Origin of the sequence: Pseudomonas batumici (assembly GCF_000820515.1) — a bacterium.
In the GTDB taxonomy this organism is placed as follows: Bacteria; Pseudomonadota; Gammaproteobacteria; order Pseudomonadales; family Pseudomonadaceae; genus Aquipseudomonas; species Aquipseudomonas batumici.
On record NZ_JXDG01000126.1, the window covers coordinates 1 to 55988 of the forward strand.

The 55988-nt window shown below is 63.2% G+C and carries 52 protein-coding genes and 1 pseudogene (1 of these 53 running past the window's edge); 22 read left to right on the forward strand and 31 right to left on the reverse strand.

Features of this window, described 5'->3' with window-relative positions:
• Positions 1 to 209 (forward strand): annotated as a pseudogene (locus UCMB321_RS29025) (putrescine ABC transporter permease PotI); the annotation flags it as partial.
• A 203-nt stretch (positions 210 to 412) separates the two neighbouring features.
• On the opposite strand, the gene UCMB321_RS29030 reads toward UCMB321_RS29025, so the two are convergent.
• Positions 413 to 1054, reverse strand: a complete 642-nt coding sequence (locus tag UCMB321_RS29030) for an HD domain-containing protein (RefSeq protein WP_040072090.1) — start codon at positions 1052 to 1054, stop codon at positions 413 to 415.
• Positions 1055 to 1431: 377 nt separating this feature from the next.
• Between UCMB321_RS29030 and UCMB321_RS29035 the strand changes: the two genes are divergently transcribed.
• Positions 1432 to 2397 (forward strand): GlxA family transcriptional regulator, encoded by a 966-nt coding sequence (locus UCMB321_RS29035; RefSeq protein ID WP_040072091.1) that lies wholly within the window; start codon positions 1432 to 1434, stop codon positions 2395 to 2397.
• A gap of 41 nt (positions 2398 to 2438) precedes the next feature.
• Here UCMB321_RS29035 and UCMB321_RS29040 read toward each other — a convergent pair whose 3' ends face one another.
• Positions 2439 to 2780, reverse strand: coding sequence for a carboxymuconolactone decarboxylase family protein (locus UCMB321_RS29040; protein WP_040072092.1), 342 nt, complete (start codon positions 2778 to 2780; stop codon positions 2439 to 2441).
• Positions 2781 to 2894: 114 nt separating this feature from the next.
• Between UCMB321_RS29040 and UCMB321_RS29045 the strand changes: the two genes are divergently transcribed.
• Positions 2895 to 3803, forward strand: coding sequence for an AraC family transcriptional regulator (locus UCMB321_RS29045; RefSeq protein ID WP_040072093.1), 909 nt, complete (start codon positions 2895 to 2897; stop codon positions 3801 to 3803).
• Positions 3804 to 3910: 107 nt separating this feature from the next.
• Here UCMB321_RS29045 and UCMB321_RS29050 read toward each other — a convergent pair whose 3' ends face one another.
• Positions 3911 to 6277: a penicillin acylase family protein gene (locus UCMB321_RS29050; protein ID WP_040072094.1), complete on the reverse strand. Its 2367-nt coding sequence runs from the start codon at positions 6275 to 6277 to the stop codon at positions 3911 to 3913.
• A gap of 124 nt (positions 6278 to 6401) precedes the next feature.
• On the reverse strand, positions 6402 to 7025 hold the full coding sequence (locus tag UCMB321_RS29055; protein ID WP_040072096.1) for a DUF6436 domain-containing protein: 624 nt from the start codon (positions 7023 to 7025) through the stop codon (positions 6402 to 6404).
• 74 nt (positions 7026 to 7099) lie between these two features.
• Here UCMB321_RS29055 and bipL point away from each other — a divergent pair, with 74 nt between their 5' ends.
• Both bipL and UCMB321_RS29065 read left to right on the forward strand, forming a co-directional pair.
• Positions 7100 to 8044, forward strand: a complete 945-nt coding sequence (gene bipL / locus UCMB321_RS29060; RefSeq protein WP_040072097.1) for a phospholipase BipL — start codon at positions 7100 to 7102, stop codon at positions 8042 to 8044.
• A 14-nt stretch (positions 8045 to 8058) separates the two neighbouring features.
• Positions 8059 to 8487: an acyl-CoA thioesterase gene (locus tag UCMB321_RS29065; protein WP_040072158.1), complete on the forward strand. Its 429-nt coding sequence runs from the start codon at positions 8059 to 8061 to the stop codon at positions 8485 to 8487.
• Here the strand turns inward: UCMB321_RS29065 and UCMB321_RS29070 are convergent.
• The 9 genes from UCMB321_RS29070 to yrfG form a co-directional block, all read right to left on the reverse strand.
• Positions 8472 to 9128: a response regulator transcription factor gene (locus UCMB321_RS29070; RefSeq protein ID WP_040072098.1), complete on the reverse strand. Its 657-nt coding sequence runs from the start codon at positions 9126 to 9128 to the stop codon at positions 8472 to 8474. The genes UCMB321_RS29065 and UCMB321_RS29070 overlap by 16 nt on opposite strands.
• A 240-nt stretch (positions 9129 to 9368) precedes the next feature.
• Positions 9369 to 10181: a CheR family methyltransferase gene (locus UCMB321_RS29075; protein WP_040072099.1), complete on the reverse strand. Its 813-nt coding sequence runs from the start codon at positions 10179 to 10181 to the stop codon at positions 9369 to 9371.
• A 410-nt stretch (positions 10182 to 10591) separates the two neighbouring features.
• Positions 10592 to 11059 (reverse strand): glycine zipper domain-containing protein, encoded by a 468-nt coding sequence (locus UCMB321_RS29080; RefSeq protein ID WP_040072100.1) that lies wholly within the window; start codon positions 11057 to 11059, stop codon positions 10592 to 10594.
• 177 nt (positions 11060 to 11236) lie between these two features.
• The gene (locus UCMB321_RS29085) at positions 11237 to 12349 is read right to left on the reverse strand and encodes an NAD(P)/FAD-dependent oxidoreductase (RefSeq protein ID WP_040072101.1); all 1113 of its coding nucleotides are present in this window, start codon (positions 12347 to 12349) and stop codon (positions 11237 to 11239) included.
• The gene (locus tag UCMB321_RS29090; protein WP_052451386.1) at positions 12350 to 14374 is read right to left on the reverse strand and encodes a LodA/GoxA family CTQ-dependent oxidase; all 2025 of its coding nucleotides are present in this window, start codon (positions 14372 to 14374) and stop codon (positions 12350 to 12352) included.
• Positions 14375 to 14585: 211 nt separating this feature from the next.
• The gene (locus tag UCMB321_RS29095; protein ID WP_040072103.1) at positions 14586 to 16940 is read right to left on the reverse strand and encodes an FdhF/YdeP family oxidoreductase; all 2355 of its coding nucleotides are present in this window, start codon (positions 16938 to 16940) and stop codon (positions 14586 to 14588) included.
• The gene (fdhD, locus tag UCMB321_RS29100; RefSeq protein ID WP_040072104.1) at positions 16937 to 17776 is read right to left on the reverse strand and encodes a formate dehydrogenase accessory sulfurtransferase FdhD; all 840 of its coding nucleotides are present in this window, start codon (positions 17774 to 17776) and stop codon (positions 16937 to 16939) included. The genes UCMB321_RS29095 and fdhD overlap by 4 nt, the downstream gene beginning before the upstream one ends.
• Positions 17777 to 17871: 95 nt before the next feature.
• Positions 17872 to 18759, reverse strand: a complete 888-nt coding sequence (locus UCMB321_RS29105) for a LysR family transcriptional regulator (RefSeq protein ID WP_040072105.1) — start codon at positions 18757 to 18759, stop codon at positions 17872 to 17874.
• A gap of 56 nt (positions 18760 to 18815) precedes the next feature.
• Positions 18816 to 19481, reverse strand: coding sequence for a GMP/IMP nucleotidase (gene yrfG / locus UCMB321_RS29110; RefSeq protein ID WP_040072106.1), 666 nt, complete (start codon positions 19479 to 19481; stop codon positions 18816 to 18818).
• 90 nt (positions 19482 to 19571) lie between these two features.
• Here yrfG and nudE point away from each other — a divergent pair, with 90 nt between their 5' ends.
• Both nudE and cysQ read left to right on the forward strand, forming a co-directional pair.
• Positions 19572 to 20138, forward strand: coding sequence for an ADP compounds hydrolase NudE (gene nudE / locus UCMB321_RS29115; RefSeq protein WP_040072107.1), 567 nt, complete (start codon positions 19572 to 19574; stop codon positions 20136 to 20138).
• On the forward strand, positions 20135 to 20977 hold the full coding sequence (gene cysQ, locus UCMB321_RS29120) for a 3'(2'),5'-bisphosphate nucleotidase CysQ (protein WP_040072109.1): 843 nt from the start codon (positions 20135 to 20137) through the stop codon (positions 20975 to 20977). Before nudE ends, cysQ begins: the two co-directional genes overlap by 4 nt.
• 112 nt (positions 20978 to 21089) lie before the next feature.
• Here cysQ and UCMB321_RS29125 read toward each other — a convergent pair whose 3' ends face one another.
• Genes UCMB321_RS29125 through rfbB form a run of 7 tightly spaced genes read right to left on the reverse strand, consistent with a single transcriptional unit; the run spans position 21090 to position 28185 of the window.
• Positions 21090 to 21545, reverse strand: coding sequence for a YiiD C-terminal domain-containing protein (locus UCMB321_RS29125; RefSeq protein WP_040072110.1), 456 nt, complete (start codon positions 21543 to 21545; stop codon positions 21090 to 21092).
• Between the two features lie 22 nt (positions 21546 to 21567).
• Positions 21568 to 22959 carry a sigma-54-dependent transcriptional regulator gene (locus UCMB321_RS29130; RefSeq protein WP_040072111.1) on the reverse strand — a complete coding sequence of 464 codons (1392 nt, stop codon included), beginning with the start codon at positions 22957 to 22959 and terminating at the stop codon, positions 21568 to 21570.
• On the reverse strand, positions 22956 to 24770 hold the full coding sequence (locus UCMB321_RS29135; protein ID WP_040072112.1) for a sensor histidine kinase: 1815 nt from the start codon (positions 24768 to 24770) through the stop codon (positions 22956 to 22958). The genes UCMB321_RS29130 and UCMB321_RS29135 overlap by 4 nt, the downstream gene beginning before the upstream one ends.
• Before the next feature lie 37 nt (positions 24771 to 24807).
• Entirely contained in the window at positions 24808 to 25692 is an 885-nt protein-coding gene (rfbD, locus tag UCMB321_RS29140; protein WP_040072113.1) for a dTDP-4-dehydrorhamnose reductase, read from the reverse strand.
• The gene (rfbC, locus tag UCMB321_RS29145; protein ID WP_040072114.1) at positions 25689 to 26234 is read right to left on the reverse strand and encodes a dTDP-4-dehydrorhamnose 3,5-epimerase; all 546 of its coding nucleotides are present in this window, start codon (positions 26232 to 26234) and stop codon (positions 25689 to 25691) included. Before rfbC ends, rfbD begins: the two co-directional genes overlap by 4 nt.
• Positions 26234 to 27106: a glucose-1-phosphate thymidylyltransferase RfbA gene (rfbA, locus tag UCMB321_RS29150; protein WP_040072115.1), complete on the reverse strand. Its 873-nt coding sequence runs from the start codon at positions 27104 to 27106 to the stop codon at positions 26234 to 26236. The genes rfbC and rfbA overlap by 1 nt, the downstream gene beginning before the upstream one ends.
• Positions 27103 to 28185, reverse strand: coding sequence for a dTDP-glucose 4,6-dehydratase (gene rfbB / locus UCMB321_RS29155; protein ID WP_040072116.1), 1083 nt, complete (start codon positions 28183 to 28185; stop codon positions 27103 to 27105). Before rfbB ends, rfbA begins: the two co-directional genes overlap by 4 nt.
• A 186-nt stretch (positions 28186 to 28371) precedes the next feature.
• Between rfbB and UCMB321_RS29160 the strand changes: the two genes are divergently transcribed.
• The 7 genes from UCMB321_RS29160 to UCMB321_RS29190 all read left to right on the forward strand — a co-directional run bounded on the left by UCMB321_RS29160 (position 28372) and on the right by UCMB321_RS29190 (position 38821).
• Positions 28372 to 31284, forward strand: coding sequence for an aminotransferase (locus UCMB321_RS29160; protein ID WP_040072117.1), 2913 nt, complete (start codon positions 28372 to 28374; stop codon positions 31282 to 31284).
• Positions 31285 to 31585: 301 nt separating this feature from the next.
• Positions 31586 to 32464: an N-carbamoylputrescine amidase gene (gene aguB, locus UCMB321_RS29165; protein WP_040072118.1), complete on the forward strand. Its 879-nt coding sequence runs from the start codon at positions 31586 to 31588 to the stop codon at positions 32462 to 32464.
• A 5-nt stretch (positions 32465 to 32469) separates the two neighbouring features.
• The gene (gene aguA / locus UCMB321_RS29170; protein WP_040072120.1) at positions 32470 to 33576 is read left to right on the forward strand and encodes an agmatine deiminase; all 1107 of its coding nucleotides are present in this window, start codon (positions 32470 to 32472) and stop codon (positions 33574 to 33576) included.
• 246 nt (positions 33577 to 33822) lie between these two features.
• Complete coding sequence (locus UCMB321_RS29175; protein WP_040072121.1) at positions 33823 to 34023, forward strand: hypothetical protein; 201 nt, start codon at positions 33823 to 33825, stop codon at positions 34021 to 34023.
• 210 nt (positions 34024 to 34233) lie between these two features.
• Positions 34234 to 34926: a DsbA family protein gene (locus UCMB321_RS29180; RefSeq protein WP_040072123.1), complete on the forward strand. Its 693-nt coding sequence runs from the start codon at positions 34234 to 34236 to the stop codon at positions 34924 to 34926.
• A 307-nt stretch (positions 34927 to 35233) separates the two neighbouring features.
• The gene (locus UCMB321_RS29185; protein WP_040072125.1) at positions 35234 to 36535 is read left to right on the forward strand and encodes an OprD family porin; all 1302 of its coding nucleotides are present in this window, start codon (positions 35234 to 35236) and stop codon (positions 36533 to 36535) included.
• 246 nt (positions 36536 to 36781) lie between these two features.
• Complete coding sequence (locus tag UCMB321_RS29190; RefSeq protein ID WP_040072126.1) at positions 36782 to 38821, forward strand: multicopper oxidase family protein; 2040 nt, start codon at positions 36782 to 36784, stop codon at positions 38819 to 38821.
• A gap of 69 nt (positions 38822 to 38890) precedes the next feature.
• Here the strand turns inward: UCMB321_RS29190 and phzG are convergent, their stop codons facing one another.
• The 7 genes from phzG to UCMB321_RS29225 are packed head-to-tail and all read right to left on the reverse strand — an operon-like array spanning position 38891 to position 45170.
• Positions 38891 to 39532 carry a phenazine biosynthesis FMN-dependent oxidase PhzG gene (phzG, locus tag UCMB321_RS29195; RefSeq protein ID WP_040072127.1) on the reverse strand — a complete coding sequence of 214 codons (642 nt, stop codon included), beginning with the start codon at positions 39530 to 39532 and terminating at the stop codon, positions 38891 to 38893.
• Between the two features lie 25 nt (positions 39533 to 39557).
• Positions 39558 to 40394 carry a PhzF family phenazine biosynthesis protein gene (locus tag UCMB321_RS29200; RefSeq protein WP_040072128.1) on the reverse strand — a complete coding sequence of 279 codons (837 nt, stop codon included), beginning with the start codon at positions 40392 to 40394 and terminating at the stop codon, positions 39558 to 39560.
• Positions 40395 to 40430: 36 nt separating this feature from the next.
• Positions 40431 to 42308 (reverse strand): anthranilate synthase family protein, encoded by a 1878-nt coding sequence (locus tag UCMB321_RS29205; RefSeq protein WP_040072129.1) that lies wholly within the window; start codon positions 42306 to 42308, stop codon positions 40431 to 40433.
• Positions 42305 to 42928 (reverse strand): isochorismatase family protein, encoded by a 624-nt coding sequence (locus UCMB321_RS29210; RefSeq protein WP_040072130.1) that lies wholly within the window; start codon positions 42926 to 42928, stop codon positions 42305 to 42307. The genes UCMB321_RS29205 and UCMB321_RS29210 overlap by 4 nt, the downstream gene beginning before the upstream one ends.
• 15 nt (positions 42929 to 42943) lie before the next feature.
• Positions 42944 to 44146 (reverse strand): 3-deoxy-7-phosphoheptulonate synthase, encoded by a 1203-nt coding sequence (locus UCMB321_RS29215; protein WP_040072131.1) that lies wholly within the window; start codon positions 44144 to 44146, stop codon positions 42944 to 42946.
• A gap of 26 nt (positions 44147 to 44172) precedes the next feature.
• A complete protein-coding gene (locus UCMB321_RS29220; protein ID WP_040072132.1) occupies positions 44173 to 44661 on the reverse strand; it encodes a PhzA/PhzB family protein in 489 nt (162 codons plus the stop codon).
• Between the two features lie 20 nt (positions 44662 to 44681).
• The gene (locus UCMB321_RS29225; RefSeq protein ID WP_040072133.1) at positions 44682 to 45170 is read right to left on the reverse strand and encodes a PhzA/PhzB family protein; all 489 of its coding nucleotides are present in this window, start codon (positions 45168 to 45170) and stop codon (positions 44682 to 44684) included.
• Between the two features lie 552 nt (positions 45171 to 45722).
• Between UCMB321_RS29225 and UCMB321_RS29230 the strand changes: the two genes are divergently transcribed.
• Entirely contained in the window at positions 45723 to 46379 is a 657-nt protein-coding gene (locus UCMB321_RS29230) for an autoinducer binding domain-containing protein (protein WP_209437223.1), read from the forward strand.
• A 64-nt stretch (positions 46380 to 46443) separates the two neighbouring features.
• Here UCMB321_RS29230 and UCMB321_RS29235 read toward each other — a convergent pair whose 3' ends face one another.
• The 4 genes from UCMB321_RS29235 to UCMB321_RS29250 all read right to left on the reverse strand — a co-directional run bounded on the left by UCMB321_RS29235 (position 46444) and on the right by UCMB321_RS29250 (position 49864).
• The gene (locus tag UCMB321_RS29235; protein WP_040072135.1) at positions 46444 to 47031 is read right to left on the reverse strand and encodes an acyl-homoserine-lactone synthase; all 588 of its coding nucleotides are present in this window, start codon (positions 47029 to 47031) and stop codon (positions 46444 to 46446) included.
• A 122-nt stretch (positions 47032 to 47153) separates the two neighbouring features.
• Complete coding sequence (locus tag UCMB321_RS29240) at positions 47154 to 48032, reverse strand: nucleotidyl transferase AbiEii/AbiGii toxin family protein (protein ID WP_040072136.1); 879 nt, start codon at positions 48030 to 48032, stop codon at positions 47154 to 47156.
• A complete protein-coding gene (locus UCMB321_RS29245) occupies positions 48020 to 49075 on the reverse strand; it encodes a type IV toxin-antitoxin system AbiEi family antitoxin (RefSeq protein WP_040072137.1) in 1056 nt (351 codons plus the stop codon). The genes UCMB321_RS29240 and UCMB321_RS29245 overlap by 13 nt, the downstream gene beginning before the upstream one ends.
• Positions 49076 to 49153: 78 nt before the next feature.
• The gene (locus tag UCMB321_RS29250) at positions 49154 to 49864 is read right to left on the reverse strand and encodes a phytanoyl-CoA dioxygenase family protein (RefSeq protein WP_052451387.1); all 711 of its coding nucleotides are present in this window, start codon (positions 49862 to 49864) and stop codon (positions 49154 to 49156) included.
• 276 nt (positions 49865 to 50140) lie between these two features.
• On the opposite strand from UCMB321_RS29250, the gene UCMB321_RS29255 reads away from it, so the two are divergent.
• The 7 genes from UCMB321_RS29255 to UCMB321_RS29285 all read left to right on the forward strand — a co-directional run.
• Positions 50141 to 50539, forward strand: coding sequence for a carboxymuconolactone decarboxylase family protein (locus tag UCMB321_RS29255; RefSeq protein ID WP_040072138.1), 399 nt, complete (start codon positions 50141 to 50143; stop codon positions 50537 to 50539).
• Between the two features lie 43 nt (positions 50540 to 50582).
• A complete protein-coding gene (locus UCMB321_RS29260; protein WP_040072161.1) occupies positions 50583 to 50861 on the forward strand; it encodes a hypothetical protein in 279 nt (92 codons plus the stop codon).
• Positions 50862 to 51092: 231 nt separating this feature from the next.
• Positions 51093 to 52574, forward strand: coding sequence for a cytochrome c oxidase subunit II (locus tag UCMB321_RS29265; RefSeq protein WP_040072139.1), 1482 nt, complete (start codon positions 51093 to 51095; stop codon positions 52572 to 52574).
• A gap of 41 nt (positions 52575 to 52615) precedes the next feature.
• Positions 52616 to 54391 (forward strand): cytochrome c oxidase subunit I, encoded by a 1776-nt coding sequence (locus tag UCMB321_RS29270; protein WP_040072140.1) that lies wholly within the window; start codon positions 52616 to 52618, stop codon positions 54389 to 54391.
• Positions 54388 to 55080, forward strand: coding sequence for a cytochrome c oxidase subunit 3 (locus UCMB321_RS29275; protein ID WP_040072141.1), 693 nt, complete (start codon positions 54388 to 54390; stop codon positions 55078 to 55080). The genes UCMB321_RS29270 and UCMB321_RS29275 overlap by 4 nt, the downstream gene beginning before the upstream one ends.
• Before the next feature lie 4 nt (positions 55081 to 55084).
• Positions 55085 to 55804: a heme-copper oxidase subunit III family protein gene (locus UCMB321_RS29280; RefSeq protein ID WP_040072142.1), complete on the forward strand. Its 720-nt coding sequence runs from the start codon at positions 55085 to 55087 to the stop codon at positions 55802 to 55804.
• Between the two features lie 21 nt (positions 55805 to 55825).
• Positions 55826 to 55988: the 5' portion of a cytochrome C oxidase subunit IV family protein gene (locus UCMB321_RS29285; protein WP_040072143.1), read on the forward strand. Its footprint extends 155 nt past the window's final position; 163 of the gene's 318 nt are visible here — the first part of the coding sequence; its start codon is at positions 55826 to 55828; the stop codon falls past the right edge of the window.

Here is a 55988-nt window from a genome sequence, read left to right on the forward strand (position 1 = left end):
CGGTGCGCCTGGGCGTGAAGCCGGAGATCAACGCGGTGGCCAGCCTGATTCTGCTGGCGGTGTCGTTGGTGACCTTCCTGGTCTGGTACTTCAGCCGTCAGGCCGAAGAGCGCCGCAAGAAAGCCATCCAGCAGGCCATCGAGGAAGCCGCGGCAGACTCCTGGAAACAGCCGGACGTGCGTCGGGCCCAGGTGGCAGAGACCGTGTAGTTCCGCAAAAGCTTCGCGGCGGTGCGGCGTCCCGACAAGCTCCGCTCCCACGGTGGCTCGAGCCGTACCTGATTCTTGTGTACGACTGGAGCCCCCTGTGGGAGCCGGCTTGCCGGCGATGGCGGCCGGCCAGGCGATGCAGGGCTCACGGGCCTCATCGCCAGCAAGCCGGCTCCTACAAGGGTTGTGGTGTCCTCAAGGGCTTACTCGGCCCACGGCGAACGCCGAATCACCTCGACGAAATTCATCGGCTTGAAGCTCGCATCCTTGTCCTTCAACACGTCGGTCTTGACGTTGCCGAATGTGGTCAGCGGACGATGGCGCAGCCCATCGGCGAACGCGCAGATGATGCACTCCTTGAACCCTTCCCCCCGTGGATGCGCATGCACCACTGCTTCGCGCTGGGCGCTGGGAAACGCCGCGTAATCCATCCCCAGCACATCCATTTCCACCCCGGCCGTGACCAGCGCCACCGTCGGCCGCAGATGCTGCGGCACCCCGGGCGTGGTGTGCAGGGCAATCGACAGCCAGACCTGCTCGATATCGTCATCCGACAGCCCGTAAGGTTTCATGAACGCCTTGGCGGCATTGGCACCGTCCACTTCGAAACGTTCGTCATCGCTGCGATGGCCTTCCACCAGGCCGAGGTCGTGGAACATTGCGCCCACGTACAACAGTTCCGGGTCGTAGGCCAGTTGCTTGCGCTCGCCGCTCAGGGCACCGAACAGGAACACCCGGCGCGAGTGGTGGTAGAGCAGATCGCTTTCCACGTCGCGGATGTAGTCGGTGGTGGCCTTGGCCAGGGCGCTGTCGGGGATCTTGATGCCGGCGATGCTGTTGCTCATGTCGAGACTTCCTCTGGGGAGCGCCCGGATGGCGCCGATGGGTTCAGTCTGGCGTCGGGGGAGGGTGGCAACAATCGACACAAGGTGACGAATCCAGCCATTCGCGGCAGGTTTCGCGCCAGCCCGTGCGCGCGATAGAGGCGGCTATCGCATCGCCTGGAGGCTTGCGCTACCGTAAGGCCGACTCCTGATGCTGGCCGGTTCTGGAACCGAAATCTTGAAAACACCGCGCCCCCTGTAGGAGCCGGCTTGCCGGCGATAGCGATTGATCAGGCGATGCAAGGCTCACGGGCCTCATCGTCGGAACGCCGCCCGCAGCAAGCTGGCTCCTACAAGGACCGCGTTTGACTTATCCGACAGGCATCGAGGCTGATCCCATGACCCGAACCCTTGCCGTTGTGGTGTTCCCCGGCGTCCAGGCCCTGGATGTCAGCGGGCCCCTGGACGTCTTCGCCGAGGCCAACGGTTTCCTGCCCCCTGACGCCGGATACCGGCTGGAAGTGATCGGTGTCGAGCGCGGTTGGCTGGCGTGTTCCAACGGCCTGGCGATCCAGGCGCATCGGCATTTCAGCGAGGCGCTGGAGCGTTATGACCTGCTGTTGTGCGCCGGCGGGCCGGGCTTGCCGGCGCTGGATTTCGGTGACGCCTTCTATGCCTGGTTACGCGCGGCCTGCGCCCGCGCCGGACAGTTCGGTTCGATCTGCAACGGCGCCTTCATGCTGGCCCGAGCCGGCTTGCTGGACGGGCGCACGGTGACCACCCACTGGAGTGATGCGCCGGCGCTGGCGGCGTCGTGCCCGGCGGCGCGGGTCGAGGCCGATCGCCTGTATGTGCAGGACGACCGGCTGTTCACCTCGGCAGGGGTGACGGCGGGGATCGACTTGTCGTTGTACCTGCTGTCGCGGGACCACGGTGCGCAGGTGGCGCTGAAGGTGGCCAAGCGGCTGGTGGTGTTCACCCAGCGTTCGGGCGGGCAGTCGCAGTTCAGTCCTTACCTGGTGCCCTATGCCGAGGCCTCGTCGCCGGTGGCCCAGGTGCAGCAGTATGTGCTGGCACACCTGACCGGGGATTTGAGCATTGCCGAATTGGCCAGGGCGGTGAATATGAGTGCGCGCAACTTTTCCCGGGTATTTGTCCGCGAGACGCAGGTGACCCCGGCGGAGTTCGTCGAGCGGGCGCGGGTGGATGCGGCGCGGGTGATGCTGGAAAGCGCTGGCGCGCCGCTGAAGACCGTGGCCTACGCCTGCGGTTTTCGCGATGCGCACCATATGCGCAGTGTGTTTCAGCGACGGCTGGGGGTCACGCCGCAGCAGTTTCGGCGGCATTTTGCGGGTCTGCTCTGAGACAGGCCACGGGGCCGCGCTTGGCTTAAAAATTGATGGCTTCAGGATTTCAGACTGTCGTAGGCCTCCAGCGCATGCAGCGAGTAGATGTAGGCGGCGCCGGCATTCAGCGAAATCGCCGTGGCCAGGGCGGCGGCGACTTCTTCGCGGCTGGCGCCGGCCTTGATCGCGGCGTCGGTATGGGCGCCGATGCAACCGTCACAACGGGTGGTAATCGCCACGGCGAGGGAAATCAGCTCACGGGTCTTGGCATCCAGCACGTTGTTTTCCGCGGCGGCTTCGCCCAGCTTCATGTAAGCCTGGACCATCTTCGGATTGGATTTACCCAAGCCGGCAAAGGCGTTCTTGATGGTTGGCAGCAGTTCGGGCCAGTTGAGAAACATAGTGGTAACTCCTGAAAGGGTAAGCGTAGAGTGGCTTGGCAACGGCTTCAGTCTCCCCTTTCAGGTGTAGTCACTTTTGTTCAATGCACTCAACGTTTTGTCCGAAATGCGCAAATGAATTCGATCGATAAACTCATCAGCCTCGCCGGGGTACGCGGCTGCCTCGACCTGCGTTGCCAGTTGCAGGGCGATTGGGCACTGGATCACCCACAGGAAAACGTCGGGGTGGCGCCTTATCACCTGGTGCTCTCCGGCGATTGCCTGGCCGAGTTGCCCGACGGCCGCTCCTTGCGCCTGCAGGCCGGCGATATCCTGGTGCTGCCCGGTGGCGGGACTCACCTGTTGCGCAGCCAGGGGCAACGGGTGGCGCCGACGGCGACGCGCATCAGCCGTGGCGGTTTGCTGCCGGTGCATCGGCTCGGCGGCGAACAGGCGGACCTGGATATTCTCTGTGGCCGCTTTCACTACCAGCGCGAGTCGATGTTGTTCGCCGCGTTACCGGAACACCTGTTGATTTCCAGCCGGGAGCTGCACGCCAACGGCCAGTTGGCGGCGCTGGTGAGTCTGCTGCGGGTAGAGGCCGATGGCGATCAGGCCGGGGCGCGGTTTCTGGTGGATGCGCTGTCGTCGGCGCTGTTCACGCTGATCCTGCGGGCCTATCTGCAGCAGCAGGCGCCAGCCAGCGGAACACTGGCATTGCTGGCCGACAAGCGCCTGAGCCGGGCCTGGCAGGCAATGCTCGACGAGCCGGCCCATGAGTGGACCATCGACGCCCTCGCGGCGCTGGCGAACATGTCACGGGCGACCTTCATGCGCGCGTTCGCCGCGGTGGCGGGGGCATCGCCCTGGGTGCTGCTGACGCGGGTGCGAATGGAGCTGGCGTATGGCTTGCTGAGCCATTCGCACCTGGGCCTGAGCGATATCGCCGTCCAGGTCGGTTATCAATCCCAGGCGGCGTTCAGCAAGAAGTTCAAGGAGATCTATGGCCAAGCCCCAGGGCGGCTTCGTCGGGCGGGAGGCTGAGCGCAATCCTTTGTGGGAGCCGGCTTGCTGGCGATTGCGATGTTACATTCACCACCGCTATCGCCAGCAAGCCGGCTCCTGCAGAAAAGCACAATCACGCGGTGGCTTTATCGGGCCGGCAGCAACTTCAGGACGCCGCGGGTATTGGCCGACACCTCCACCTCATCCAGGCGCACCTGCTCATACCCGCCTTCGATATAGGTCTCGGCCTGGTCGTCGTAATACTTGTCGAACAGCACCCCGCTTTGCCCCACCGGGTTGACGGTCAGGCTGTGCTCCGGGTCGGCGAAATCGATGAGTCGGCGGGTCGAAGGCCCGTTGCTCACCGCCCAGGGCGCCGGTCCGATCTTCGCCGACAGGTTGTTCGGCACTTCGTGGCTGCCCGGCGCATCGAACGGTCCGACGTTGAACAACCAGTCCAGCGGCTTCTGCCGGCCCAGCGGATGCTCATGGGTCAGGGTATGGGCCTGGCCCCACACCCAACCGGTCGGATCCTCGCCGTAGAGCCCCTTGAGGTGGGCGATGCTGGCCTGCCAGGCGGTCTTGACCGTCTCGGCGCGGCCCTTGCCCCACCACGGCGAGCGCTCATCGGCGGCCAGGCGTGGCAGGGCCGAGTCCACCACGCGGGTGCTCAGCAGTGCTTTGAAATAGTCATCGCCCAGCTTGTCGTGCATCGCGGTATAGGCCAGGTCATAGAGAAACTGGCTGAACAGCGTGGCGCTGGTGGAGCTCATCGGGTAGTCGCCTTTCCACTGCGCCAACTGTTCCACCAGCTTCAGCTCCGCCGGGTCTTTCACCACCTCGCGCAGCACCGGCAGCAGCGGCTTGAGCAGGCGCGGGCCGTAGTCGGTGGTGGTGCCCAGTTGCAGCTTCTGGCTGTTTTCCAGGTTCCAGCGCACGCTGCTGTCGCTCAGTTGCCGGTTCAGCTGCTGGCCGCGATCGGCCAGGTTGTAGTAGCCGGGAATCTCCATGCCGGTGGGCGACGTCGGCTGGGCGTTGGCCGAGACGATATAGCCGCGCGCCGGGTTCTCCTCCTGGGGGTTGGCGCTGAACGGGTAGTAGCCGTCCTTGTCGGCATCGCCGGTGCTGCCGTCGAGGAGGAAGCCCGGGTTGACCCCGGCCGGGCGCTTGGGCAGCAGCGCCGCCGCCCACCAGCCGATATCGCCCTTGGCATTGGCCCACACCACGTTGAGCCCCGGGGCCTGGATCTTCGAGGCGGCGCCGCGGGCCTTTTCCAGGGTGTCGGCGCGGTTGAGCTCGTAGAAGGCGTCGAGGAGCGGGTCCGGTGTCTCGAGAAAGGCCCACCACATCGCCACCGGCTGGGTTCCGCCATTGGCGCCCAGGGCGTCATTGACGATCGGACCATGGGGCGAGCGGCGCAGGGTGAGGGTGACCGGCGCCTGACCCTTGACCGCGATCTGCTGCTGGCTGCTGGTCATCTCGACCCACTGGCCGTGGTACCAGACCTGGTTGGGGTTGGCCGGGTTGGTCTTCTCGACGATCAGGTCCAGGTCGTCGTTCTGGAACATGGTCAGGCTCCAGCCGAACGCCTGGTTGTTGCCCAGGAAGGCGAAGGGCACCAGCGCCTGGTGATAGCCGTACAGTTCGTAGTTCGGGGCCGAGAGATGCGCCTCGTACCAGACCGAGGGCGTCGAGAAATGGATATGCGGATCGCCGGCCAGCAGCGGCTTGCCGCTCTTGGTCCGGCTGCCGGAAACCGCCCAGGCGTTGCTACCTTCGAACTGCGGCAGGCCGGCATGCTCCAGGGCCTGGTCGTTCAAGCGGGCCAGGGCGCCGAGGTTCTTCCAGTCGGCATCGGCCAGGGGCGCCGGGGTGACGAGCGCGCCCTGGGGACGCCATTGCAGGTCGAATACCTTCAGGTAGTCGGGGCCGAGTTTATCGCGAACATAGGTCAGCAGTGGATCGGTGCGAAAGGCGGCGGCGAAGCTGTAGGCCAGGTAGCCGGCGATGCTGATGGTGTCTTCGGCGGTGAACGGGCGCTTGTCGATGCCGAGGAGGTCGAACTCCACGGGCCTGGCGTGAGTGGCCTGGTACTGGTTGATACCGTCCAGGTAGGCTTGCAGGGCCTTCCAACTGGGGGACTGCTTGTTCAACTGGGCAACGTACTGGTCGGCGCGTTCGCGGATGCGCAGGCCACGGAACAGCTTGTCGGTGTCCACCAGCTTGGGGCCGAGCACTTCGGCCAGTTCACCACGGGCCAGGCGGCGCATGATTTCCATCTGGAACAGTCGGTCCTGGGCCTGCACGTAACCCAGGGCGCGGTAGAGATCGGCTTCGTTTTCGGCGCGGATATGCGGCACGCCACGGTCGTCGTAGCGCACCGTGACCGGCCCTTGCAGGTTTTGCAGCGTGACCTGGCCCTGACGCATCGGCTGTTTGCTCTGGACGTACCACAGGCCACCGCCGGCAACGGCGGCGATCAGGACGGCGAGAACGGTCAGGCTGCGTTTCATGCATGAATCCTTGTGGCTGCCGGGACTGGGCCGGGAAGGTTTAGCACAGGAGGGTATAGGGATGCATCGACCGAGCGGGTGATTTCTGTAAAAAGTCCGGTTCGCCGTGCGGGGGCCGGCATTTTTACAGGGGATCGCGTTCGGGCGGCTGCCACGGGCAATAACAGCCCACCGCCATGTTGTGGGTGGCGTTCACCGGGCGCCCTTCGCTCAGCGCCTGCAGGATCGGCTCGATAAAGCTGTTGCTGGAGTTGCAGGTGGCGCCCTGGCTGTAGGGGCCGAAGTAGGCCAGCTTGCCGGCGCGATCCCAGATCGCCACCGCCGGGCTGACCGTCAGGTGCTCGGCTCCCGGCAGGCCGGGCAGCGCCTGGATCGCCCTCAGGGTGGCCGGCAACTGGCCGTGGCTACCGGGTTTCTGTACCGAATAGAACTCGACGCCCAGCGGGGCGAAACGCTCGATCAATTCCCCCAGGTGCTGCTGGTTGCCGACATTGCAGGGGCAACTCGGGTCCCAGAAGTGCACCAGGCGGATCCTGCCCGGTCCGGCCAATTGCGCCGGCAGGCTGAGGCTGTCGCCGGCGAATAGCGCGGTCTGCTCGCTGAAGGCGCGGATATAGCGGCCCTGGAACCACTCATAGGCGAACCACAGCCCTGTCGCGCAAAGCACGGCGAGCAGGCCGGCGAGTAATGTCGGGTGACGCATCTGGGGCATGGCGATTCGGTCCTTGGCGGTCGCGTAGCTTGCCATGCCTGCCCTGACAGATGAATATCACAGGTCTGTAAAACGCCTTTGGCGTTGCCGTGCCTTTGCCTGGAAAACCCATGTCCGCCACCTTTACCGCCGATTCCCTGCGTTCCAGCCTGCGACCCTTGGCCGCGGCGCAGCCCTTGTCGGCAGAGTCCCGGGCCTACCAGCATTTCTATGGCCTCGACCTGCCCCGGCGCAACCCGCCGGCCACCAGCCGCCTGGGGCGTTTCAGCAGCGGCGATTTCGAGCTGGTGAGCCAGCTCTGGCTGCCGATCGAGCCGGTGGCGACGCTGTTCCTGCTCCACGGTTTCTACGATCACATGGGCCTGTACCGGCATGTCGTGGACTGGGCGCTGGACCAGGGCTTCGCGGTGATCGCCTGCGACCTGCCGGGCCATGGCCTGTCCAGCGGCGAGCGGGCCAGCATCGACGACTTCGCCCAGTACCAGCAGGCCTTGCAGGACCTGTTCAACGAGGCCCGTTCCCTCGACCTGCCGCAACCCTGGCACCTGTTCGGCCAGAGCACCGGTGGCGCGATTGTTATCGACCACCTGCTCAGGCACGGCAGCGACAGCCCGGCCCAGGGCCAGGTGATCCTGCTGTCGCCGCTGGTGCGGCCACGGGACTGGGGCTGGTCGAAGTTCAGTTATTACCTGCTCAAACCCTTCGTCAAAGGCATCGCCCGGCGTTTCAGCGAGAACACCAACGACCCGGCGTTCATGCCGTTCCTGCAGGCCGATCCCTTGCAACCCCAGCGCCTGCCGACGGCCTGGGTCGGTGCGCTGGCCCGCTGGATCCCCGCTATCGAGTCGGCGCTGAAAAGCCCGCGTCGACCGCTGATCGTGCAGGGGCAGGCCGACATGACCGTCGACTGGACCCATAACCTCACCGTGCTGCGGAGCAAGTTCGATCGCCCCGAGGTGCTGATGCTGGCCGAAGCCCGGCACCACCTGGCCAATGAAATCCCGGCCTATCGCGAGCGTTATTTCAGCTTTCTCAGCGAACACCTGCAGCCATGACCGAAGAGCCCGCCATGACCGACCGCTTGCCCCGACGCGACGACTACCGCCACTTCCAGCCGATCATCACACGCTGGCACGACAACGATGTCTACGGCCACGTGAACAACGTCACCTACTACAGCTTTTTCGACACGGCGGTGAACACTTACCTGATCGAACAGGGTGGGCTGGATATCCATGGCGGTGACGTCGTCGGCTTCGTGGTGAGTTCGGCCTGCGACTATTTCGCCTCGATCGCGTTCCCCGAGCGCATCGAGATCGGCCTGCGGGTCGGCAAGCTGGGCAACAGCTCGGTGCAATACGAACTGGCGGTGTTCAAGGCCGGTGAGGACGATGCCTGCGCGGCCGGGCGCTTTGTCCACGTCTTCGTCGATCGCGCCTCGAACCAGCCGGTGACGATGCCCGCCACCTTGCGCGAGGCGCTTCAGTCGTTGAGCTGAATGATCCCTTCACGCACCGCGAACAGCACCAGGCCGGCAATATCGTGAATCCGCAGCCGGTGCATGATCTGCGAGCGGTGTGCCTCGACGGTCTTGACGCTCAGGCCGAGCCCGACCGCGATGGAGCGGGTGGTCTCGCCCCGGGCGATCAGTCTGAGGATTTCCAGTTGGCGTGCCGTCAGTGCCACCTGGCTGGCCCGGGTCGGCGGGCTGTGGGTCTGGCGTACCGCCTGGTCGACCACCAGCGGCACCACCGCCGAGGACAGGTACTGGCCGCCATGGCGCAAGGCCTTGAGCGCCAGCTCCAGCTCCAGCACCGTGGCGCTTTTCAGCAGGTAGCCGTGGGCCCCCAGTTGCAGGCACTTCATCACGAAGTGGCTGTCGGTGTGCATCGACAGCATCAGCACCTTGCTGCGCGGCGCGCGTAGCGACAGCTCCTTGAGCGCCGCCACACTGTTCATGCGCTCCATGGACATGTCCAACAACACGATGTCCGGCTTGAGCTGCGAGGCCAGCTCGATCGCCGCCTGGCCATCGCCCGCTTCGCCGACGATCTCGTATTCCTGTTGTTTTTCCAGCAGCGCCTTCATGCCCGCGCGAAACAGCGGGTAATCGTCGGCAAGCAGTATTCGACAAAGCATAAGCTCAAGCCCAATGACGCAAAGGAAAGGGCGCAGCCGCCTCGGCGTGCTGCGGTGGTTTATGTCGGGTTCGAGGGCCGGATGCCGAGTGCTGGTCAGCCGTGGCGGGCGCTGTCACCGAACTGCTGGATCATTTTCGCTAGATTGACCAGGGGGCCGTCGAGTACTTCCGTTGGCTGGCCGGTCGTGCGAGACGGTCTTGGCGCCGATCGGAGCCGGGACGCAGAAACGGCAGCGGACTCATAGGCGTTTGTAGACCGAGGGATTGAGCAGGCGCAGCGGTACGTCGAAGCCGTGGATGCTTTCCGCATGACCGATGAACAGCAGCCCGCCGGGACGCAGTTGGTTGACCAGGCGTTGCACGGTGCGCTGTTTTTCGTCGTGGGTGAAATACATCAGGACATTGCGCAGGAAAATCACGTCGAACAACCCCAGGTCATCGGGCAAGGGTTGGACGATGTTGATCTCCCGCAGGCTGACCCGTTCGCGGAGGGCGGCCTGTACCTGGAAGCGCCCGTTCGGCTCGCCGCTGTCGCCGAGGCAGTGACGGTGCAGCCAGCCCTGGGGAAAGTACTTGGCCTGGGTCATGTCGTAGAGACCGTCGCGGGCTTTCTCCAGCATGCTCGGGCTCAGGTCGCTGGCGAGGACCGACCAGTCGCCGTCGCGCGCATGTTCCTGGGCGACCATGGCCAGGCTGTAGGGTTCTTCGCCGGAAGAGCAGGCCGCGCTCCAGAGTTTCAGCGGACCTTTCTGAGCGCTCAGCCACTCGCCGAGATAGTCGAAGTGCGGATGCTCGCGAAAGAAATAGGTTTCGTGGGTGGTCAGCAGATCCACCACCAGCCGCTGTTCCTTGAGGTTCATCTGCTGGTCGAGCAGGTGCAGGTAGTCGGCATAGCTGTCGAGCCGGTAATGGCGCAGGCGCGTCAGCAGGCGCCCGGCCGCCAGCAGTCGTTTGTTCGGCGCCAGGATCATACCCGAGGCGTCGGTCATGAGCTGTTGCAGGCGGCGGAATTCGCTGTCGTTGAGGGGAAGCGGTCTGAGTTCACTGGACATCGGCCAGGCCTGCTCCATTGAGAAGAGACTGGTCGAAGAGCAACCCGACAGTACTTGGCCAGACTCCAAGATAGATCCGCATCTCCTGCTTCCATTGCATCGCTCAAGGTCGGCGGATCATATAGCTAGCATATTGATATCAGTATCGGGATAACCCTTAATCCAACGGGGCGCAAGGCCCGGTTTTGGGGGACGGAAAGGGGTTTTGAAACTGACTGCTCCGCTAGGTCTTTGAACCCTTGTTCAGGCATTGCGCTGCCTGCTGGGAGAAGGGTGCAAGGGCGCTGATCGGAGGCTTCTAGGAATTAGGCTTAAGGCCAGGTAACAAAAAAGATGTAATGGAGTGTAACTACTTCTGAGCGACGGCTTGGGTGGGCTCCTTACAACGCCGTCGCTCCTGCGGCGGACAGTCAGTCGTCTTCCCAATGCCGGTGATGCTTGCGATGGCCCCAACCGTGGCCGTGATGCTCGCGATGGTATTCGCGGCGTTCGCCACGGTAATGGCGACCTTCGTAATCGCTGGAGTTGCCCATATAGTTGCCCAGCGCGCCGCCCGCGCCGCCGCCGGCCGCCGCGCCCAGCAGGGCGCCGTTGGTGCCGCCCATGCTGCGGCCCACCACGTTGCCGCCGGCTGCGCCCAGGGCGCCACCGATGGCGGCTTCGCCACGGCTGTGTCTGTTCGCGCCGACCGCACTGCCGCCTGCGCCACCCAAGGCCGCGCCGATGGTCGAGCCGGTGTTGCCGCCCAGGGACTGGCCGACGGCCGAACCGAGCACGCCGCCCAATGCGCCACCGATACCGGCTTCGGCGGTGCCGCCGGCGCAAGCGAAGCCACTGGCCAGGCTCAGGGACAACAAGAGAATCGACGAGAACTTCATAGGTGAGGAGCCTCAAAGGGATGACGGCGCGATCCTGAGGCTTGTGTAGGAATAGTTACAATGGAAATCCGACGAATAGCACGAGCTGTATACAAAATCATAACTTATTGTTTTTACTGGGGAACTTAGTCGATAAAAGACGGTCTCAGCCTGATTGAATTCTCCCGTTTCGTGCGTTCAGCGCGGCTGAGAAGGCGTTTCCCGGACCTGACGTCGGTTCCAGAAAGTCGATTCGCCCCAGCGTTTTTCCATCCCGTAGAACTGCTGCCGGTTGTCCAGGTAGGCGGTGTAGATCCGTGTCAGCAGATCGGCATAGCCTGCCAGTGCCTCGGGGTCGCCTTGCAGCGCTTCGTGCACGGCCCGCGCGCAGTGCTGGCCGCAGTAAAGTGCGGTGGCGATGCCTTGCGAGGACAGCGGATCGAAGGACAGGGCCGCATCCCCGACGGCCGCCCAACGCGAGCCGTGGAACACGGAAAGCCGCCCGCTGCTGGCATCCATGCCGTGGACCGAGGTGCCGGGGCGGTAGCCGTGGGTTTGGCACAACGGCGACAACAGGCGGGTCTGCGCCAACTGCTGCCACAGACCTTCGCTGTTCAGCAGCCGCTGGCGATCCAGCAGGTCAAGATCACTGAGGTAGGTTACCAGCCGCTCCCCCGAAGGCAGCAGCACGCTGTACCACCAGCCGCTCTCGACCGCCTCGACCAGGGTCCGCCCGTCCTGGTCCGTGCCTTGTGAACTGTGCAGCAACAGATAGAACGCCACCAGTCGATCATTCTCCATGCGCTGCGCGCCCTGCTGGCGTGCGAACACGGCCGGGCGGCCGCCGGCATCGATCAGCCAGCGACTGTGGGCCAGGTGTTCGTAGCCGTCGTGGGCCAGCCGCAGGTGAAAGCCATCCTCGTCGGCGGTCTGGCTCAGTCGGGTGGATTCGCGAACCGACACCCCGACCTGTCGCGCCGCCGCGCGCAGTTGGCTGTCGAAAGCGGCACGGTCCAGTTGGTAGCCCTGGCCGTGGGTGTGAAAGATGAAGTCGTCCATATGGGGCTCGTCCGAGCCCCACAGGGAGACATTGCCATGGCTGGTGCGATGCCCGGCGGCGAGAAACCCGTCGAGCAGCCCCAGGTCATTGAGCAGCGAGCGGGCCGCCGGCGGAAAACCTTCGCCCACCCGAAAGCGCCCGACAGGTGCGGAATCGGCCAGCAGCACTCGCCAGCCCAGGCGACCCAGGGTAATGGCGGTCGCCGAGCCCGCCGGGCCGCCACCGATGATGGCGACGTCGTAGCGCTCCATTTAGATCGGACGGTTTCCGGGTTTGACCGCTCGAGGGGCCTGCAACGCTTCTTCCTGGCTGCTGAAGTTGGCGCCCTTGGGTGGTCGTGGACCCGCACTCGGCGGGCTGCCCGCCGCGGCAAAGTCGGCGGCCAGCTGCGCACTGGCAAAGGTCTGCGCCTGGGGAATGGCCGGGCCATAGCTGGCAACCATCATGGTGTCGGGGTACAGCGGGCTGCCGTGAACCCCCTGGCGCACCTCCAGCAGGCCCATGGAGCCGAAGATATCGACCATGGTCTGCATCTGTACGGCGGTCGGGGTCTTGTTCGGATAGTTGATGTCCAGCGGCGCGTTCCAGTTGCTGCGATCGACAAAGGCATCCAGACGTTGCCCCGGCGCCACCGAGGGGTCGATGACCAGCGCGTAGTCGGTATCGCTGAGCACCTGGTTGGGGACGCGCGCGGGCCAGAACGTCGAGGTGAACGGGTTGTAGGCCTGGTCGTAACCACCCCGGCAATAAGCGGTGTCGGCTTGCCAGGGCAGGCCCATCCAGCGGTTGAGATCGCCAGGACCTTGGCCGTACAACGGACCGCCGACGGCCAGTGCCTGGGTCTGGTCCAGGGTCGGCCCGTAGTCGGGTTGCGGGCTGTTCGCCGGGCGCTGGCGAATGCGCCAGGGCTTGGCGTACAGCGGCAAGTGGCGCATCGGCCAGGTCAGTTCGCAGCCGGGGTGGAAGGCATCGGCCAGGCAGAAATCCAGGGCCGCGCGGTCGAGCATCGCCGGCTGTTCGGCCAAGGGCACCGAATCGAGGTGACCCGGCGGCGGCTCGCTCGACCAGTCGGCTTCGAAGGCGCCGGCGGCCCAGCTGCTGAGGGCCAGGTACTGGGTCTGGGTAATCGCCGAATTCTGCCGTGGGCTCGGGTTGGGCACTGAGCTCATGAAGTCGCCATAGATCCATGGCCAGGGCAACACGTTGCCATCGGCCGGATCGGGCAGGCGGAAGCTGTTGAGAATCTGCCGACGGGTTTCGGCGAACAGGTCATAGTTGCCCGCTGCCGGCTTACTCGCCAGTTGAGCGATAAAGACCGGGTCTTCGAAATTGTAGCGGCCATTGTGGCCGAACTGGGTGGCGAAGCCCTGGTTGACCCATTGCAGGCCCGACAGGCGTTGCAGGATCGGGTAGACGTCATGTCGGAACGACACCGTGGTATTCGGGGTCAACCAGCCGGCCTGGATGAACAGGTCGTAGGTCAGGTCGTACAGGGTACGCACGGCCTTGACTTGCGGTGCGTAGTTCGGCGGCGCGGTGACCACCCAGGCCGACTCCACCGGGATCGAGCGACCGCCAATGCTGACCTGGGCGCTGACCGGGCCATCCGAGGTGTCGTCGTACCAGCCGTCGGCGTTGATGAAGCTATTGTTGGGGCCCGGGATGAAGATCGGCGTGCCCTCGGGCGAGGCCGAGACGCCGCGTCCACCGAGGAACAGCAGCCGGCCCTGGGCGTCGGTGCGCAGTTCGCCGAGGTTCACTGGAGTGTCTTCGTATTGCCCGTTGAATTCGACGCCGCCCTGGTTCGGTCCGCTGATGCTTTGCAGGCCGCCGTCTATGGTCAAGGCCGTACGGGCCTTGGGATCGGTGATCTTGGCGTTGCGCAGGGGCAGCACCACGGTGGCGGCTTCAGGGATGTCCATCGCCAGTTGCCACTGGTACCACTGTGCCTTGCTGTTGGCGACATGGGCCGACCAGATGATGTCGGCGTTCTCGGCGGTCAGTTCAGCCACCACCTCACCGGCCACGTTGTAACCGTAGATCCGGAACTCGGCGGCCTGGCGCTTCAGCGCACCCTGGGCATCGCGGTAGAAGCCCAGGGGCTCGGGCCGTGGCGAGGTGACCTGGGGACCGACAAAGTACTCCGACTCGCTGTTGCCGACCCGCGCCACGCCGATGGCGGGGTGGATCGCGGCGCTGACGATGCGCTGGTCTTTGTGGGAGGAGGACGGGGTGTCGCCGTGGTGGTGCGTGGTATGACCGGGCGTGATCGACATGAATGCTCTCCGCAATCCGTGCTAAAGAGGACGTTGCCCGACCTGCGGGCAGGTTCCCTGGGCGGGTGCCGGGCATCACACTCGGGTGAGTGAATGGCAGGCACTGCTCGCAGACTCTAGTAAAGGGATACGGGTTTGTCGAATGGCCTTTTGCTATTGTCCGGTGCGTTATTCAACGCACCGGTTATAGCGTCGGGGGTGTCGTCCGCGATCAGCCGGCTTTCGCCATGATCAGCCCGGTTTCGCTGGCCTGCTCGAGGACAATGGCGACGAACTTGGAGGTCGGGGTGTAGCTGTCGTCGCCGAAGCTTTCCAGCGGTATCAGCGGGTTCACTTCCGGGTAATAGGCGGCCGCCTGCCCCGCGGGGATATCGAACGCCAGCAGGGTGAAACCCTTGACCCGACGTTCACGGCCATCTTCCCAGAGCGAGACGATGTCGGCCTTCTGGCCCGGCTTGAAACCCAGGCGGATGATGTCCGCTTCATTGACGAACAACACGTCGCGCTGGCCCTTGACCCCACGGTAGCGGTCATCGAGGCCGTAGATGGTGGTGTTGTACTGGTCGTGGGAACGCATCGATTGCAGGATCAGGTCCGGTTTCTTGCCGGTGGCGTGGATGCGTTCGTGGATCAGGTCGGCCGGCAGGCCGTTCGCGCGGAAGTTCGCCCGGCCCGACGGGGTGTTCCAGCGGCGCGAGCCCGCGGCGTTGCCCAGGTGGAAACCACCCGGGTGTTCGAGACGCTGGTTGAAGTCCTTGAAGCCGGGAATGGTGTCGGCGATCAGGTCGCGGATACGCCTGTAGTCGGCTACCAGCCAGTTCCAGTCCACCGGATGTGTGCCCAGGGTCGCGGCAGCGATGCCGGCGAGGATGGCCGGCTCCGAGCGCATCTGTTGCGACTGCGGCTGCAACTGGCCGTTGGAGGCGTGGACCATGCTGAACGAGTCTTCGACGGTGACGGCCTGCGGACCTTCGCGCTGGATGTCGATGTCGGTGCGGCCCAGGCACGGCAGGATCAGCGCTTCCTTGCCGTGGGTCAGGTGGCTGCGGTTGAGCTTGGTGCTGATCTGCACGGTCAGCTCGCAGTTGCGCAGGGCTTCGAAGGTGCGCGGGCTGTCCGGGGTCGCCTGGGCGAAGTTGCCGCCCAGGCCGATAAACACCTTGGCCCGACCGTCGAGCATGGCGTGAATGGCTTCGACCACGTTATGGCCGTTGCTGCGTGGCACCTTGAACTGGAAACGTCGCTCCAAGGCGTCGAGGAAGGCCGCCGGTGGCCGCTCGTTGATGCCCATGGTGCGGTCGCCCTGCACGTTGCTGTGGCCACGCACCGGGCACAGGCCCGCGCCGGGGCGGCCGACATTGCCGCGCAGCAGCATCAGGTTGGCGATTTCCTGGATGGTCGCCACCGAGTGACGGTGCTGGGTGATGCCCATGGCCCAGCACATGATGACGTTCTTGCCTTTGACGTACATCCGCGCGGCCTGTTCGATCTCCACCAGGGTCAGCCCGGATTGCGCGACGATCTGCTCCCAGGAGGTGTCGTCGATGGCGGCCAGGTAGTCGAGGACATTGGCGGTGTGTTCGTTGAGGAACTCATGGTCGAACAGCGACGGCTCGTTCGCCGCCTGGGCCTCGCGTTCCCATTGCAGCAGGAACTTGGCCATGCCCCGCAGCACGGCCATGTCGCCGCCCAGGGCCGGGCGGAAAAAGGCGGTGTTGGTCGGCTTGTCGCCGTTGGTGAGCATTTCCAGTGGGTGCTGCGGATGCTGGAAGCGTTCCAGGCCGCGCTCCTTGAGCGGGTTGATGCAGACCACCTGGCCCCCGCGTTTCACGGCTTCACGCAGCGGCTCGAGCATCCGCGGGTGGTTGGTGCCGGGGTTCTGGCCCCAGACGAAAATCGCGTCGGCGTGTTCGAAGTCGTCAAAGGTCACGGTGCCCTTGCCGACCCCGACACTCTGGGCCAGGGCCACGCCGCTGGCCTCGTGGCACATGTTCGAGCAGTCGGGAAAGTTGTTGGTGCCGAACGCCCGCACGAACAGTTGATACAGGTACGCCGCCTCGTTGCTGGCCCGGCCCGAGGTATAGAACTCGGCCTGGTCGGGGCTGGTCAGGTTGAGCAGGTGCTTGGCCACCAGGGCATAGGCGGCGTCCCAGCTGATGGGCTTGTAGCGGTCGGTGAGCGGGTCGTAGCGCATGGGCTCGGTCAGGCGGCCCTGGTATTCCAGCCAGTAGTCGCTCTGCTCGAGCAGCGAAGTGACGCTGTGCTTGGCAAAGAAAGCCGCATCCACCCGCCGTTTGGTGGCTTCCCAGTTGACCGCCTTGGCGCCGTTCTCGCAGAACTTGACCATGCCGCTTTCCGGCGAGTCGCCCCAGGCGCAACCCGGGCAGTCGAAGCCGCCGTTCTGGTTGGTCTTGAGCATCATGCGCAGGTTCTTCAGCGCGTTGTCGCTGGTCAACCAGGCCTGGGCCACGCTGATCAGCGCGCCCCAACCCCCTGCCGCGCCCTTGTAGGGCTTATAGCGTGGGGTCGGGGTCGGGATCTGGTCGGCTTGTTGATGCTTGCTCACGCGGGTTTCTCCATCGCAGGGCTGTAGACCCGCGGCGCATTCTTTTGCGGCAGGTGGATGAGATTGAGGTTGTGTCGGCGCGCCCATTGCAGGGCCAGGCCGGTGGGCGACGACAGGCTGACCAGGGTCTGGATGCCGGCGCGCAGGACTTTCTGGATCAATTCGAGGCTGCAACGGCTCGTAACAATTACCAGGCCGCCGGCGGTCGTGATGTTCTGTCGGATCAGGGCACCGATCAGCTTGTCCAGGGCGTTGTGCCGGCCGATGTCTTCGCGGCCCAGCAGCAGTTCGCCCTGGTCGTTCATGAACAGGGCGGCGTGCACTGCCCCGGAGTACTGCCCCAGGGGCTGGAAGGCGCCGATGCGTTGGCGCAGGCCGTCGAGCCAGGCCGCGGGTGGCAAGGGCGCGCCGGGCAGCACGGTGAGTTCGGGCAGGGCCTGCTCCAGCGCTTCCACGCCGCACAGGCCGCAGCCGCTGGTACCGGCCAGCTGGCGGCGCTGCTGCTTGAGGTTCCAGAAGGCGCGACTGGCGATTTCCACCTGGGCGTACTGCGCCGAGCCGCTGCCGCTGAGTTTCAGGTCGTAGATTTCAGTGGCGTCGGCAATGATGCCGCTGCCGATGCTGAAACCGACGATGAAGTCTTCGAGGTCGGTGGGGGTGACCAGCATGACCGCCTGGCTGATGCCGTTGTAGGCAATCGCCAGGGCCACTTCTTCGGCCAGTGCCGTCTCGGCGGTTTCGCTGCGCTCGAGGTCGCTGTACTGGTAGCTCTGGCTGGCGGCGGGCGCGGCTGTCGAGACGGCAGGGAGCGCGCAGGTCGGGTCCTTGACGTTCATAGGGGCATTACCGGCGGGATATTCAGTGTCAAGACTAGGCGCGGCAAAGGGTCGCGTCTAATCGTTAGTAATGATCCGATGATAGATGGCGTCGATCAAGACTTGTTTGGCCATTGTTGGTAGAGGGCGAAACAGGCTTCCGCCAGTGCCGAGCGTGGCGCGCCCCGGCGCATGATCAGGCCGAGGCGGGCCAGGGTCCGGGCTTCGGCTATGGGTTGCAGGCGCAGGTGGTCGCTCAGGGCTTCAAGACCGTCGTGCAGCGGCATGATGGCGCAACACAGGCCGCCGTGGACGGCTTGCAGCAGTTGATGAACGGCATCGGTTTGCAGCAGCGGTTGCGGGGTCAGGCCACGGCTATGGAAGTTGTGATCGATGGACTGGCGAAAGTGCATGCCGCTGGTGAGCATGCCCAGGGGCAGCTCGATCAGCGCCTCCCAGCTCAGGGGCTGGTCGCTGAAACTGAAGAAGCGCCGGTCGTAGAGCAGGCCCATGGGCGTTTCTTCCAGGGCCAGGGCCTCGAAGCGCTCGGTGTCCAGGCGTTCCAGGTAGGACACGCCGAGGTCCAGGCGGTTGCTCGCCAGCTGTTCGAGGATCTGCTCGGAGCTCAGGGATGAGAGTTCGAAGCGCAGGTTCGGGTGTTCGCGATGCAGGCGTTGCATCAGCTGCACCGGATCGAAGCTGGACAACGGCACCACGCCCAGGCGCAGGGTGCCGACCAGGTTGCCGCGACAGGCGGCGGCTTCGGCCTGCAGGCCGTCGTAGGCCGCCAGTACGGTACGGGCCCAGGCCAGCACGCGTTCGCCGGGGGCGGTGAAACCTTCGAAACGCTGGCCGCGGTTGACCAGTTGCAGGTCGAGTTCCTCTTCCAGGCTGCGCAGGCGCATGGACAGCGTCGGCTGGGTGATGTGGCAGCGCGCCGCCGCCTGGCCGAAGTGCCGGGTTTCGTCCAGGGCAATCAGGAATTTCAGCTGCTTGATGTCCATCGTTGCTCCGCGGGCTGTGCAGCGGTGGATTCTAGCGCGCCCGGCTTCAAGCTTCCTTATTCCAGACCTTCGATCAACGTCCGGTAGTCGCCCGTGGCCTCGAACTCCTCGGTGTCCTTGGGCCCCTTGCGGCTGTCCGGCTGGCTGACCGCCAGCAGGTGCGCCACGCCGAAACGCCGGGCGCTGCGCAGGATCGGCAAGGTGTCGTCGATAAACAGGCTACGGGCCGGATCGAAGCCGATATCGGCCTGCAAGGCGTCCCAGAACTGCGGGTCTTCCTTGGCGAAACCGTAGTCATGGGAACTGATCAGCCGTTCGAAATACGGCGCCAGTTCGATCCGCTCCAGCTTCAATGACAGGGAGTCACGGTGGGCGTTGGTGATCAGGATGACCCGTTTGCCGGCCTTTCGGATGGCCGCCAGAAAGGTATCGGCATCCGGGCGCAGGGCAATCAGGTGGGCCGTCTCCATTTTCAACTCACGCACCGGCAGCTTCAGCTCGGCGCTCCAGAAGTCCAGGCAGTACCATTTCAACTGGCCCGCATGGTTCTTGAACAAGGGCATGAGTTCCTGCTCGGCCAGTTCCTGGCTGACACCATGCAGTTCGGCATACCGCTTGGGCAGGTGCTCCATCCAGAAGTGGTTGTCGTAGTGCAGGTCCAGCAGGGTGCCGTCCATATCCAGCAGAACGGTGTCGATGTCGCGCCAGGGCAATGAGGGCATGGGAAACTTCTCGAGCGGTAAAAAGATAGGAGGCAACAGACAATCGGAAAGCCACGGTATAGTAACCCGTTCACGCCCAGGAGCCGCCCCATGCGCCAGAAACCCACCGTCCTCGCCCGCGAGATCGTCGCCAGCAGCCGTTTGTTCCGTGTCGAAGAAGTGCAACTGCGCTTTTCCAACGGGGTCGAGCGAACCTACGAGCGTCTGGTCGGCCGGGGCGCCGGTTATGGGGCGGTGATGATCGTGGCGATGATCGATGCCGAGCATGCCCTGCTGGTGGAGGAGTATTGCGGCGGCACCGACGAGTACGAGCTGTCTCTGCCCAAGGGCCTGATCGAACCGGGCGAGGACGTGCTGGCGGCGGCCGAGCGTGAACTCAAGGAAGAGGCGGGTTATGGCGCCCGGCAACTGGAGCACCTGACCGAGCTGTCCTTGTCCCCCGGCTACATGAGCCAGAAGATCCAGGTGGTCCTGGCCAGTGACCTGTATGAGGAGCGCCTGGAAGGCGACGAACCGGAGCCGATGCGGGTCGATCGTGTCAACCTGCGTGAATTGTCCGGCCTGGTGCAGAACCCGCAGTTCAGCGAGGGGCGTGCGCTGGCGGCGTTGTATCTGGCGCGAGACCTGTTGACCCAGCGTGGAGTCTTTCAATCGTGAGTGAGTTTTTTTCGAATCTGCCGCACCCCTACCTGGCCCCGGTGATCGACCTGGCGCGCCGGGCCGGCGAGGTCATCCTGCCGTTCTGGCGGGCGAATGTGCAGGTCACGGACAAGGCCGATGCCTCGCCGGTGACCGCCGCCGATATCGCCGCCCATCACCTGATCCTCGATGGGTTGACGGCGCTGGACCCGAGTATCCCGGTGTTGTCCGAAGAGGACGCCGATATTGCCCTGGCGGTGCGTGCCGGCTGGCAGCGCTGGTGGCTGGTGGACCCGCTGGACGGCACCAAGGAGTTCATCGCCGGCAGCGAAGAGTTCACGGTGAACATTGCGCTGATCGAGCAGGGGCGGGTGGTCTTCGGCGTGGTGTCGATGCCGACCAATGGTCGCTGCTATTTTGGCGGCGCCGGCCTGGGTGCATGGCGTGCGGACGTCGACGCGGCGCCGCAGCCGATCCGGGTACGTGACGTGCCGGCGGCGGGAGAGGCGTTTACCGTGGTCGCCAGTCGTCGGCATTCGAGCCCGGAGCAGGAGAAATTGCTGGCGGGGCTGAGCGACAGTCTCGGCGAGCTGGCGTTGGCGAATATCGGCAGTTCGCTGAAGTTCTGCCTGTTGGCTGAAGGCGCGGCGGACTTCTATCCGCGCCTGGCGCCAACCTCGCAGTGGGATACCGCGGCGGCCCAGGGTGTGCTGGAAGGCGCGGGGGGCGAGGTGCTGGAGCTGAGCGGCGAGCGCTTCAGCTATCCGGCGCGGGAGTCGTTGCTCAATCCGTTTTTCCTGGCGCTACCGGCCAATGCGCAATGGCGTGGGCAATTGCCGGACCTGCTGCGTAGCTGAAAACGCCACGACCCCTGTAGGAGCCAGCTTGCTGGCGATGAGGCCCCTGAGTCTTGCGTCGCCTAAACGGACGCCATCGCCAGCAAGCCGGCTCCCACAGATAACCGCGTTGTCAGCGGTGCAGTACGTATTGCCCGCTGAAGCGCACCGCTGCTTCTTCACTGCCCGCATTCACCACCCGCGTCTCGAGGGTCAGCCGCGCCCGGCCATAGCGCTGGTAAGTCGCCAGGAATTTTTTCCAGACCTTCTCCTCCGGCGCATCGCAGATCGCCTGGGCATCCCCGGTCACCGGCAACGGATAATCGATCCGACCTTCCTGGATCACGATATGCCCATCCACGATGCCGGCCTCGCGCTGGCTCAGGTGCAACCAGCCCCAGCCGGCCAGTACCGCGCCGCAATAGAGACTGCCGCCGAACATGGTGCTCTTGTGGTTGACGTTGGGCTCCAGCGGCAGGTGCAGGCGCAACTGCCCGGCCTGCCAGTCGAGGACCTTGAGGCCCATGTCGCGGGTAAGCGGAATGTCCTGATGGAGGACGGATTCCAGGTAACGACTGTCGCGGTTCATGCACTGACCTCTTGGGTGTGATTCATTCGAGTTCGTCGCTGGCGGCGCTGCCGACGCTGTCGAAACTCAAACCGTGTTTGCGCAGCTTGTCGTGCAGGGTCTTGCGCGGAATGCCCAGGGCTTCGGCGAGGCTGCGCAACGAGCCGTGGGAACGCGCCAGTTCGGCGGCGATCAGGGATTTCTCGAAGTGCTCCACCTGCTCGCTCAAACTCGTGCCCGGGTGCCCGGCAATGCTCGCATCGAGATGTTCTGGGGGGTTGTTGTCCAGGGCCAGTTCCAGGCCGAGGGCAAAACGCTCCGCGGCATTTTGCAGTTCGCGGACATTGCCCGGCCAGGTATGCCGCAACAGCAGGCCACGCTGCGCCGGCTGCAGGGTATGGGGCGGCAGGCCGTGGCGGGCGCTGGCTTCGTCGGCGAAGTGCTGGAACAGGATCAGGGCGTCTTCGCCGCGTTCGCGCAGCGGTGGAATCCGCAGCGGCGCGACGTTCAGGCGGTAATACAGGTCGGCGCGGAAGCGCCCCTGGTCGGCGGCCTGGCGCAGGTCTTCCTTGGTGGCGGCGATGATCCGGATATCCAGGGGGATCTGCTGGTTGCCGCCGAGGCGTTCGACCACCCGTTCCTGCAACAACCGCAACAGCTTGACCTGCACGTCCAGGCTCATGCTCTCGATTTCGTCGAGGAACAGGGTGCCGCCGTTGGCGAATTCGAACTTGCCGATCCGGCGTTTCTGCGCCCCGGTAAAGGCCCCCGGTTCATGGCCGAACAGTTCGCTTTCCACCACCGACTCGGCCAATGCCCCGGCGTTGATCGCCACGAAGGGGCCGTTGCGGCGGCTCGACAGGTCGTGCAGCGCACGGGCCACGACTTCCTTGCCGGCGCCGGTTTCACCGAGGATCAAGACATCGGCCCGGGTCGCCGCCAGGGCGCCGATCTGTTCGCGCAGGCGCAGCATCTGCGGTGAGTGCCCGACCAGTCGCGCACTGAGCTGCTGGCGGTCGCTCAGGGCCAGGCGCAGGCTGCGATTGTCCAGCACCAGGCGGCGCCAGGCCAGGGCCCGGCGCACGCTGTCGAGCAGTGCATCGCTGGCGAAGGGTTTCTCCAGGAAATCATAGGCCCCGGCGCGCATGGCCTGTACGGCCAGGGGCACATCGCCGTGACCGGTGATCAGCAGCACCGGCAGTTCCGGGTCCTGGTCATGCAGCTCCTTGAGCAGCTCCAGGCCGTCCATGCCCGGCATGCGGATGTCGCTGACGACGACCCCTGGCCAGTCGCGCTCGATCTGCGCGGCCAGGCCCTGGGCCTCGGCCAGCGGCAGGATCTTCAGGCCGGCCAGGTCCAGGGTCTGGCTCAGGGCCTGGCGCAAGTGGGGATCGTCGTCGATCAGCACCACCTGGATCTGGTGGTCGATTTTCATACACTCGAGTCCTCGGGAGGTTGCAAGCTGACCCCGGGTGCGCCGGCGCGCATCCGCAGGGTGATCAAGGCGCCGCCTTCGCGGTCGTTGGCGAACAACAGCTCGCCGCCGAAGGCGCGCATCAACGAATCGCAGATCGCCAGGCCCAGGCCCAGCCCTTGAGTCCGTGTCTTGGTGGTGTAGAACGGTTCGCCGGCGCGGTCCAGGGCCTCCAGGCAGAAGCCCGGGCCGTTGTCGCGAATCGTCAGGCTGATGCCCTGTTCGGAGGATTGGGCACTCAACCAGAGTTTACGCGGCGGACCCTTTTCGGTCAGGGCGTCGAGGGCGTTCGCCAGCAGGTTGCCGAGCACCTGGCGCAGACGGGTTTCGCCGGCCTGGACCCACAAGGTGGCCGCCGGCAGGTCGCGGATCAGTTCGACTTCCATGGCCCGCCGGCGCTTGGCCAGCAAGGCCAGGGCATCGTCCAGGGCCGGTTGCAGGGCCACGCTTTCCGGGGCGTGCCGGTCGCGCCGGGCGAAGGCGCGCAGGTGGGCAATGATCGAGGCCATGCGCCCGGTCAGTTCGCTGATCAGCTTGAGGTTGCCGCGGGCGTCGTCGGTGCGCTGGTGGTCGAGCAGCACCTCGGCGTTTTCCGCGTAGCTGCGGATGGCCGCCAGCGGCTGGTTGAGTTCGTGGCTGATGCTCGCCGACATGGTGCCCAGGGCCGAGAGCTTGCCGGCCTGGACCAGGTCATCCTGGGCGCGCACCAGTTCCTGCTGGGCCTGTTCGCGTTCCAGTACTTCCTGCTTGAGGCGTCGGTTGAGGCCCTCCAGGTCGCTGGTGCGTTCGGCCACGCGCATTTCCAGTTCGCGCCGGGTCTTGGCCTCGAAGGCGATCCGATCCAGGTAATGGCGGCGCCGCTGCATCATCAGGCCGAGCAGCAGCATCAGCACCAGCAGGGCGGCGCCGCCGACCGCGACGACGGTCCGTACCGGGCGGTCGACCAGGGTCCGTGGTGCCAGGATGCTCACGTTCCAACCGGTTTCCTCGATCTGCTGGGTCTGGGTCAGCCAGGCATCGGGATTGAGGAGCAAGGGCTGGGGATTGCGGGTCGGGTAGGGTTGCACGGCGGTGATCGCGTTGCGCTCCTGTTCGCTCAGGACGCGGGTCGAGCGGAAACGCCATTCCGGGTGCGAGGTGAGAATGACCACGCCGTTGTGGTCGGTCATCATCAACTGTTCCGGCGTCTTGCCCCAGAGGCTTTCGGTGCGGTCCAGATCGACCTTGACCACCAGCACCCCGATGATCTTTTGCCCTTCGCGCACGGCCGCGGCAAAGAAGTAGCCGCGCTTGCCCGAGGTGGTGCCCAGGCCGAAGAAGCGCCCCAGGCGCCCGGCCATGGCTTCGGTGAAGTAGGGGCGGAAGGCGAAGTTGCGATTGACGAAACTGTCGTGCTTGTCCCAGTTGGAGGCCGCCAGGGTCTTGCCGCTGGTGTCCATCAGGTACATGACTTCGGCACCGGTCTGGGCGCAGATGCCTTGCAGCAGGCTGTTGGCATGGCTCAGGCGCAGGCTTTGCCCCGGCTCTGCCAAGGCGTCACGCAGGGCCGGCAGTTCGCCGAGGATCTGCGGCAGGACTTCATAGCGGTGCAGGGTGCCCAGCAGGTTGGCGACATAGAGGTCGAGGGTCTGGCGGTTCTGGCTGACCAGTTCGTTGCGGTAGTAACGCTCGGCCAGGTGTTCCAGCGGCCACAGCAGCGGGGCCAGGCACAGGAACAGCAGGGCGAGGCTGCGCCAGCGGGGTCTGCGGGGAAGGGTGGGGCTCGTGATCATGAAGAGAATGCGCCGGTAGGGTCCGACGCATTATGTCTCAGCCCTGCTCCGCAAGACACTCGCGTAATGCGGTGCGCCAGTCGGGTTGGGCAACTTGCCATTCGCGCAACAGGCGGCTGCAATCCAGGCGCGAGTTCAACGGCCGGGTGGCGGGCGTCGGGTAGGCGCTGGACGGAATGGCTTCGAGCAGGGCGCAGGGCTTGTCCAGGGCCAGCAATTGCTCGCCGATGGCCTGGGCGAAGCCGAACCAGGAGGTTTCCCCGCGGGCGGTCAGGTGGTAGGTGCCCCAGGCCCCGGCATGGCCGGCCTGCCAGCGCTCGATCAGGGCGCGAGTGCTAGTGGCGATGGTGCCGGCCCAGGTGGGCGCGCCGATCTGGTCGGCGACGATGCGCAGCTCCGGCTTTTCCTGCAGCAGCCGTTGCATGGTCAGCAGGAAATTACGCCCGTGATTGGAGTAGACCCAACTGGTACGCAGGATCAGGTGCTGGCCCTTGGCTGCGGCGATGGCCCGCTCTCCGGCCAGCTTGCTGTTGCCGTAGACGCTCAGGGGGTTGGTCGGGTCGTCTTCGGTGTAGGGCGTGTCCTTGCTGCCATCGAACACGTAGTCGGTGGAGTAGTGGATCAGCGGGACGCCCAGCTCGGCGGCTTCCTGGGCGAAGATGCCCGGTGCCGTGGCGTTGATGGCGAACGCCAGTTCCGTTTCGCTTTCGGCCTGGTCGACGGCGGTGTAGGCCGCCGCGTTGATGATCAGGTCGGGGCGCTGGGTCCGGACTTGTTGGCGAATCTGTTCCGGGTGCGTCAGGTCGAGCTGGTCGCGCCCCAGGACGATCAGCTCGCCCAGGTCCGCGAGCTGCTGTTGCAGCGCGCGGGAAACCTGGCCGTGCTGGCCACTGATGAGGATTTTCAGGGCAGGGGTAGTCATTCGAACAGATCGGCCTCGTGCAGGGATTTGCCGTTCAGATCCTTGGCCGACAGTTGTGGAACGCCATCGAACTCCCAGTCGATGGCCAGGGTTGGATCGTCCCAGCGAATGCAGCGTTCGGCGCTGGGGGTGTAGTAGTCGGTGGTCTTGTAGAGGAACTCGGCGGATTCGCTGAGGACCACGAAGCCGTGGGCGAAGCCCTCGGGTACCCACAGTTGGCGGTTGTTTTCGGCGGACAGGCGCACCGCCACCCACTGGCCAAAGTGTGCCGAGCTGCGGCGAATGTCCACGGCCACGTCCAGCACTTCACCGGCAATCACCCGCACCAGCTTGCCCTGGGTGTTTTCCAGCTGGTAGTGCAGGCCGCGCAAGACACCTTGCTGCGAGCGCGAGTGGTTGTCCTGGACGAACGGCACGTCGAGCCCGGTGGCTGCCTGGAAGGCCCGGGCATTGAAACTTTCATAGAAAAAGCCGCGCTCGTCGCCAAAGACCTTGGGTTCGAGGATCAGCACGCCCGGCAGGCGTGTCGGCGTTGCCTTCATCAATGCTCTCCCGCGATGGTAAACAGGTATTGTCCATAACCCGTCTTGCCGAAGTATTTGGCCCGCTCCAGCAGATATTCACGGTCGATCCAGCCGTTCTGGTAGGCGATCTCTTCCAGGCAGGCGACTTTCAGGCCCTGGCGGTGTTCGATGGTCTGCACGTACTGGGACGCTTCCAGCAGGCTGTCGTGGGTCCCGGTATCAAGCCAGGCAAAGCCGCGTCCGAAGCGTTCGACCTGCAGGTCGCCGCGCTTGAGGTAGGCGTTGTTGACGTCGGTGATTTCCAGCTCGCCGCGGGGCGAGGGCTTGACCGACTTGGCAATCTGGATGACATCGTTGTCGTAGAAATACAGCCCGGTTACCGCATAGCTGGATTTCGGCTTGGCCGGTTTTTCTTCGATGGAGAGTGCACGACCTTCGCTGTCGAAATCGATGACGCCGAAACGTTCCGGGTCCTTGACCCAGTAGCCGAAGACCGTCGCACCGCTCGACCGTTGCGCGGCGTGTTTCAACTGATCGCCGAAATGCTGGCCGTGGAAGATGTTGTCGCCCAGGATCAGGCACACCGGATCGTCGCCGATGAAGTCTTCGCCGATCAGGAAAGCCTGGGCCAGACCGTCCGGAGACGGTTGCTCGGCGTAGCTGAAGTGCACCCCGAACTGGCTGCCATCACCCAGCAGGTTGCGGTACTGCGGCAGGTCCTGGGGGGTGGAGATCACCAGGATTTCACGGATACCGGCCAGCATCAGCACCGAGATCGGGTAGTAGATCATCGGTTTGTCGTAGATCGGCAGCAGTTGCTTGGAAACGCCGAGGGTAATCGGGTGAAGCCGGGTGCCGGACCCACCGGCCAGGACAATACCTTTCATCATGCCAACAACTCCTTGTGATCAATGGAGCCCAGGCGCTCGCCCTGATAACTGCCGTCCTGGACCCGGCGGCACCACTCAAGGTTCGCCAGGTACCACTGCACGGTCTTGCGCAGGCCGCTTTCGAAGGTTTCCTCGGGCGTCCAGCCCAGCTCGCGCTCGATCTTGCCGGCGTCGATGGCGTAGCGCAGGTCGTGGCCCGGGCGATCCTTGACGAAGGTGATCAGGTCGGTGAATTTTTCCACCCCGGCCGGGCGCGCCGGCGCCAGCTCTTCCAGCAGGGCGCAGATGGCGCGCACGACATCGATATTCTTCTGCTCGTTATGGCCACCGATGTTGTAGGTCTCGCCCACCACGCCGTCGGTCACCACCTTGAACAGGGCACGGGCGTGGTCCTCGACGAACAGCCAATCGCGCACTTGCAGGCCGTCGCCGTACACCGGCAGCGGTTTGCCGGCGAGGGCGTTGAGGATCACCAGCGGGATCAGTTTTTCCGGGAAGTGGAACGGGCCGTAGTTGTTCGAACAGTTGGTCAGCAGCACCGGCAGGCCATAGGTGCGGTGCCAGGCACGGACCAGATGGTCGGACGCCGCCTTGCTCGCGGAATACGGCGAGCTGGGGGCATACGGGGTGGTTTCGGTGAACAGCTCATCGACGCCGTGCAGGTCGCCATACACTTCGTCGGTGGAAATGTGGTGGAAGCGGAACGCGCTTTTTTCAGGTTCAGCCAGTTTCGACCAGTAGCCGCGGGCGGCTTCCAACAGGCTGTAGGTGCCGACGATATTGGTCTGGATAAAATCCGATGGGCCGTCGATGGAGCGGTCCACATGGGACTCCGCTGCCAGGTGCATGATCGCATGGGGTTCGAAGCGTGCCAGCACGGCGCTGACCGTGGCCTGGTCGACGATATCGGCCTGGACGAACTCATAGCGGCTGTCGGTGGCGATGCTGGTCAGCGATTCCAGGTTGCCGGCATAGGTCAGCTTGTCCAGGTTCAGGACTTCGTGCCCGGTGTGACGGATCAAGTACCGAATCAGGGCCGAGCCAATAAAACCGGCGCCGCCGGTGACAAGAATACGCATATCGGTGTGCCTTTTTCCTTAAGCAGACTCAAGCTGAATGGAGCATAGCTTGTGGGTAGGCGCTCGGCGGTGCAAGTGCCATGGCGATGTGTCGGCTTCAACGGGACTGACTTTACCGCCGCACTTGCGTCTTGAAGGCACCAATGGCGATATAGGCAGCCAATAAAAACTTCAGGGAGTCGTCGCATGTTGCTCGCCACGTTGATTCACCGCGCCAGTTTGCCCAGCCCGAATGTCTCGGCGCAGCAGGCGCTGAACCTGCTTGAAGAGCATTACGGCCTCTCTGGAACGCTGCAGGCATTGGGTAGCCAGCAGGACCTCAATTACCGCGTCGACAGCGACAAAGGCCGCTTTGTCCTGAAAATCTGCCATGGCGATTACGCCACGCTGGAGTTGCAGGCCCAGCATGCGGGCCTGGCTCACCTGGACGGGCGTGCCGGCCTGCGGGTGCCGCGGGTGATTGCCGCGCGCAACGGCCAGGACCTGCTGTCCCTGGTGCTGGACGGCACGCCTGTGCACGTGCGTTTGCTGGAGTACATCGAAGGCCAGTCGCTGACCTCTCTCAAGCACCTGGGCCGCGAGGTGGTGGTGGGCCTGGGGCGACTCTGCGGGGAAATGGACCTGGCCCTGGCCGACTTCCAGCACCCGGGCCTGGCGCGCACCCTGCAGTGGGATCCCCGGCATGCCGGCGCGCTGATCGAGCATCTGCTGCCGGTGCTCGGGGATGCGAGCCGGCAAGCGCAGGTTCGCGAGGCCGGCGCACAGGCCCGGCGACACCTGCAACCCCTGGTCGAGGCCTTGCCGGTGCAGGCCATTCACCTGGATATTACCGACGATAACGTGGTCTGGCAGCGTGACGCCCAGCGTCACTGGCAACTGCAGGGCGTGATTGATTTCGGCGATCTGGTCCGGACCTGGCGCATCGCCGACCTGTCGGTGACCTGTGCGGCGCTGCTGCACCATGCCGAAGGCGACCCGTTGGTGATTCTGCCGGCGGTCCAGGCCTACCACGCGGTCAACCCGTTGCAGCGTGAAGAACTGCTGGCGCTCTGGCCGTTGATCGTGGCGCGGGCGGCGGTGCTGGTACTCAGCGGCGAACAGCAGGTCGGCATCGACCCGGGCAATACCTACAGCCGCGATAACCTGGCCCACGAATGGGAAATTTTTCAGGTGGCCACCTCGGTGCCGTTCGAACTGATGGAGGCGGCGATACTCACGGCCGTCGGAGAGCGCCTGGCGCCGATTGCCGACGAAGGCTTCGCCCCCTTGCTGCCGGGGCTGGTGGGTCGACAGTTCGCGCTGATCGACCTGGGCGTGCTCAGTCCGCATTTCGAGGCGGGGAACTGGGAACAGAGCGGCATCGACGAACGCCTGCTGGCCGAGGCGGCCGCGGCCCATGGCCTGGCGGCCAGCCGCTACGGACAATATCGCTTGTCCCGTACTCGGCCCGACAGCGCCGGCGAGCCGGATACCTTTCCCTTGCACGTGGCCTTGCAGGTGCCGGCGGGTACTACCGTGGAGTCGCCGTTCGCCGGAACCCTGCGGGTCATGGCCGACGGCGCCCTGTTATTGGCCAGCGGGCAGCTGAGTGTACGGCTCTGGGGCGTGAAAGCGTCCCTCAAGCCTGGCGCTGCCGTGGTCAAGGGGCAGGTGCTGGGCGAGGCCGAAGGCGCCCTGCGGGTGCAACTGTGCCGGTACGCTGAGCTCATCCCGCCGCTGTTCTGCACACCGTCGCGGGCCGCCGCCTGGCAGGCGTTGTGCCCGTCGCCGGCGACCTTGCTGGGACTGGCCTGCGATGCCGAACCCGAACTGGACTCGGCGGACCTGCTGGCCCGCCGTGATGCCAGCTTCGCCCGCACGCAAAAGCACTACTATGTCGACCCGCCGCGCATCGAGCGCGGCTGGCGCAACCACCTGATCGACATGCAGGGCCGTTCCTACCTGGACATGCTCAACAACGTTGCGGTGCTGGGCCATGGCCATCCGCGCATGGCGGCCGAGGCGGCGCGGCAGTGGTCGCTGCTCAACACCAACTCGCGTTTTCACTACGCGGCCGTGACCGAGCTTTCCGAGCGGCTGCTGGCCCTGGCGCCGGACTCCATGGACCGGGTGTTCCTGGTCAACAGCGGCACCGAGGCCAACGACCTGGCGATCCGCCTGGCCTGGGCCTACAGCGGCGGACGCGACATGCTCAGCGTGCTGGAGGCCTATCACGGCTGGTCGGTGGCGGCCGATGCGGTGTCGACCTCGATTGCCGACAACCCCAAGGCCCTGAGCAGCCGCCCGGACTGGGTGCATCCGGTGACCGCGCCGAATACCTATCGCGGGGCGTTCCGTGGCAGCGCCAGTGCGCCGGACTACGTGCGCAGCGTGGAGCACAACCTGGCCAGGCTGGCGGAAGAGAACCGCCAGCTGGCGGGCTTTATCTGCGAGCCGGTGTATGGCAACGCCGGCGGCATCTCGCTGCCGCCGGGCTACTTGCAGCAGGTGTATGCGCTGGTCCGGGCCCGGGGCGGCGTGTGCATCGCCGATGAAGTCCAGGTCGGCTATGGGCGCATGGGCAAGTTCTTCTGGGGCTTCGAGGAGCAGGGCGTGGTGCCGGACATCATCACCATGGCCAAGGGCATGGGCAACGGTCAGCCGCTGGGCGCGGTGATCACCCGCCGGGAGATCGCCGAGGCGCTGGAGGCCGAGGGTTATTTCTTCTCGTCCTCCGGCGGCAGTCCGGTCAGTTGCCGTATCGGTATCGCCGTGCTCGACGTGATGGCCGAGGAAAAGCTCTGGGAAAACGCCCAGGTGGTCGGCGGCTATTTCAAGGAGCGCCTGGAAGCGCTGATCGACCGCCATCCGCTGGTGGGGGCGGTGCACGGCTCCGGTTTCTACCTCGGCGCGGAACTGATCCGCGACCGCGAAACGCTGGAGCCGGCGACCGAGGAGACCGCGCTGCTGTGCGATCGTCTGCGCGAGCTGGGAATCTTCATGCAACCGACCGGCGACTACCTCAACATCCTCAAGATCAAGCCACCGATGTGCACCACCCGCCGCAGCGTGGATTTCTTTGTCGATACGCTGTCCAAAGTGCTGGACGAAGGGCTGTAAAAAGCATCGCCGGCAAGCCGGCTCCCACAGTGAGGTGTTGAACGCATATTCCGCGTACAGCCGAGAACCGTAGGAGCCGGCTTGCTGGCGATAGCGATCGATCAGACACTACTAAACTCGATTCTTATCGACAAAATAAACAACAAAATTATCTGTTTTTTATTTTTAACCTTTAAAAGCCGATTTTTATCGGTTATAAAGTCGCCATCGCCCCGGCCGGACCCACTACGCCCGGCCATTCTCAAGCTGTCATCGGGCGACGCCTAGAATCGACCTACAGCATTCGCCCAGGAGATGATCCATGAGTCGTATCGTTACCGTCGCCGCCACCCAGATGGCCTGTTCCTGGGACCTTGAAGCCAACCTGGAGACCGCCGAGAAGCTGGTACGCGAAGCGGCTGCCAAGGGCGCGCAGATCATCCTGATCCAGGAACTGTTCGAAACCCCGTACTTCTGCCAGAAGCCGAACCCGGACTACCTGCAACTGGCCACCCCGGTGGAAGACAACGTCGCCATCAAGCACTTCCAGAAAGTCGCCAGGGAACTGCAAGTGGTGCTGCCGATCAGCTTCTTCGAACTGGCCGGTCGTGCGCGTTTCAACAGCATCGCGATCATCGACGCCGATGGCAGCAACCTCGGGATTTATCGTAAAAGCCACATCCCGGACGGCCCCGGCTACCACGAAAAGTACTACTTCAACCCGGGCGACACCGGTTTCAAGGTGTGGAATACCCGCTACGCGAAGATCGGCGTGGGCATCTGCTGGGACCAGTGGTTCCCCGAGTGCGCCCGCAGCATGGCCCTGCAGGGTGCGGAAATCCTGTTCTACCCGACCGCCATCGGCAGCGAGCCGCATGACCGGAGCATTTCGTCCCGCGACCACTGGCAGCGCGTGCAACAAGGTCACGCCGGTGCCAACCTGATGCCGCTGATCGCCAGCAACCGCATCGGCAACGAAGAGCAGGACGGCTACGACATCACCTTCTATGGTTCATCGTTCATCGCCAACCAGTTCGGCGAGAAGGTCCAGGAACTCAACGAAACCGAGGAAGGCATCCTGGTCCATCGCTTCGACCTCGACGAACTGGAACACACCCGCAGTGCCTGGGGCTCGTTCCGCGACCGCCGGCCGAACCTGTACGGCGCACTGAAAACCCTCGACGGTTCCCTGGAGTCCTGATCGCCATGACCATTTTGAACAGCACGCCGCGCGCAGACGGCTTCCATATGCCCGCCGAGTGGGCGCCACAGACCCAGACCTGGATGATCTGGCCCGAGCGCCCGGACAACTGGCGCCTGGGCGGCAAGCCGGCGCAAGCGGCCCATGCCGCCGTGGCCCGGGCCATTGCCCGTTTCGAACCGGTGACGGTGGCGGTGTCCGCCGCGCAGTACGAAAACGCCCGGGCCCGCCTGGACGTGCCGAATATCCGCCTGGTGGAAATGTCCAATGACGATGCCTGGGTGCGTGATACCGGTCCGACCTTTGTCATCAACGACCAGGGCGAAGTGCGCGGTGTCGATTGGGGCTTCAATGCCTGGGGCGGTTTCGACGGTGGCCTCTATGCACCGTGGAATCGTGACGAGCAAGTGGCCGGCAAGATCCTCGAAATCGAGCGCTGCCCGCGTTACCAGACCGAAGGCTTCGTGCTCGAAGGCGGCTCGATCCATGTCGATGGCGAAGGCACGGTGATCACCACCGAGGAGTGCCTGCTCAATCGCAACCGCAACCCGCACCTGACCCGCGAAACCATCGAGCAGGTACTCGCCGAGCACCTGGCGGTGGACAAGGTGATCTGGCTGCCGGATGGCCTGTTCAACGACGAGACCGACGGCCATGTGGATAACTTCTGCTGCTACGTGCGCCCGGGCGAAGTCCTGCTGGCCTGGACCGACGATCCGGAGAATCCGAACTACCCACGTTGCCAGGCGGCCATGAAGGTGCTGGAAAGCAGCCGTGACGCCAAGGGACGCCCTTTTGTGGTGCACAAAATGCCGATTCCGGGGCCGTTGTATGCCACCGAAGAGGAGTGTGCAGGGGTGGACGCGGTGGCGGGCAGCCAGGAACGCAACCCATCGGTGCGGCTGGCCGGCTCCTACGTGAACTTCCTGATCGTCAACGGCGGCATCATCGCGCCGAGCTTCGATGACCCGCTGGACAGCGTGGCCAAGGAGATCCTGCAGAACGTTTTCCCACAGCATGAAGTGGTCATGGTGCCAGGGCGCGAATTGTTACTGGGCGGCGGGAATATCCATTGCCTTACACAACAACAACCTGCGCCCCACAAAGGTTGAGTGGAGTTGTAACAAAAGATGTGTCGCTACAAATGATGGCACTTTTGCATCGGTGTTGAGCGATCCCTTATCAAACCCGCAGCCCTTATGGACTGCGGGTTTTTTTTGGTTTTTCGGGCGGTGAACTGGCACTTTGGCATAGCTCTTGTATTGGGTTCGTTTGTATGACGAAGCGTCTTTGTACGGTGCGACGTTCTGTCATAAACCTTGAGTAAGTTAGCCGCTCATGAACCAGGAGAGCGCCAGATGAACGTAGCCAGTGAGCGGGTTTCGCACCCTCTGTCGGTGACGAGCGAGTCGCTTCAAATCCTGGCCCAATGGTTGAAAAGCAATGGAACGCGTACGACCCGTGGTCAGGATCCTCGTCGGATGATTACCGACCGTTACCCCGCGGGCCTGTTCAGCGAAGCTGAACTGGAGGCCTTGCTCGGGGTTCTGCAGGGGTAAAAGGACTTTGGACAAAAACGCCGTTGACCGGAGCGATCCGGGCAACGGCGTTTTTTTTGGGGCGATTTCTGCGGGGCAGGGGGCGGCAGGCCCCGGGTTTGCCGATTCGACCGATTTTTGCAACAAACCAGGAGCCATTCCGGCGTTTTTCGAGGGAGCACGGGCGACTAGTCTGAAGGCATCGATTCATGACCCCTTCCGGAGACTTCCATGGCTGCCTCAACCGTCCTTCACTATATCTACGATCCGCTGTGCGGCTGGTGTTATGGCGCCAAACCGCTGATCCAGGCCGCCCGCCAGGTGCTGCCCGTGGTCCTGCATGGCGGGGGAATGATGGCGGGTAACAACCGCCAGTTCGTGTCCTCGAACCTGCGCGACTACGTCATGCCCCACGACCGGCGAATTGCCGAGTACACCGGCCAGCCGTTTGGCCAGGCCTATTTCGAGGGGTTGTTGCGTGATTCGTCGGCGATCTTCGATTCCACGCCACCCACCCGCGCGGTCCTTGCCGCCGAACAGTTGCAAGGGCGCGGGCTGGAGCTGCTCGGGCGACTGCAGACGGCGCACTACGTCGAGGGACGGCGCCTGGCCGATGTAGAGGTGCTGCTGGCGCTGGCCGCCGAGCTGGGCTTCGAACCTGAAGCGTTCAAGGCCGCCTTTGAACTGAACAGCGATGCGCTGGCGGCGGACCACTTCAAGCAAAGCCGCGCCTTGTTGTCCCGGGTCGGCGGCCAGGGCTTCCCGACCCTGGCGCTGGAGCAGGATGGCCGTTTCAGCCTGATCGATATCGGTCCCTACCTGGGCAAGCCCGAAGTCTTCGTCGCCTGGCTCAGCCAATCGGTGTCGCCCGCTACCCACGACGCCGTGGGGCCGTCCTGTGGTCTGGATGGCTGTTCGCCCTGAATAAAGGCTGAGTTATAAGGGAGGCATGTCACCCAACGACAAAAGGGCGGTCGGTAGCGGATATGCCTTTTTTCGAGATTGACCCGCTAATCGCTTCTATTCTCTGATGTTTCACGAAATTGACATAATAGTCGTGTCGCGGATAGGATTCGCCCCACGCCTGTGGCTGCACGCCATACACCTAAAATAATAAAAGGCCCGCTGCGATCCTTGCAGGCGGGCCTTTTTGCTTTTGCGTAAAGCCCCCATACACAACGTTTCAGCTCGAAGCCGCAGGGCGTTTCATCCAGCGATTAAGGAAAAAAACATGTTGAATAAACGGATCGGTCTGCTCGCATTGGGCATTCTCGGCGCTACCCAGGCCATGGCCAGTGATCAATCGGACTCCAAGGGTTTCGTTGATGACAGCCACCTGAACGTCCTGCTGCGTAACGCTTACATCAATCGTGATTACAAAAACGGCAAAGACGACAAGATCGAATGGGGCCAGGCGGCCATCGGTACCTTCCAGTCCGGCTTCACCCAAGGCACCGTAGGTGTGGGTGTTGACGCTTTCGGCCTGTACGCTGTGCGCCTGGACGGCGGTCGCGGCGAAACCGGCGCGCAAGGCATCGACTTCTTCAAGCAGGACAACAACGGCAACCCTGCCAAGGACCTGGCCAAGGGCGGCGCCGCGGTGAAATTCCGCCTGTCCAACACCGTGCTGACCTACGGTGACCAGATGCCGGCCCTGCCGCTGCTGAACTACGACAACTCCCGCCTGTTGCCGGAAAGCTACACCGGTACCTTGATCACCTCCAAGGAGATCGAAGGCCTGGAGCTGAACGCCGGTCACTTCACCGCCGAGTCGCGCAAGAGCGCCGAAGGTCGTGACAGCGGTGGCCTGAAAGGCATCGACATCCTGGGCGGTAGCTACCAGTTCACCAAGCAGTTCAAGGCGGCGCTGTATGCCTCCGACGTCGACGAGGTGCTGAAGAAGCAGTACCTGAACCTGAACTACGTGTTCCCGATCGCGTCCGACCAGTCCCTGACCCTGGACTTCAACGGCTACCGTACCCAGCTGGACCGTGGCTACGCGCAGGCGCAAGGTGCTCAAGGTCGCGACAACCGGATCTGGAGCCTGGCCGCCACCTACGCCCTGGGCGCTCACTCCTTCACCATCGCACATCAGAGCAGCACCGGCGGCAGCCTGCTGGGCTATCCGTACGGCGGCTACCAGAAGGACCAGGGCCGTATCGGCGACGGTGGCAACACCATCAACCTGGCGAACTCCTACTGGTCGGACTTCAACGCTGCCGATGAGCGTTCCTGGCAGCTGGGCTATGGTCTGGACTTCGGCGCCTTCGGCGTTCCGGGCCTGACCTACAACGTGGCCTACGTACGTGGCGACAACATCACCAGCGTCAACAGCGCCGGTACTGTCTTCACTGGCGGCACTGAGCGTGAATTCTTCAACCAGGTCAAGTATGTGGTCCAGAGCGGCCCGGCCAAGGACCTGAGCGTGAAGCTGCGTAGCTCGATCCTGCGTGTCTCGGAGCAATCGCGCGACTACAACGTGAGCGGTAACGAAGTGCGCGTGTACGTCGACTACCCGATCAGCGTGTTCTGATCGAGTGACACCGCTGTAGCCACCTGATCCCAGGTGAAAAAAACGCCCCGACTGGTTCGGGGCGTTTTTGTTTTCCGGGATTGTTGACGGCCCACCACCCCGGAAACATTGCGTTTCGTGCATAAGGTACTAGCTTTATGCCTGCACGGATTGCAGCTGTTGGATACCCATGCCCTTGTGCCTGTTTCCCGCCTCTTTCCTGCGCCCAACCCACGACGTTCACGGTTGATCCACAGGAGCAACACCATGACAGGCATGCACAAGGGCAGGTCCCGTTATCCGTATTCACTGGGGCTGCTGGCCCTGGCAGTGATGGGGGCCGCCACCACGGCACAGGCAGTGGAAGCCTCCAGGCTGTTCAGCAACCCTCCCTCCCTGGAACAACAGGCACCGACCGCCAAGGTCGTGGAAGGCACGCTGCTGCTCAAATCCAACGCCGCCGTCGAAGCCCCCCAGGCCCATGTCGGGCGCGAACGGCAGTTGGACCTGACCATCAAATACACCCAGAACCAGATTCTCGACCCGGCCACCGGCAAGGGCTTTCCGGTATCGCTGCGCAGCTACGTCGGCACCGACGTCAATCCCAAGACGCCTTTCATCGCACCGACCATCGACGTCACCCCGGGCGACACCGTGCGCATCACCCTCAACAACCAGTTGCCCGCCGACCCCAGCTGCACCGCCCATGACAGCAAGCCGGACGTACCGCACTGCTTCAACGGCACCAACCTGCATTCCCACGGGTTGTGGGTCAGCCCCACGGGCAACAGCGACAACGTGCTGCTGTCGATCAACCCCGGCGTCAGCTTCCAGTACGAATACAACATCCCGGCCGACCACCCGGCGGGTACGTTCTGGTACCACCCGCATCGCCACGGTTCCACCGCGATCCAGGTCGCCAGCGGCATGGCCGGCGCGTTGATCATTCATGGCGACCGCAAGCCGACCCGAGACGCCAACGGCGATATCGACACCCTGCTCAAGGGCACCGACGGCAAGCCCTTCAAGGAGCGCTTGCTGGTGTTCCAGCAGATTCCCTACGCGTGCAAGGACGCCGCCGGCAACTTCCGCTACAAGATCGTCAAGGGCAAGAAAGTCATCGACTGGACCTGCAACAAGGGCGAAGTGGGGGTTGTCGAGTCGTTCGACCAGCTCCAGCCTTCCAGTTGGGCCGATTCGGGGCGCTACACCAGCGTCAACGGCCTGGTGCAGCCGATCTTCGATGGCGCGCAGCCCGGCCAGGTCGAGCGCTGGCGCCTGGTCCACGCGGGGATCCGCGACACCATCCGGCCGCTGTTCCGCAAACTCAAGGACAGCGCCAAGTCGGACAGCGACAAGGGCATCACAGCCCTGGCCGCGGCCAACTTCATAGAACAGCAATGCACGGGTGAGCCGGTCAACTATCAGGTAATCGCCTCCGATGGCCTGACTATGGAACAGGCCCAGAGTCGTCAGGTCATCACCATGCAGCCGGGCTATCGCAACGACCTGCTGATCGTCTTTCCCGAGCCCGGTCGCTACTGCGTGACCGATGAGCCCTCCACGGCTTCGGGCGGTGTCAGCCAGCAGGCCAGCGGTCGTCAACTGCTCGGTTTTGTCGATGTGGGGCCCGGGGCGAAAGTGGCGGACACCAAGGCGCGCCTGACCCAGGAACTGGTGGCTGCCGCCGAACGCAACATGCCGGCGGACATCAAGGCCACCGTGATAGCCGACCTGAAGAAGGACCTGCGGCTGGACAAGTTCATCCCCCACCCGAGTATTGCCGCCAGCGAAATCAAGGGTGAACAGAAACTGGTGTTCCTGATCGATACCAAGGACCCGAACAACGTCAAGTTCGCCGTGGGCACCACCAAGGAAAATGCCGTGCCCTATCAGCCGGGGGTGATCGACCGCCATCTGAAGCTGGGCGACGCCGAAACCTGGATCCTGCAATCGGCCTTTGCCAGTCACCCGTTCCATATTCACGTCAACCCGTTCCAGATCGAGAAAATCATCGGCCCGGATGGCGTCGATCTCAGCGAGCCCGGCGCGGTGGACAAGACCGACAATAACGACGCGCAATACGCCGGCATGAAAGGCGTGTGGAAAGACACGCTGTTCGTCAAAGGCAAAGTCGATGGCAGCGGCGTCTATACCCTGTATGTGCGTACCCGCTACCAGCGCTACATCGGCGAGTTTGTGCTGCACTGCCACATCCTCGACCACGAGGACCAGGGCATGATGCAGAACGTGAGCATCGAACTGCCGGATGGGGTGGGGGGGACGACGATGGGGGCACATCACTGAGGCTATCCTGACGGCTATAGGCCCGCAAATCCCGGCGGGCCTGTAGCCGTGCGCTCACCCGAGGCAGCCCTAAGGTTGCAAGCGCCGCACCACCCAGCCATCGGGCGTGCGGTCGTATCGCAGCCGTTCGTGCAGCCGGTCCTGGCCGTTGCCCCAGAATTCCACCGACTCCAGCCGCAACTCGAACACGCAGTAACCTTCGGGGCGCGGCAAGGGGCCTTGGCTGCCCGACAACGCCTTGGCCCTGGCGCGTAGCGCTTCGACATCGCTCAGGTCTTCGCTCTGGCGGGACACCGCCGACATCGGGTGGGTCACGTGGGGACGTCCTCGCCAGGCGGCATCGGCGCGGGCATCGCTGAGTCGTTCGGCACGTCCGTTGAGCACGATCTGCTGGCTGGTCTCGCGCCAGTACAGCACACCGGATGCCCAGGGATTCTCGGCCAGCTCACGACCTTTCTGGCTGCCGGCATGGGTGCTGAACACCAGCCCGGTGTCCGACACTTCGCCGATCACCACGACCCGGGTCGAAGGCCGCCCGCGGGCATCCGCCGTTGCCAGTGCCAGGGCCTTGGGTTCGCGCACGCCATAGCGTCGGGCGCGTTCCAGCCAGTTGTTCAGCACGACAAAGGGATTGGCGGGCGGCGTGGCGAACTCCGGAAACGGGGCCTCGATGGTGCCTGTAAGGGATTCCGACAGCAGGTGTGCGCTCATAGGGAGTCTCCGATGGCCTGGGTATTCATATGAAAGTGGTGCCTTGGGCGAAGGCCACGCCATTACCCGACACCTGCACCGTGGTGACCGTCTCGCCATAGCCCTCGGCCCTGGCGAACATCCGCGACGGGCGACCGATTTCCACACCCTGGAGGATTTCGATCTGCTGGCCGTAGTCGACCTGGGCATGGCGGATCAGGTGAATCGCCAGGGGCCCCGCAGCCGAGCCGGTGGCCGCGTCCTCGACCACCCCATAGGCCGGCGAGAACATCCGGCTGCGCCAGTGCCGGCCGGAACCGGCGAAGCAGTTGATGGCCATGTCATGAAAATTCCCCAACGCGCGATGATCGGGGCGCAACGCCGACAGCGCCGCGACACTTTCCAGGCCGACGAACACATGTCGCGGACCGTTGCGGTAGATCTCCACCGGAAAGGTCGAGCCTCCGATCCCCAGCGCCCGGAGCAGTTGCGGCATGCGCTCGAAGGTCTCCCAGGTCGGAATCGGCTGCTGCATGCTGCAGGCCACTACCCGGCCATTCTGGCGTTCCAGCTCGAAGGGGATGGTGCCCATCGCGGTTTCCAGCTCCAGCCGGTCCTTGTCGGTTTCAGCGCCCAGGGCAATGGCGGTGCCCAGCAGCGGATGGCCGGCGAACGGCAGTTCGTTGACCGGGGTGAAGATCCGGATATGCGCGTCACCACCGTGGCGCGGGGTCAGGACGAAGGTCACTTCGGACAGGTTCATCTCCCGGGCGATCTGTTGCATGCGCTGGGCGGGAAGGTCATCGCTGTCAAAGAACACCGCGACCGGGTTGCCCTCCATCGGGACGCTGGCGAAAGCGTCGATCACTACATACCTGTGCATGGTTTGCTCCATTGTGTTCAAGGGGGTCGCGGTGGATCACGCCGACAGGGCGTGGCGCATCAGGTCGGCGATGATGCGCGGCCCTTCCTGGGTCAGCACCGACTCGGGGTGAAACTGCATGGAGGCGAAATGCGGCCCGCGCAGCGCATGGACCTCGCCGGTTTCCAGGTCGCGGCTGACCTGCACCAGCCCGAGGCCGTCGACCTCGATGCGGTCCTCGCCGCTCCGGGCGGCGAAGGTGTTGTAGAACCCCACCCGCTCGCGGGCGCCGAACAGGTCGATCTGCTTCTGTACGCCCTGGTTGGGGATGGCGCGGCGCTGCAGGTCCAGGCCCAGGCAGCGGCTGAGCACCTGGTGACTCAGGCACACGGCGAGAAACGGCCGTTGCTCGTCCAGCAGCGAACGGATGGCCACATGCAGGTGGTCGATCTTCGGTTGCTCGATCGCGGTTGGATTGCCTGGCCCCGGACCCATGATGACGATGTCGTAGCCGTCGAAGGCATAGGCGTCGTTGTAGTTGTGCACACTCACCGCAAGCCCGAGGGCGCGCAGTTGCATGGCGATCATCGAGGTGAAGGTGTCCTCGGCATCGACGATCAGTACGCGACGTCCCGACAGATCCGCCTGCGACTGCTGGCGCTCCAGGGCATCGCTCAGCCAGAAGTCGGCGATCAGCGTATTGCGACTGGCCAGGGCGGCGCGCACCTGGATATTCGAACCGAAACGGGCGGGTGCCTGGTTCTTCAGCGCCGCGATCAGCCCGGCGGCCTTGGCCCGGGTTTCGGCGGCCTCGGCCTGGGGATCGGAATGACGGACGATGGTCGAGCCGACGCTGATCTTCAGCCGGCCTTCGCGGTCGATATCGGCGGTGCGGATCAGAATCGCCGAATCCAGCGTGCGCTCGCCTTTTGCGTCGCTGCCGATCAAGGCCGCGATGCCGCTGTAATAGGCACGGCCCTTGGGCTCGTGACGGCGGATCACCCGGCAGGCACTTTCCAGTGGGCTGCCGGTGACGGTGGGGGCGAACAGGGTTTCGCGCAGGATGTCGCGCACATCGCGGCGGGTGTGGCCTTCGATGAAGTACTCGGTGTGGGCCAGATGGGCCATTTCCTTGAGATAGGGGCCGAGTACATGGCCGCCGTCCTCGCAGATCCGCGCCATCATCTTCAGCTCTTCATCCACCACCATGTACAGCTCGTCGGCCTCCTTGCGGTCGGCGAGAAACTGCATCACTTCGGCCAGGTTGGGACCTGTCGGCGGATAGCGGTAGGTGCCGCTGATGGGGTTCATCACCGCCAGGCCGTCCTTGAGGCTGATATGCCGCTCGGGCGACGCGCCGACGAAGGTGCGTTCGCCGGTGTGGATGATGAAGGTCCAGTAGACACCTTTTTCCCGCTCCAGCAGATGACGGAAAAAGGCCAGGGCACGGGCGATCCCGTACTCGCCGATATCGGCCATGAAGGTGCGCTTGATCACGAAGTTGGCGCCTTCGCCGGCACCGATCTCGTCGGCGATCACCTGGCTGACAATCTCCGAATAGGCCGTATCACTGAGGTCGAAGCGCTCGTTGAGCAAGGCAATGGGCACCTCGGGCAGCTTTTCCAGTAGGGTCTCGAGGCGCATCTGTGCCTGCTCGGCCACCTGGAGGGCGATCAAGGGGGCCTGGTCGTCGATCGCCTCGAAGCCGCGCTCGGCGATCTGCCGATAGGGCACGATCACCAGCGTTTCCAGCCGGGCTTCGCCGGCCAGGGGCTCGCGCAATTCGATCTGGGTCAGCGACGGCGGCAGCGAGACCTCGCCGAGCAATACGTCCACCTGGCCCGGACCATTGGATTCCGGGCGGTACAACAGGGCGAAGGGGGGCGGGTCCGCACGCAGGACCTGGGTGACAAGACGCTCGGCGGCCAGGTTCATGGCAGCACCTCCTCGGTGGTGACGACCATCGCGCACCGGCTGGCGGCGTACTCCAGCGCCATCCAGTGATGCTCCTTGCTGAAATCGGCGATGGCGTCGGCCACCAGGAATGGCTGGATATCGTTCGAGTAGGCATCCACCGTGGAGATCAGCACCCCGACATGGGCGTACACCCCGCAGAGGATCAACTGGTCACGCTCATGGGCACGCATGCGTTCCAACAGATCCGAGTTGAAAAAGGCACTGTAGCGCCACTTGGTCAGCAGCCAGTCGCCGGGCGCCGGCTTGAGCGCGTCGACCACCTCGCGATCGGCGGGGCTAGCCTGCATGCCAGCGCCCCAGAAGTCCTTGAGCAGGCCGCGTTGGGCTTCGGTCATGCTCCCGGGCTGGGCGGTGTAGGCCACGGGAATGCCCTGGCCGGCGCACCATTGGCGGATGCGCGCGGCATTGCCGACCACCTCGTCACGCAGGGGCGCGGGCAGGGGGCGGAGAAAGTAGCGCTGCATATCGTGGATCAGCAGCACGGCGCGCTGCGGATCGATCCGCCAGCGGGCCAGATTGGCTGGCAGATCGTTCGCGGTGGGCAGTGCATAGGGGGAAATCGCGGGAATACCGGTCATTGCAACAGACTCCTGTCAAAAGGTTGCATGGGAGGCAGCGGGTGGGTTCTTCCAGGCCAGCACGGTGGTGATCGCCTGCCAGGGTGTCAGCCGCGGGTCGCACAGGCTGGTGTAGTGCTGGCTGACCTGGTCGAGCGCGGCGGCATCGGAGGCGCACTCGGTGACATCGTCCGGAGTGGTCTCCAGGTGCAGGCCGCCGGCAACCCCGCCGGCTGAAAGCACCGCATGCTTGAAGGCGCTGACCTCCCGGGCGATGGTTTCGACCATGCGGGTCTTGTTGCCGCAGGGCGCGAGGATGGTGTTGCCGTGCATCGGGTCGCTCAGCCAGATGACCTTGTGCCCCGTGGCGCGGACCGCCTCCACCAGCGGCGGCAGGCGCTCGGCGACCTTCTCGGCGCCCATCCGGGCAATCAGCGTCAGGCGGCCGGGCTCGCGGGCCGGGTCCAGGCGCTCGCACAGGCTCAGCAATTGCGCGGGTGTCATATCGGGACCGACCTTGCAGGCCACCGGGTTCAGCACCTCGGACAGCAGGGCGACATGGGCACCGTCCACCTGGCGGGTGCGTTCGCCGATCCACGGCCAGTGGGTCGAACCGAGAAAGGTCCGGCCCTGTGCGTCGTGGCGCAGCATCGGCAGCTCATAGTCGAGCAGCAGCATCTCGTGGCTGGTCCAGACCGGCGAGCCGCCGGGCGCACCTTCGGCGAGCCGCTCCTGCCAGCCCAGGTGTTCCATGATCTCGCGGGCGGCCTGGTAGCCTTTGAGCAGGCGCTGCGGGTCGGGCCGGCGGCTGTCCGAATGGGGGGCGTGGCCGTTGACCATATCGCCGCGATACGCCGGCAATTCGAGCTCGCCAATCCGCTCGCTGGGTTTGGAGCGGGGCTTGGCGTACTGGCCGGCGATCCGTCCGACCCGGATCACCGGTTGCTGGGTGACCAGGCCGAAGGTCCCGGCGAGGATCTCCAGCACCGCGGCCTTGCGGGCCACGGCGGCGGGCTGGTTGTCGTTGATGTCCTCGGCGCAGTCACCGGACTGGATGACCTTGCCGTCACCTTCGGCGACCCGCGCCAGGAGCGCTCGCAGGGCCAGGATGTCCTGTGCCCTGATCAAGGACTGGCTGTCTCTCAGGTGTTGCTGCACGTCCCTCAGGCGTGAGAGATCGCTCCACTGGGGTTGTTGCAGTGCTTCACAACCCAGAACCCGTCGCACAATCGTTTCCATGATGAGACCCCTGGCGCAGTGCCGTCTTAAGTGGGTATGCCTTCGCGTTTGATTTCGGGCACCGGGATGTTCAGGGCCCGGAGCTGTTGGAACACGTTCATGAACTCGCGGTTTTGCTTGATCTTGCCGTTCTCGAGGGAGAAGGAATGGAGGAAGTGGTTCTCGTAGTAGCCGTCCGGGTAGCCGGGAAACAGGATCTGCCCGTGGCCTTCGCACTCGACCCAGAAGTGGTTCGGGTCATCGGTTTCGAAGATGCGGATGTCATACCATTCCCAGTCCGGGAAGCACTTCAGCGACCAGACCGCGTGCTCGGCCAGCTTGTCCTTGCCGCGAATGACAATCGGCGCGCCGGTGTCGGTGGTCCACAGGCCGCCGCTGCCATCTTCGGTAAACAGCTCGTGGCGGCGCAGGCGGGCCTGACCCTTGGTGTGCATGTACTGCTCGACCACCTGGCGGTTCTTGCGGCGAAGCTCGGTGCTGTTTGCGAACCCATCGTGTTGGTCTGGATTGGACATGGTCTTGCCTCTCTTGTGGATTAAGCGGGTAGGCCGGCGCGGCGAATGGTCGGCACGGGAATGCCGAGGGCGCGCAGTTGCTGGAAGGGGTTCATGAACTCCCGGTTGCGTTTGATCCGGCCGTTCTCGAGTTCGAAGGAATGGATGTAGTGGTTCTCGCAATAGCCCTTGGGGTAGCCGGGCAGGTTGACGGTGCCGCGCCCGTCGCTTTCGACCCAGAAGTGATTCGGGTCGGCGGTTTCGAAGATCCGGATGTTGTGCCACTGCCAGTCCGGGAAGCACTGGTCCAGCCAGACGCCCAGGGCCGCCAGCATGGCGTGGCCGTGGAAGACCAGCGGGGTGGCGTTGGCGGTGTTCCAGGAGCCGCCGCTGCCGTCCTCGGTGAACAGTTCGTGTCGGCGCAGGCGCGCGGCACCGTGGCTGTGCATGTACTGCTCGACGGTGGCGCGGTTCTTGCGCCGCAATTCCGGGGCGTCGGCAAATCCTGTCTGGATCGCGGTAGTGGGCATGCTCATGTTCCTTTGGGCACGTTCAAGTAGCCGGGTGGTTCGGTACTGAAAGACACTTTCATGACGGCGAACTATCAAGGCGTTTTTATATAACTGACCAGTTCCTGGAGAACTGGGGTTAAGAGGTAAACGCTATGTAATAAATAATACCGTTCGGTCACAGGGTGACTGTGCGTTGCTGTTGAAGCAAACTTGTCGGAGGGGATTTATACAGGGGGGCGATTGGAAAAGTTAAGCTACCAGATTTCGTAGGTGTGAAGCCTTTACGTCCGGCTTAACCTTCGCGCGCCCTTGGGATAGAGCTCTAGACGTACGGTTTCAGCGGCAAGTGAACGGTGTCACAGTTGCAAATAGCCACTCACTAAATTTAAAAGAGGTTGCTCTATAGTTAGTTCGAATGGTTATGGTTTTTTTACGGATGCCCCCATTGACAGGATGATCAGCTGGACTAGGATGACAAACCGATTCTCATCTTGGATAGCTAAAATGGACTTAGCACAGCTTTGGGTCTGGGATATTTATTTCTATTCGCTTTTTGCGAAAGCCATGAACATGGAGGATTTTACTGGCATCGCATTGAACGCCATCACTGATCTGAAATTCGATTTCTATGCCTACGGCATGTGTAGCCTCACGCCGTTCATGCGGCCGAAAACCCACCTCTACAGCAACTACCCGGTGGAGTGGGTGGAGCGTTACCAAACCATGAACTACGCGGTGATCGACCCCACGGTGAAGCACAGCCGGTTGTCCTCGACGCCGATCTTGTGGAGCGACGACATCTTCAAGGGCAGCCCTGGCCTGTGGTCTGAGGCCAACGACTCGCACTTGCGCCATGGGCTGGCCCAGCCGTCGTTCAACGCACGCGGTCGCGTGGGGTTGCTGAGCCTGGCGCGTAAAGACAAGAAGATCAGCGCCGAGGAGTTTACGGAACTGGCACCCATCACCAAAGCTTTTGCCGATGCGGCCTATGCCAAGTTGTCGGAACTGGAGGGTGCGTTGGTGCAGGACAATGAAGTCGCGTTTACCGAGCGGGAAAGCGAAGTCTTGCGCTGGACGGCGGATGGCAAGACGTCAGAAGAGATTGGTGTGATCATGGGCGTGTGCACGGATACGGTTAATTACCATCACAAGAATATCCAGCGCAAGATCGGCGCCAGTAACCGGGTGCAGGCGGTGACCTATGCTGTTGCCCTGGGTTATATATGACCCAGGCTTGATCTTTGTTGTGGAACAGGGTTGTCAGGCCTGTTCTGCAACAGGGGCCGGATTATCAGGCGATTTGTTTTAGCGCCTCGGGCACAAAGAACGCTGGTGCAAGACTGCTGAAGTGACGTTTACGCTCCGTTGGCAGTTGTATCGCGACAATCTGTTCATCCTGGTGCCGGATCATTGCGCCGAGGCGTTCATAATGGACACCGTTTTTCCGGTAGTAGCGCTCCATGATCTTGCTGACAATCCCCACGATATATTCGGCGCCTGCGTGATGCGCGGTTTCCAGGCACTTCCAGAACAAGGGCATGGCCAACTCCGGGGTTGAGGTGGTGAAGCGCGTCATTTCCCAGATCAAGGCACTGGCCGGCACGCCTTCGGCGCAGGTGTGGCCGAACACCCCGTCGAGCAGGTTGGGCGCGGTGGTGGGAATCAGCCGGGCACAGCCGATCAGCTCGCGGGCCGGGTTGAGCGCCAGCAGGTAGCGGGCCTGGGCGTGGTCATAGGCGTCCCATTCACAACCCGGCGCATCCGGGGGAAGGGGCAATTGCCAACCCAGCTTCTCGACGAACTGCTGATAGCGGTATTGGCCGAGTGACAACCGCAGGCTGTCGCTCATTGAGGACAGGGTGTGCTCTTCCATGTGCATAGGGGCTTCTCTATCGATAAAGGACGGCGGGCGTCGATTTATATAGAGCAAGCGCTGGGGGGTTGGCACCTACCAGATCTGGTAGGGGGGGCGAACCTGGTCCCTGGGGCCGCCCGAATGATTCAGGTCGAGTTACTTCTCAAGTTCAGCGCGCGCAGTAGCGCATCCACTTGTCCGAATGCATCCTGTTGCCATTGATCAGGTGTTCGTTCGCCCAGGATCTGCGTGTCTTCGACAAACCGGCGCACCGAGGTGGGTCCATAACCTTCGACTGCGTCGAATTTGTCGGCGATGTACCGAAAGCCCTGCTCGCCACTGCCCCGCTCCAATACCGGGCGACACTCGCGAGCTAGCGCCCCAATGCCATCGGGGTAGTTTCGAACGCAATAGTAGATGTCGTAGGCGTCTTTCTGTTTGTGTCGGCCAGCCAGCGCATAGCCCTTCATCGCCAGTAGTGCGGGAATGGAACACACTGCGATTTCTACGCGGTTTTTACCGCCCGTTGGCATCGGACCTTCAATAGCCACCATCTGGTAGAAACGCATTGCCAGGTCAGCGCCATCGGCACGCTGTACTGCGAAGTCACTCAGAATCGGTGGTACGTTGCGCACGATCTCGGCATCGCGAGGCATTAGAAAGTCTACGATCACATCAATGGGAGCATCGCCCTCCTGAACGGTGATCTGGCGGCTCAGTTGAAACCGTCTTAGCTCGCTACGTTGTTGATAGCCATGCCCGATCAACGTACCGATCAATGTTGCGTACTCTCCATCGCCCAATGCCTCGGCATCCAAGCTCAGGTCAATATCCAGCGTTCCCACATGCTGCATGTCCTCATTGGCAAGCAGCAGCCAGGGGACGGCGCCGCCGATAACTGCGAACTTGCCTCGGAAGCTGCCGAGGATCTGGCCGATCTCTACCAGTACGGTTTTGACTGCGTAGGTGGTCCGGTCATCGTAGTCGGCTGCGGATTGCGGCTCTTGCGGTATCACTGGGTCCATCTGAATTTTTCCTGTCGCAGGTAATGGGCGGCTTCTTGTCCGCGCTCCCCTGCGATGGAAAGATCCAGATAGGTTTGGACAGGGTCGGTACACAGGACACCGGGCGAGGGCTCAACCGTATCGAAGAGTAGGGCTTTATCCTTCGGCAAGGTAATGACGATATTGTCTCCTTTGGTAACTGGGGTTAGTTGTAGCGCCTCTTTCAGCACCTCCAGCCCTTGGTGATCGGCATAAAAATGCCATGTGCCGATCCGGGCGTAAGGGGCGATCCAGTTCGCAGCGGAGAACGAAGAGAAACACCCATGGCCCTTTGAATCCTGACTGAACACGTGGCGTGCTGCGTTCTCCAGCAGGGCGCCATGCAAGGGGCTATAGAAGCGCTTCCGCTCGCCAAGTGGTGCTTCGTAGCTTGAGCTCCAAGCGTCCAGCAACTCGTCGGGGGCAGACAGATACAGACCTGAGCTTGTGGTCCGTGCCCATTCCCGATCCAGCAGGGCTGTTCGTACATTGCTGACGTGCCCCAGGCTCACGCCGGTAGCCTCGACCAGCTCAGTGACTCGCCATGCCTTCTCTGGCTCACGCAGCATGGCGCGCAGGAGCTGTGCCGATTTGGGTTTGAACAACGATTTGAGCGCCCGGTGCTCGGTGGCTGGTTTGTCGGTGACCTGGCGTTCGATAAAGACCCCGTCGAACGCTATCCAGGCATTGCCTTGCAGGTCGAGGAACCCCACCTGCCTGTCGCGGCACATCACTCTGGCCGCAGGTGACAGGTAGGGGGCTATAAGTACCGGGATAGCGGTTTTTTCGTGGGCAATGTGTTCATGCAATTGCAGCAGGGCGGTGCGTACGTGTCGCGGTTGCCCGTTGGTCAGCACCTCGCAGACCAATGTACGTGCCATTTTCGCCGTTCTGATGTGTGCGAGCAGGTCGGCAGCGTGGTTCGCCTCGGTAACGTTCTGCCCCAGGCTTTCGATCTCAATGATTGGTACCTGCCTCAGAAGCTGGTGCAAGGCTTCGTGGGCTTGAACGATCATCTCTTTCATAGAAAACCCATATTTCAGCGTATGTTGAAATTAGTTAATTCAGTGAAATAAGTCAAAATTTCACCATTTCTACTCATTTCAACGGTTGCTGAAGGAGTCGATTTTCAAGGTGCACGCTGGGCATACAACATCCGAGGGATCGAACCGATCGCTCGTGTCCATCCGAATATTTCGCAGGTTCACAGTTTCCAGGTGTGACGCGTATAGAGGCTCCGAAAAATAGCTGATCAGGACGGAGCGACGGCGTGCGCCGATTGGGTTCAGACTGCCGGCATGCACCAGATCGGCATCAAATACCAGGATGTCGCCCGCGAAGCCTGAAAGCTGCACGGAGCGGGACTCGTCATTGAAATCGAATGGCGGCTCTCCCTGCCCAGGGCGATGGCTGCCGGGAACGATACGTGTTGCGCCGTTCTCGGGGCCATAATCGTCGAAATAGGCCAGGGCGTTCACTGTGTCGCCAGGCCGTTGGGCCGACAAGTCGCGGTGCAGCTGCTGATGCCCGCCACCGGCAAGGGGCTCGCGGCCCTCCACTTGCGAGAGGAAGAACCGTTCTCCGATCAACTCACCCACCACTGCCAGCACCTCCGGCAGACGACACACCGCCTGAACCTTCGAATCTAAGTCCAACAGCGAATGGCGCCAGTCCATGCCACGCGGCACCGGCCATTGGCTCGACGGCTTCACGCCCGCATCGAACGCGGCGCGAAGGTCACCCAGCCACTCGGCCGGGATTGTGCGACGGAGCAGTACATAGCCATCTCGATGGAGTTGCTCGCGGTCAGTCATAGCTTCCTCGACCAGAAAAGGGACCGATTGATTTTCTGCTTTTGTGGAGCTAAGCCTAGGCTGGCATCTCAGCAAAAAAATCTGCACGCCTGATAACCCCAGGTACCTAGCGGTACGTCATTGCTCCGAAAAAATCTAACTCCATCTTATTGTTTCTACGATATTTAGGGATTTATTGCCGGAGTCTTCCTGCTGCCGGCCCTGGCCTGGCCGCCGGCGAACTAAACTGGTTCTACCTCTGAGGCAGATGTCTCCAGAGAGGTCAGGAGGTGTCAGATGGCCATTAATGATACTTATCGAGAAATTGAACAGACCCTTGGTGTGGTACCGGAGTGGATCAAGCAGATGCCGGCAGGCGGAGCGAGCGGATTCTGGGGGGTGGCCCGGGACTTTTGGCTGGCAGATACCAAAATCCCTAATAAGTACAAGGAACTGATTGGTCTGGCGGTGTCCGGGGCGACCCGCTGCAAGTATTGCGCCCTGTTCCATACCGAAGCCGCGCGCTTGTTTGGCGCGAGCGACGAGGAAATTTCCGAAGCCAGCTTGATGGGGGCGGTGACCATGATGGGCAGCACCTTTATCAACGCCCAGCAGCTCGACTACGAGCAATTCCGGCAGGAAACACTGAGTATCGTCCGGTATGTCAAAGATCACTCGCAACCCAAGGCCGCATAAGCCGTTGCGCGAACCCGCCCTTCGCCAGCTGACGAAGGATCAGTTGATTGCAATCACCAGCGATGGTCCTCGGACCACCGCTCGGTGGCAAGCGGCGGTGATGCGCGCCATCGGCGAACTCATGCAATACGGCGATGCCGCCCGCGAAGAGAACCAGGACCTGCGCATTCCTTTCGCCAAAGCGCTCCATGACCTCTATGCGGGACGCAAGTCCGACGCCGAGCTGACGGAAATGGTGTTGCTGATGCTGGAGGTGGAAACCGCCCCCTTGCTCGGCAACGAGCCCCAGGCGGGAGCGGTATCCGGGAACGATGCCCCCTGATCTGTGTTGGGATGATAGGTTTTCCGTCTGTCCAAGCCCCCTGGCCCACCCTGTCTGTGAATCGGTGCCGCAGGTCTCCTGACGCGCACTATACTTTTATGAAATTTGCCCTGGGGATAGAGGCAATTTTCCAACAGGCTTGGGAGGTGGATGAGTCAGTGACGTAACGCTGCGGTTTGGCGCCGTTGCGTTCGCATGACTACAGGGCAACAGGCGCAGGATGAAGAGAAAATGGCGATAGCAATCATCTTAGTTCTAGTCGTCGTTGCCTCAGTCCTGTTCCACCTGTTCGCGCCTTGGCATTTGACTCCGGCTGCCTCCAACTGGGGATCGATAGACACCACACTGCTGATCACCCTGATCATTACCGGAATCTTTTTCATCGCCATCACGGTATTCATGGCGATCGCGGTATTTCGATTCCGTCACCGGGCAGGTTCCCGGGCGGTCTACCAGCCGGAAAACAAGAAGCTGGAAGGGTGGCTGATCATCGTCACCTCGCTGGGCATCATCGGCATGCTGGCGCCCGGCCTGATCGTCTACAACGATTTCATCCAGGTCCCGAAAGACGCTATCGAGCTCGAGGTGGTCTCCCAGCAGTGGCAGTGGTCCTTTCGCTTTCCCGGCCGCGACGGGAAGTTCGGCAAGTCGGATGTCAAATGGGTCGACGCCACCAACCCCTTCGGTATTGACCGCAATGATCCCGCGGGACAGGACGATGTACTCGTCCTGAACAATGAAGTTCGGCTGCCCATCAATCGGCCGGTAAAAGTCCTGCTGCGTTCCAAAGATGTCATACACAATTTCTATGTTCCGCAGATGCGCGCCAATATGGACATGGTGCCGGGCATGGTGCCCTACTTCTGGTTTACCCCGACCAAACTCGGCAAGTTCGAAGTCCTTTGCCTGGAGTACTGTGGCCTGGGTCATTACAACATGCGGGGTCATCTGATCGTCGAGGAACAGGAGGCTTTCGATCGATGGCTCGCCAGCCAACCGACGTTTGCCCAGACCCTGGCGAGCGCCGCCACGCCCAGCCGGGACAGCCTGCTGGAAAAAGGCCGGCAGCTGGTCGAAAGCCATGGCTGCCGCGCCTGCCATAGCCAGGATGGCAGCGCCAGCCTGGGCCCGAGCTGGAAGGACTTGTATGGCCGCACGGAACAGCTGGCCGATGGCAGCCGCGTTCAGGTCGACGAGACCTACCTCAAGTCGGCCATCCTCGAGCCCACGGCCAGACGGGTCCAAGGCTACCCGCCGGTGATGGTGGCCTATACTTTCACCCAAGATGAGCTGGGCGCCGTGGTGGCCTTCATCAAATCGCTGAGTGCGGCGGGGCAGAAGGAGCAAGTCCCGGCGAGCGAAGCGGCAGGCCCAGGTGATGATCGGGTGGCGCAGGGACAGCGGCTGGCCGGATCGATGGGCTGCCTTGCCTGCCACAGTCTGGATGGCAGCCAGGCTGTCGGCCCAAGCTGGCAGGGCTTGTACGGCAAGATGGAAACCCTGGTGGATGGCACTCAGGTCAAGGTCGACGAGGCCTATCTGAAGGAGTGCGTTCTCACGCCTGCTGCCAGGAGGGTCAAGGGTTATCCCCCGGTCATGCCGGTCTTTACCCCCAGTGACAAGGAACTGGATGCTCTGGTCGCCTTCATCAAGTCGAAAAGCAATGTCGACGCTGATACCGGCAAGGTGGAACCAGGCAAGTCGCCGCAGTAAATAGCCGGAAACACTCCCACGCTCGTTCGGAGGATGTTTTGATGGCTTATGTGGAGCACGCGGAAGCAGCGGTCCTGCACGAACCGAAGAGCTTTATCACGCGCTATATCTGGAGCCAGGACCACAAGGTCATCGCCCTCCAGTATTCCCTGACGGCCATGTTCGTGGGCGTCATCGCCCTGGTGCTGTCCGACCTGATGCGCATGCAGATCGGGTTTCCCGGCAGTCTCTCATTCATGGATGCCGGTACCTACTATCAGGCCGTAACCATGCACGGCATGATCATGGTGATCTATCTGTTGACGGCCCTGTTCCTGGGCGGCTTCGGCAACTATCTGATTCCGCTGATGGTGGGCGCCCGTGACATGGTCTTCCCCTATGTCAACATGCTCAGCTACTGGTTCTACCTGGTCTCGGTGCTGGTGCTGCTCGCCAGCTTCTTCGTCACGGGCGGGCCCACCGGGGCGGGCTGGACACTCTATCCGCCGCAATCCATGACCCAGGGCACCCCGGGTTCCACAGCGGGCATCGTGTTGATGATGGTGTCGCTGGCGATCTTTATCGTGGCCGCCACCATGGGCGGGCTGAACTACGTGACCACCGTGCTGCAGGCCCGCACCCACGGCATGACGTTGTTCCGCATGCCGCTCGCCGTCTGGGGCATCTTCATGGCCTCGGTCATGGCGCTGCTGGCGTTCCCCGCCTTGTTCGTCAGCGCGGTGATGGTGCTGTTCGACAAGTTGCTGGGGACGAGCTTCTTCATGCCGGGAATCATCTCGATGGGGCAGCAGCTCGCGCATCAGGGCGGTAGCCCGATACTGTTCCAGCACCTGTTCTGGTTCTTCGGCCATCCGGAGGTCTACATCGTCGCCCTCCCGGCGTTCGGCCTGGTCTCCGACCTGATCAGCACCCATGCGCGCAAGAACATCTTCGGCTACCGCATGATGGTGTGGGCCATTATCGCCATCGGTGTGTTGAGCTTCGTGGTCTGGGCGCACCACATGTACGTCAGTGGGATGAACCCGTACTTCGGCTTTTTCTTCGCCGTGACCACCTTGGTCATCGCGGTGCCGACCGCGCTGAAAGTCTACAACTGGGTGCTGACCCTATGGCATGGCGACATTCACCTGACGGTGCCGATGCTGTTTGCCCTGGCCTTTATCCTCACCTTCCTGGTCGGTGGCCTGACCGGGTTGTTTCTCGGCAACGTGATCGTGGATATCCCGCTGTCGGACACCTACTTTGTCGTGGCCCACTTCCATATGGTCATGGGGGTCGCGCCGATACTGGTGGTCTTCGGCTCGATCTATCATTGGTTTCCGAAGATCACCGGGCGCCTGCTGAACGACACCCTGGGCAAGCTGCATTTCTGGGTCACCTTCCTGGGGACCTACTGCATCTACTTCCCCATGCATTACCTGGGGCTGCTGGGTATGCCGCGCCGCTACTACAGCTATCCGAACTACGAGTTCATCCCGCAGTCGGCGCAGCAGTTGAATGCGTTCATCACCATCACCGCACTGATTGTCGGCGTGTTCCAGTTGCTGTTCCTCTTCAACCTGTTCTGGAGTGCCTTCAAGGGCAAACCGGCCGGTGGAAACCCCTGGGGCGCGGCCAGCCTGGAATGGCAGACACCGAACACCCCGCCGGTACACGGCAACTGGGGCGAGAAATTGCCGGTCGTGCATCGTTGGGCCTATGACTACAGCGTGCCCGGGATAGAGCAGGACTTCGTTCCACAGACGGTCTCCGCCGAAGCGCTGGAACAGATGAGGCAGCGCACCGCGCAGGCCAGGACGGCGGGCGAAGGACCATGAACAGGCCACTATTGAAAGACACCGCAGGCGGCGACAGCGGAGGTCGCTGGCACCAGCCCCCCGACGACACCCGGGCGCCGGATGGCATCGACCGGGCGAAAACCGCCAAAGTGGGCCTGCGGGTGTTTTTGGGTGTGGTGACCTCGCTGTTCTTTCTCTTGCTGCTGGCCTTCATTACGCGCTCACAAGTGGCGGACTGGCAGCCTCTGACCGAGCCGCTGGCGCCGCTGGCCAGTGCCAGGCCGCTCTGGCTGAACACGATCCTGCTGGCGCTGGGCAGTGTCAGCCTGCAGTGGGCGCGGGTGGCCGCCCGGCGCGGTGCCTTGAATGGGGCCACCCTCGGCTTCGCCTTGGGCGGCGTTTTTGCGATCGCCTTTCTGGGGGGACAACTCTGGGTCTGGAAGCAGTTCGTCGACTGGGGCTATTTCGTCTCCGGCAATCCGGCCAACAGCTTCTTCTACCTGTTGACCGGCGTACACGGGCTGCACCTGCTGGGTGGCCTGGTGGCCTGGAGTCGAGTCGGTGCCCGGTTCCTGCGACGGGTTCCGCTGTCGCAACTGGCGCCCGTCGTGGAGCTCTGCGCCATCTACTGGCACTACCTGCTGGGCGTCTGGATCGTCCTCTTCGCCCTGCTGACCAGCACGCCGGAAACCTATGAAAACATCGCCGCATTCTGCGGTCTGAGGTGAAGCCATGGCATCGCCCCCAGCAGGTCCGGAAGACCCCGGCCTGTCCTTACCGCTGACCCCACCCGATACGCTGGTACCGGGATGGCAGGGCATCGCCAACGACTGGTCCTCGGATCGGGACGCGTTCAAGCAGGTCCCCTGGGGCAAGGCGATGATGTGGATCTTCCTGCTCAGCGACACCTTCATCTTCAGCTGTTTCCTGACCGGCTACATGTCGGTACGCATCAGCACCACCGTCCCCTGGCCGAACCCCAGCCACGTGTTTGCCTTGACCATCGGCGGGGCTGAAATCCCGCTGATCCTGATCGCGATCATGACCTTCGTGCTGATCAGCAGCAGCGGCACCATGGCCATGGCGGTGAATTTCGCCTATCGCCGTGTACGCACTAAATGCGCTGCCCTGATGCTGGCGACCGCGGCCTTCGGTGTGACCTTCGTCAGCATGCAGGCGTTCGAGTGGAGCAAGCTGATTGCCGAAGGCGTTCGCCCATGGGCGAACCCCATGGGGGCCGCGCAATTTGGCGCGAGCTTTTTCATGATCACCGGTTTCCACGGGCTGCACGTGTCAGCCGGCGTCATTTACCTCTCCATCGTGGCATTCAAGGTCTTGCGCGGAGACTACGAGCGCTCCGGAAACTATCAGATCGTCGAGATAGCCGGGCTGTACTGGCACTTCGTGGACCTGGTGTGGGTGTTCATCTTCGCGTTGTTCTATTTATGGTGAGTCGGTAGAGGAGTGCTGGCGATGGCGCATGCACAAGGTCAACAACATCCACTCAGCCTGTACCTGAAGATCTGGGGATTGTTGTTCGTACTCAGTACCCTGTCCTATCTGGTCGATTATTTTCACTTCCAGGGCTACTTCAGGTGGTCGCTGATTCTGGTGCTGATGTTGTTGAAGGCCGGCC

Excerpts from the sequence above, each read along its gene's own strand:
- UCMB321_RS29030 (WP_040072090.1), bottom strand. The coding sequence starts at position 1,054 with ATGAGCAACAGCATCGCCGGCATCAAGATCCCCGACAGCGCCCTGGCC.
- UCMB321_RS29035 (WP_040072091.1), top strand. The coding sequence starts at position 1,432 with ATGACCCGAACCCTTGCCGTTGTGGTGTTCCCCGGCGTCCAGGCCCTG.
- UCMB321_RS29040 (WP_040072092.1), bottom strand. The coding sequence starts at position 2,780 with ATGTTTCTCAACTGGCCCGAACTGCTGCCAACCATCAAGAACGCCTTT.
- UCMB321_RS29045 (WP_040072093.1), top strand. The coding sequence starts at position 2,895 with ATGAATTCGATCGATAAACTCATCAGCCTCGCCGGGGTACGCGGCTGC.
- UCMB321_RS29050 (WP_040072094.1), bottom strand. The coding sequence starts at position 6,277 with ATGAAACGCAGCCTGACCGTTCTCGCCGTCCTGATCGCCGCCGTTGCC.
- UCMB321_RS29055 (WP_040072096.1), bottom strand. The coding sequence starts at position 7,025 with ATGGCAAGCTACGCGACCGCCAAGGACCGAATCGCCATGCCCCAGATG.
- bipL (WP_040072097.1), top strand. The coding sequence starts at position 7,100 with ATGTCCGCCACCTTTACCGCCGATTCCCTGCGTTCCAGCCTGCGACCC.
- UCMB321_RS29065 (WP_040072158.1), top strand. The coding sequence starts at position 8,059 with ATGACCGACCGCTTGCCCCGACGCGACGACTACCGCCACTTCCAGCCG.
- UCMB321_RS29070 (WP_040072098.1), bottom strand. The coding sequence starts at position 9,128 with ATGCTTTGTCGAATACTGCTTGCCGACGATTACCCGCTGTTTCGCGCG.
- UCMB321_RS29075 (WP_040072099.1), bottom strand. The coding sequence starts at position 10,181 with ATGTCCAGTGAACTCAGACCGCTTCCCCTCAACGACAGCGAATTCCGC.
- UCMB321_RS29080 (WP_040072100.1), bottom strand. The coding sequence starts at position 11,059 with ATGAAGTTCTCGTCGATTCTCTTGTTGTCCCTGAGCCTGGCCAGTGGC.
- UCMB321_RS29085 (WP_040072101.1), bottom strand. The coding sequence starts at position 12,349 with ATGGAGCGCTACGACGTCGCCATCATCGGTGGCGGCCCGGCGGGCTCG.
- UCMB321_RS29090 (WP_052451386.1), bottom strand. The coding sequence starts at position 14,374 with ATGTCGATCACGCCCGGTCATACCACGCACCACCACGGCGACACCCCG.
- fdhD (WP_040072104.1), bottom strand. The coding sequence starts at position 17,776 with ATGAACGTCAAGGACCCGACCTGCGCGCTCCCTGCCGTCTCGACAGCC.
- UCMB321_RS29105 (WP_040072105.1), bottom strand. The coding sequence starts at position 18,759 with ATGGACATCAAGCAGCTGAAATTCCTGATTGCCCTGGACGAAACCCGG.
- yrfG (WP_040072106.1), bottom strand. The coding sequence starts at position 19,481 with ATGCCCTCATTGCCCTGGCGCGACATCGACACCGTTCTGCTGGATATG.
- nudE (WP_040072107.1), top strand. The coding sequence starts at position 19,572 with ATGCGCCAGAAACCCACCGTCCTCGCCCGCGAGATCGTCGCCAGCAGC.
- UCMB321_RS29125 (WP_040072110.1), bottom strand. The coding sequence starts at position 21,545 with ATGAACCGCGACAGTCGTTACCTGGAATCCGTCCTCCATCAGGACATT.
- UCMB321_RS29130 (WP_040072111.1), bottom strand. The coding sequence starts at position 22,959 with ATGAAAATCGACCACCAGATCCAGGTGGTGCTGATCGACGACGATCCC.
- UCMB321_RS29135 (WP_040072112.1), bottom strand. The coding sequence starts at position 24,770 with ATGATCACGAGCCCCACCCTTCCCCGCAGACCCCGCTGGCGCAGCCTC.
- rfbD (WP_040072113.1), bottom strand. The coding sequence starts at position 25,692 with ATGACTACCCCTGCCCTGAAAATCCTCATCAGTGGCCAGCACGGCCAG.
- rfbC (WP_040072114.1), bottom strand. The coding sequence starts at position 26,234 with ATGAAGGCAACGCCGACACGCCTGCCGGGCGTGCTGATCCTCGAACCC.
- rfbA (WP_040072115.1), bottom strand. The coding sequence starts at position 27,106 with ATGATGAAAGGTATTGTCCTGGCCGGTGGGTCCGGCACCCGGCTTCAC.
- rfbB (WP_040072116.1), bottom strand. The coding sequence starts at position 28,185 with ATGCGTATTCTTGTCACCGGCGGCGCCGGTTTTATTGGCTCGGCCCTG.
- UCMB321_RS29160 (WP_040072117.1), top strand. The coding sequence starts at position 28,372 with ATGTTGCTCGCCACGTTGATTCACCGCGCCAGTTTGCCCAGCCCGAAT.
- aguB (WP_040072118.1), top strand. The coding sequence starts at position 31,586 with ATGAGTCGTATCGTTACCGTCGCCGCCACCCAGATGGCCTGTTCCTGG.
- aguA (WP_040072120.1), top strand. The coding sequence starts at position 32,470 with ATGACCATTTTGAACAGCACGCCGCGCGCAGACGGCTTCCATATGCCC.
- UCMB321_RS29175 (WP_040072121.1), top strand. The coding sequence starts at position 33,823 with ATGAACGTAGCCAGTGAGCGGGTTTCGCACCCTCTGTCGGTGACGAGC.
- UCMB321_RS29180 (WP_040072123.1), top strand. The coding sequence starts at position 34,234 with ATGGCTGCCTCAACCGTCCTTCACTATATCTACGATCCGCTGTGCGGC.
- UCMB321_RS29185 (WP_040072125.1), top strand. The coding sequence starts at position 35,234 with ATGTTGAATAAACGGATCGGTCTGCTCGCATTGGGCATTCTCGGCGCT.
- UCMB321_RS29190 (WP_040072126.1), top strand. The coding sequence starts at position 36,782 with ATGACAGGCATGCACAAGGGCAGGTCCCGTTATCCGTATTCACTGGGG.
- phzG (WP_040072127.1), bottom strand. The coding sequence starts at position 39,532 with ATGAGCGCACACCTGCTGTCGGAATCCCTTACAGGCACCATCGAGGCC.
- UCMB321_RS29200 (WP_040072128.1), bottom strand. The coding sequence starts at position 40,394 with ATGCACAGGTATGTAGTGATCGACGCTTTCGCCAGCGTCCCGATGGAG.
- UCMB321_RS29205 (WP_040072129.1), bottom strand. The coding sequence starts at position 42,308 with ATGAACCTGGCCGCCGAGCGTCTTGTCACCCAGGTCCTGCGTGCGGAC.
- UCMB321_RS29210 (WP_040072130.1), bottom strand. The coding sequence starts at position 42,928 with ATGACCGGTATTCCCGCGATTTCCCCCTATGCACTGCCCACCGCGAAC.
- UCMB321_RS29215 (WP_040072131.1), bottom strand. The coding sequence starts at position 44,146 with ATGGAAACGATTGTGCGACGGGTTCTGGGTTGTGAAGCACTGCAACAA.
- UCMB321_RS29220 (WP_040072132.1), bottom strand. The coding sequence starts at position 44,661 with ATGTCCAATCCAGACCAACACGATGGGTTCGCAAACAGCACCGAGCTT.
- UCMB321_RS29225 (WP_040072133.1), bottom strand. The coding sequence starts at position 45,170 with ATGCCCACTACCGCGATCCAGACAGGATTTGCCGACGCCCCGGAATTG.
- UCMB321_RS29230 (WP_209437223.1), top strand. The coding sequence starts at position 45,723 with ATGGAGGATTTTACTGGCATCGCATTGAACGCCATCACTGATCTGAAA.
- UCMB321_RS29235 (WP_040072135.1), bottom strand. The coding sequence starts at position 47,031 with ATGCACATGGAAGAGCACACCCTGTCCTCAATGAGCGACAGCCTGCGG.
- UCMB321_RS29240 (WP_040072136.1), bottom strand. The coding sequence starts at position 48,032 with ATGGACCCAGTGATACCGCAAGAGCCGCAATCCGCAGCCGACTACGAT.
- UCMB321_RS29245 (WP_040072137.1), bottom strand. The coding sequence starts at position 49,075 with ATGAAAGAGATGATCGTTCAAGCCCACGAAGCCTTGCACCAGCTTCTG.
- UCMB321_RS29250 (WP_052451387.1), bottom strand. The coding sequence starts at position 49,864 with ATGACTGACCGCGAGCAACTCCATCGAGATGGCTATGTACTGCTCCGT.
- UCMB321_RS29255 (WP_040072138.1), top strand. The coding sequence starts at position 50,141 with ATGGCCATTAATGATACTTATCGAGAAATTGAACAGACCCTTGGTGTG.
- UCMB321_RS29265 (WP_040072139.1), top strand. The coding sequence starts at position 51,093 with ATGGCGATAGCAATCATCTTAGTTCTAGTCGTCGTTGCCTCAGTCCTG.
- UCMB321_RS29270 (WP_040072140.1), top strand. The coding sequence starts at position 52,616 with ATGGCTTATGTGGAGCACGCGGAAGCAGCGGTCCTGCACGAACCGAAG.
- UCMB321_RS29275 (WP_040072141.1), top strand. The coding sequence starts at position 54,388 with ATGAACAGGCCACTATTGAAAGACACCGCAGGCGGCGACAGCGGAGGT.
- UCMB321_RS29280 (WP_040072142.1), top strand. The coding sequence starts at position 55,085 with ATGGCATCGCCCCCAGCAGGTCCGGAAGACCCCGGCCTGTCCTTACCG.